The following is a 47,187-nucleotide window of genomic DNA, read 5'->3' on the forward strand; positions in this document are numbered from 1 at the left end:
TGTGCGCGTGCCCCGCGCCCAATTCCGGTGGCGCCCACCGGTGCCTTACTCGGCGCGGTAGGGCAGTTGCTCGTCGATCTTTTAGGCCCGAGCCGGCGCGGCAATCTCTGGTTCCTGACTACCGATGAAGTAGCGGCATGCCGAAACTTGACTATCAACCCGCCTCAGTAAACCCTTTCGGATGGGTGCCGGCCAAGGAAGTCGCGGTGGCTGCGCCTCTATGAACGAACAGGCAGTCGACATCGGCTGAACGTCGCCGGCCATGGGTTCTCTGAGGCAACTTGCTAATCAGGTCGTGCTTTGAGGCACCTCCGCCAGGAGTCTTCATCAGCCAAGTGCGCTAAGCAGTCTTGAGGGCGTAGCGGATGCTGGTGAAGTCGAACTGAACGTCAATGGCCTGGCGTGGCACACGCAGGAAGATTGACACTGCGATAAAGAGGTCGTTGGCCGAAAGGGAGGCGTTGCAGATCGCCACGACGCCCACCCAGTCCGTAGGCAGACCGGCGGTGAACCTCAGGACGGTTGGCACCACGGTGAGCACTAGAAATGGCGCGGCAACGACGAAAATCGAACGCGCCCAGGAGAGTTCGGAATCGATATAGGTATAGAACCTATAGTTCCGCGCGTTCAAGCCAATGACGGTGGCTTTCGATGTGAAGCCATTGGGTGCGGCTGCCACATGAATGAGCTCGTGCACGAAGATCGTCAGCGCAATCAACCCGAAAAACAATAGGACGTGCGAGATCGGGGATTGCACAAAATCACGAACGTTGGGTTTGACGGGCCAGATGATGAACCAACCCACATACAGCACAACAGATAACGCAACTATCAGGTAGCCAATGAAGTCTTGATTCCAATTAGTCTTATAGTAAGTCGAATTGGGTGCACGGTCACCTACGCCCTGTGGTGGAGCGGAGAGCGAAAACTTCATACGTGTCCTTGAATATCGTGGGGATGCAGCACTGCATCCCCAGTTCGCTTTACCGCGTGACGACGATGAGCGCCGTGCCAAGCGCGAGGCCCACGAAGATGGCACCCGGGATGGAGCCGCCGTCGACTTGTTCGATTTCTTCGATGGAAAGGTCTTGCATTGTCTTCTTTCAAAAATAGGACTTACGCAAACCCGCACAATTTTTTCGCAATGCGAAATTTGTGACGCGACAAACATATTATGTATTGCGTAAGCCATTGATTTTAAAAGAACTCAATACGAAGAGCTGTTGGCTTTAAAATATAGTTTGCGTAAGTCCTAAAAAAGTTGCTCTAACCAGCCGCGTACAGTCCCGCAGCGAATTTATTCTGTCAGGCATGGATCGGCGAAACATTACCAAGATATCACCCGTTGAGAAGTGTTGCATTCGCATGCAGATTTTCTGCGCCGTTGATCCAATTGGGCCTTGTTGGACTTGACCCGTTTCCAAGCACGCGCCAGGTTGTCGCTGGCCAGTACCTCGTCGAGCATGTCTTGCTTCGTCTTGTTTCAAGGCTCGGTGCGCGCCGACCGCCGTCGTCGCATCTCTCCCGGTTGGGGTCATTGATGCATTCGAGGCCGGCTGCGTCTGCTCCTTGTGTCTCGTTGTTCAGCCCTTCAGTCGCCCGACTCCTGGCGGCCTACTACGGCGTTTGCCTTAGTTGGCTGGACCGGGCCGCCCACGCTTCAACACGGTGGGAAAGTCCTCGGGCAACCGGCTGCTGATCGACCAGGCGCTGGCCGGTCTTGTCGGCAGGCCCCCAGAGCTTGTACGAAGCGCAACACGTGACCACGCTGCAGGGACTGGTGAGGCAAGGCTTGGTGGTGTCTGCAGTGCCCTCGCCGGCAATGCCCGCGCGTGACCATCCCTTGCTGGTCAGCATCCCCCTGAATGGCCCCGAAGTGATGCGCTGCGGCGGGTCGATCAAGCGCCGGGTCTGGCTCCCGCCGCTCAGCAACTCTGTGTCTTCTTTGCTGAGATCTCGCCGTCGACATCTGCCCGTTGTTGAAGCGCATGCGTTCCAGGGCTGACGAAGTTGCGAGGCGCCGCACCGCTCGCGAGCGGCGCGGCCGAAGTGCGTTTAGCCGGCGACGTTCGGTCCGCACTGAACGTGCAATTGCACTCGGCCATCTTGGCAGGCCCCATCGAACTCTTCCACCTGCTTGCGCAGCGATGCATTGCTGGCGGCGTTCGAATGATGGACGCCTACCGCACGGTTTCGGCCCAGCGCCTTTGCCCGGTACAACGCTTTGTCGACAAGGTGAACGGCTGTTTCAAGCGTCACCAGCATGGGTTCGTCAGACAGCGGCAGGTCTGCGTGGCCGATGGATACGGTGACGCGCATTTCCGCACCGCCAGGCAATGGCATGGGTTCACCTGCGATGGCTTGCAACACGCGGCGCGCGACTTCGCCTGAGGTCGCTCCGACCGGGACCAGCACCAGGAACTCCTCTCCGCCCCAGCGCGCCACCGCATCGTCGTCGCGCAAGGTGGCTTGCAGGCGGCGCGCCACTTCAACGATGACGGCGTCGCCGGCACTGTGGCCATGATGATCATTGACCTGCTTGAAGTGGTCGATGTCGATGAGCAGCAGTCCGCCACGGAAGCCGTTCGCGGACCGGGTCCGTGCCTGAAGCAGTTGGTGCATGTAGCGGCGATTGGCCAGGCGGGTCAATGGATCTCGCTCGCTCAGCATGCGCAGCCCTCGTTGGCTGTGAGTTAGCGCGGCATTGCCTCGTCTCACACGCAGCGCCAGCGGCGCGAGCACGAGCAGAGCGATTGCTACCGCCGCGCCGGACAGCATCAAGAACTGCTCAACCAGCGCACGCGACTGCAACTCGGCAGCCTTGAGATCGTTGTCGCGTTCCAGCGCCTCGATCCGTTGCCGCTGTGCCGCAACTTCGTTGCGGGATTCAAGATCCGTGATCGCATGACTGCGCGAGCCGCGCATCGGTTGCTGGGCAAGCTCGCGCTCACGGTGATAGGCAGCCAGGGCACCGTCGAGATCGCCGACCGCTTCAAGCGCATCACCATAGGCGCGCAGCAACGCGAGCTGCGACCCGATGTCACGGTCCGCAGACCAGGCCGCCAGCAGCACGTCCACTTCGCTGCGCGCGTCGACCGTTTGGCCCACGCGGACCCGGGCCACCAGTCGATTGGCAAGAAGCACTCGCTCAATGCGACCGTCATGCATTTCTTTGGCGGCGCGGAGCCCAGCCTCGGCGCTTTCAAGGGCGAGGGTCGGTTGGCCGGCATGCAACGCGACATCTGCAAGATTGGCCTGAACGACGATGACGAGCCGGCGTGCGTCGGCTGCGGTCGCTGCAGCCAAGGCCCGGTGCAAGGCACGCAGTGCGCGCCCTGGTTCGCCGAAGGCGTCGAGCGTCAGAGCTTCCGCGATGGCCACCCGCGCCGAGATCTCTGCATCGCCACTGCTGTTTGCCAATTCAAGCGCCAGCTTCATATGCCGGTCCGACTCGGCGCGCTGCTCGGTGAGCGCCGCGCTGAGAGCAAGCTGGCTTTGAGCGAGCGCCTGGCGCCCCGGCTGACCTGCGGCCTCAGCCAATGCCCAAGCCTGCTTGGCGTACAGGTTTGCGTCGGCAACGGAGCGCTGCATCCAGGCTTGCCGGCCCAGAAGCTCCAACATGCGAAAGCGCTGCGGGAACTCGCAAACCGGCTCGCGCGACTGACACCAGGCTTCGTAACCGGCCAGCGCCTGTCGGGCAAGGGTACCGGCTTGGCCCGAGCCTGCTTGATCCGTCTTGAGCGCTTGCAGGAAGTGCTTGTCGGCTTCCGCCAGCGATGGTGCTATCGCTTCTGCGGCCGTCACTGCTGCGGCCGCGGCTGCAGCTTCGTCAGCATCGTTCGTGCCGCCTGTGGCGATGACGGCGCGCGCCAAAGCCCAGGCGCGCCGTTGCTCCGTACCCACCGGCGCGGGCAGTGCATTGAATCGCTGCAATGCGCGTTGGGGCGAATGCTCACCCAGGCGCTGCAATCGTTCCAGCAGCTGGCCTTCGGGCTCGGCGTGTATCGCCACAGACGCACCGCCCAGCAGGAGTACTGTCAGGACGCGCCTCATGCCGCCTCCGGTTCATCGGTGGCTCGCGCGCCATCCGGCGTCCAATGGAGCAGGTCTACGAGCTGCACGGATCCGGCTCGCCCCGCCGACTCCAGATCGCCGGTGATCCGGCGGAACGCTTCCTCGTCTGGCGCGGTCAGGCGAGTCACGCCACAGCCGCGGTTGCGGCCGCGTGCCTTGGCCACATACAGGGCGCGGTCTACCAGTTCCACCGCATGCTCCCAGTTCAGCGGCAATCCGTCGGACGCAACTGGAAAAGCCGCAAAGCCGATAGATGCCGTGACCCGCAGCGGGCCTTGAGGCAGTTCGACAGGTCGCTCAGACACCGCCTTCAACAGACGTTGCGTGAGAACCTTCATCGTCGACGAGGTGCAGGCCTCAGTCACGATCAGGAATTCCTCGCCACCCCATCGCACGGCGAGGTCATCGCCACGCACCGAGGCCTGCAGCCGTTGCGCGATCTCGAGCAGCACGGCATCGCCGGCAGCGTGGCCGTGGCAATCGTTGATACGCTTGAAGTGGTCGAGGTCGATCAGCAGCATGCCCCCGGTGAAGACCGGGCTGGAATTGCTCCCGCCGCTTTGCCGCATGCGTTGCAACAGATGCCGCCGATTGGCCAGCCCCGTGAGAGGGTCACGCTCGCCCTCATGGCGCAGCTTGTCGTTGTGTTCGGTGATCCTGCGTCGCTGGCGCCGAAGGCTGCGCAGCAGCAGCATCGTGGCCATGAGGAGCACTGCTCCTGCGAGGGTGACCGCAGCCCATACGCGCTGTTGCATCGTCTGGCTATGCAGCCGTGCCTCTCGCAGATGGTTCTCTTGCTGAAGTCGCTTGAGGTCCTGCTGCCGGCGAGCGCTGTCGAATCGCTCTTGAAGATCAACCAGGCTGTCCAGTTGATGGCGTTGCGCGACGCGTTCGGCCAGTTGTCGGTGGCGTTGGTAGGCTGCCAACGCCTCTCGCTTGTAGCCGGCGCGCTCAAGGTAGCCACCGGCCTCCGCCTCGAGGTCGGCCAAACGGCGCTCCGCCCCGTCACGGCGCAGCAGCGCACGGGCTTCATCGAGGTGATGAAGCCCGGGAATGAGGCGATGCAGCGACACCATCGCCAAGCCGCTGTTGAGCAGTGCGACCGATTCGCTGTCACGGTCGCCCATTGCCCTCGACAGCGGCAGCGCTTGGGACGCATAGCCCAGCGCAGTGGCGAACTCGCCACGCAGCAGGAAGTGGTCCGACAGATTGGCCATACCCAGGACCTCGTCCTCGCGAGACCCGGCGCGGTGGGCCTCGACGATCGACAGAAGCATCGCCTTGCGCTCGCCTTCACGGTCGCCGGCTTCGTTGCGCAAGAACGACTCGATAGTGTGGGCGCGAGCCAGCGCTCCAGCTTCGTCTGCTTCATGTGCAATCGTCAAAGCCTCAGCGTTCATCGCGGTGGCAGCGCCGATCTGCTGGGCCATGATCAGCGTGTTGGCCAGCGATGAACGGCTTTCGCTGCGCAGGCGAGGCTGGCCGAGGTCATCCGACAAAACAAGGAGCTGATGGCGCAGCTTCAATGCGGCATCCAGGTCGCCTGAGGCTTCGTTGGCGTGAGCCTGCTCCCACATCGCATCGAGACGCAACAACGGCGGGCCATGCGGCCCCAGCAGATCGACTGCTTCGCCAAGGAGCCGCTCGGCGCGACGCAAAGATCCGCGCCGCTTTTCCAGGGCTGCCTGCACGATCAGTTCTCCCGGCTGGGCTGGCGCCTGACTACGCTGCTGCTCACCGAGCAGGCTCAGCAGGCGCTCTGCGCCGGCAATGTCGCCACGCGAGGCGAGCAGCCTGCCGGCCAAGGCGAGGGCTTGCACCCGGCGGCCGTCCGCAGAGGGCAGTTCGATCGCCCACGCAGACAAGCGCTGTGCAGCGTGAACTGGATCAACCCGCGACTGGAGATACAGCTCAAACAGCCTCGGGTCCGGCGTGGCGCTGGAGGCGGTGGGCTGCGCAACTGGCGGTGCCGACGGGGCGGCACGGTTATCCGCAGCGTCCGCAGCCGATAGCGGCATCGCGGCGGCCAGCATCAGGCTGCCACATGCCACCGCCCTGCGCCAATTGCGCAAGCGCCACACAGCTGTCGGAGAAAACTTCACGGTGATATGTCGCCGCTGTACGTCATGGAGGCCTCATCCTCGAACCATGTCGGCGCGCGCACAAGTGATGCCACCGGTCGTTGACGGGCAGACCCTTCGATTGCCGGAACGACTTCACCTTTGAGGAGTTGGCCCCGCTGTCAACAAGTGGCTCCGTTCGCACAGATGTGAATTCGAGATCCCCGCCATCAGGGTCGTGTCGATGAGATTCACCAACGCCGGATCGGCGGTGATCCGGCGCAGCGACTTGAGTTCCCGGCGGTTGGTGCGTTTGTATGCGAGCAGCTCCGAGAGGCGCGAGTGATCGACTGCCTGGGCAAAGCTGTCGACGAGTTGCGTTCGGAAGCCTGTGCAGGATGCGGCCCATTTGGCGACCGCACCGGGGAGGCCATCTGGCCACGTGATCGAGTCCGCCGACCGCAATTGGACGAACAGCGTGTTGACGGCCTGCATCGCTCGAAGGGGGTCTCTGGGAACATGGCAAGCTAGGCCGCGCAGCAGGGCGGTCATGAGCGGTGCCACCGAACTCCAGGGGTCCCGCCCAAGGGCCTCGCAGGCATTGCGGGCGACCATCACTTCTAGCGTTGCCACCGCCAGATCCTCCCAGTCTCGCGGGGCGTGATGCTCGAGATACTCGACGATGGGCAGCAACTCGTCCCAGCTGTGGTCGTCGGCCGCAGCGAGCAAGGCCGCTGCCCTTTGCAGGAGCGAGCCGCTTGAAAGCCAGTCCGGCTCGTGGTGGATGATCGACATGTCATTCCGAAAGGGCTTGCCGCAGGTCGAAGTTCAGTTCCGCCATCGCTGACTGCTCGCGAGGCAGGGGCTGGAATTTCCATTGCGCAACGGCTTGTATGGCATAGGGGTTCAGGTAGGGATTGGTGCTCTTCACGATCTCGGGTTGCGTGACGCTCCCGTCGGGCTGCACGACGAATCGCACGACCACGCCGCCCTTCTTCTGGCGCCTCAGGATCGAGATCGGGAACTCCGGTTCGACCTGGTGCACCACCACCAGCGGCGGGTCCTCCTCCTCCTCCTGCGGCTCGGATGCGGCCGGTGCGGCCGTGTAGGCCATCGGCGGCGGCACAGGTGGCAACGGCAGCGGCAACGGCAACGGTGGCGCGCTTGCTGCGTCCTCCGTGGGCGCCAGGGTTGCGGTGCGGGGCTTGGCCGGAGCAGCTGGCGGAGATGGCGCGTCCGGGCGAGCGGCCGGCGGCGTGGCCTCGGCAAGAGCGGGTCGCTCCCGCGGCTTGACGGCGTGCGCGGGGGTGGGGGCCTTGGCGATTGCCGGGGGTGGCGCCGGGGGTGGAGCCGGCGCTGCAGCAGGGGCAGGATCTGGGGCGGCGGCCGGGCCGATCCGCCTGGCCGTGGCACCGTTGCGAAGGATCCGCATGAAGACCTTGTTGCCTTCTTTTTGCGCGCGCTCGGCGGCCGTGGCGAGCCGGGGGTCGGCCGCTGCAGGTTCCTGCGCCGCGACGGTCTGCATGCCGCCGCCGGCCCACAAGAGGATCACGCCGCATAGGCAGCGCGGCAGCGCCGCGAGATGCCATGGATTCATGTCGACTTTCGCTTTGCTTGCTGTACTTACTTGGAAGGCGGATGCAGGGCACCCGCCTTCGTGTCACACCTCGTTCAGAAGAACTTGTAGTTGACGGAGATGTGCAGGCTGCGACGTTGCACGTCCTCCGCCGAAGAAGGCGTTACGTCAATGGCCTTGCGGTCCAGCGGAATCGGCCGATTGAACAGGTTGCTGATGTACGCGCTCAACGTCAGGTTGCGAACGCCGCTGTAGGTGAAGAAATAGTCCGTGCGCACGTAGGCCGGCCGGCGGCAGTCGCCGGAAGACAGCTGTTGGGCGGCGCAGCCCTGCTCGTTCCAGTTGCTGTCGTAGTAGTCACCCTGCAGCGAAGTGCCACTGCGATAGCTCAGCTTCAGGCCGTTGAGGAAGGCACCGGTGGTGAGGGCGCCGCTCACGCTGGCGCTCACGCGGGAGTAGCCGTATCGGCCGGCCAGGTTGTCGCCATAGCTGCCGCGCACCGTGCTGTAGGCCTGGAACCGGTTGAGCAACGTGCCCATCACGTTCAGCTCCAGGTCACCGACGGGCGTGTAGACATTGGTCTTCGCGCCGAAGTCGACCCCGTCGGTGCGGGTGCGGGAGATGTTCTCGAACCGGTTTTCCACGCTGCGGACCGGGCCCACCGTGATGCCGTACTGCTGCTGCAGTTGCGTGGTGTTGAAGACCGGGTCCTCGCTCAGCGGCGCGCGATGGACCGCCAAGCCGGGTGGCAGTTGGCCGTCTTGCTGCAGCAGCTGGCTCGTGCCCGTGTACCGGATCTCGTTCCTGCGGGACAGGCTCCAATAATCAAGTGTGAAGCTCGTGCGCTGCAGGGGTTCAAACAGCATGCCGAACGAGTAGCCGCGTGAAAGCTCCGGCTTCAGAGACGGGTTGTTCCTGATCACGGTCACCGCCTTGCCATCGCATTGGCCAAGAGCCTGCTCGGCGAGTGCGTTGAGCCCGCCTCGGGCCGGGTCGCCATCGGGCAGGGCCGCAGCCTGGGCCTTCAGGTCGTCTGAGTAGCGCCGGCCGCCGGGGCAGCGCTTCGGGTCCGTGATACCGCTCTCGTAGCCGCTCTTGGTCGAGGTTCCGGCTTCCACCAGGTTGGGTGCGCGGAAGCCGTGTTCGGCGGTGCCGCGTAGCAGCAGGTACTTCGTGGGCTGGTAGCGCAGGCCGATCTTGGGCGAGAGGTGGGCGCCGAAGCCGGGGAACTTGTCGACGCGCGCGGCCACCTGGGTGTTCAGCGTCGCCGCGACCGGGATGTCGAGTTCGCCGAAGACGGCGCCGAAGGTCCGCGAGGCGTGGGTCTGCGCAGAGGCGTAGCCGACGAGGTCGCCGTTCAACACGTTGTCGGTGGACTCGATGACCGAGCGCTCATGGCGCAGGTCGTAGCCGGCGGCGAAGCTCATCGGGCCGGCCGGAAGCTGGGCCAGTTCGCCGGAGATCTTGCCGTCCAGCGCCGTCTGCGTCAGCTTGCCGCGAGAACCCAGCTGCGGGAACAGCGTGTCGATCACCGCCTGGCTGTTCTGCTTGCCCAGCTGGTAGCCATTGGGCAGATTGAAGAAGTTCGGGTCGATGGGCGACGCCGGGTCGCTGGTGTCGGTCGTTCCGCCGATCATCTTGCGGAAGCCGCTATTGCTGAAGGCGAGGCCGTGCGCCAGCTGCGACGCCTTGGAGCCGAGGAACGCCACTGAGGTTTCCCAGTCGTAGCCGTCGGCGCTGCCCTTCAGGCCGGCGACCAGGCGGTAGTTGCTGGCGGATGTCGTCTGGGCGGCGTTGACGTCGGCGAAGCGGTAGGCCAGCCCGGCGTACTCGCCAGTGTCGTTCAGCGGATGCGTCGGCGGCAGCATGAACGAGTAGAACGACACCGGCGTGCCCGTCCGGGGGTCAGCCCAGGTCGTCGCGGGGTCGAAGCTGAGGTAGCTGGGCTTGTACCACTGGTAGGTCGTCTTCGTGCGCGCCCACAGGAGCTCGGCGAACCCCTCGATGCCCGGTGCAATCGAGGCCTTGGCCGAGACCAGGAGATTGGTGCGATCAGCTGCGGGCTGGGCTTCCAAGGCTTTGAAACTGTCATACCAGCACAGGCCGCCGATCGTCAGGCTCGCATCGCAGCCCGACACCCCGTGCCACCCGCTACTAGCCGAGACGATGTTGCCGGGGTAGCTGAAGAACGACAGTTGGTCGTTGCCCTTGGGTATGGCGTTGAGCCAGGCCTCGCTGGAGTGTTCCAGGACGTCGCGCCAAACCACCGGGTCGCGGCGGTAGTGCTGCACCGACGCAGTCACATTGAAGCCATCGGTGTCGAAGTTGCCGATACCGGCCGTGGCGTGGAAGCCGCGTTCGCCGAAGGAGTGGCTGTTCAGCGACCGTTGCGCGTCTGCGCCGGCCTCGAAGCCCTGGTAGTTCTGGCGCGTGATGATGTTCACCACGCCGGCCACGGCGTCGGAACCGTAGACCGCCGAAGCACCGTTCTTCAGGATTTCGACGCGTTCGATCGCATCGAGCGGCAAGGTGTCGATGTTGGCGAAGAACTGGTTGAAGTCCGCCAGGCCGAATGGCGCGACACGGCGGCCATTGAGCAGCACGAGGGTCGACTGCTGGTCGAGGTGGCGCAGCGCCGTGGACGTGGCGCCGCTGGCGAACGACGTGCTGCTGCTGACGTCGGAAAGGGAGTTCGTGGCCCAGGGCAGCGATTGCAGGAAGCCGGCCAGCGTGGTGGCGCCGGAGCGCTCGATGTCGGCACGCCGCAGGACGGTCACGGGGTCGGACGTTTCGACGTCGATGCGCTTGATGTTCGACCCCGTCACGACAACGCGCTGCAGGGGTTGTGGCGGCGTGCCTTCGGATGCGACGGCCGGCAGGGGTTGCGGCGGCGTGCCTTCGGATGCGACGGCCGGCAGGGCGGAGGCAAGCGCGGCGATGGCTGCCGCGATGTGGGACATGCGGTGAAAGTTCATGGGTATCCTGGCTTGAAAAGGGAGCCTGCCGAAACAGGCCTGTCTGCGATAACCAGGACGATGCGGGAAACCGAACAGGAAGTCATAACCAACTTCTTGCCCACTCATGAACACGCCGGGGCGATGCATGCGCCTTGGGTGTGAACCGTGCCAATCACGGCAATGCGGCGCCCGAGGCCCGCTAGGTCGGCTCTGCGTCGGACGCTGCGCTGAGCGGCAAATGCAGGTGAACGTGGGTGCCCTTGCCCGGGTGGCTCTCGATCCGCAGGGTGCCGCCCATGAGTTGCGCGCGCTCCTCCATCGAGAGCAGTCCGAAGCCCCGGGAAGGGTGCCCGGTATCAAAGCCTATGCCGTCGTCCACGACGTGCAGGTGCCAGCCGTCGTCGCTGCTTTGCAGCTGAAGGCGGACATGCGTCGCACGGGCATGGCGGGCGATGTTGTTCAGCGACTCCTGGGCCACGCGGAAGACCATGGTCTTCACCTCCGGCTTGAGCATGCGCACCTGGGGATCCACGGCCACCTCGCAGGTTGCGCCGGAGATTCGCCGGTACTCGGCCGCCAGCCACTCCAGGGCCGGGGCCAGGCCGCCGTCCATGGCAGGCGGCCTGAGGGCCTGAACCAGACTGCGCATGCTGGCGGTGAGCAGGTCCACGCGGTCGCGCATCTGTACCCATTGGCCCGAGTCCGGTGCCTGTCCCGCCTCGGCGCGGGCCTTCAGCACCGACATCTCCATGCGCATGGCAACCAGTTGCTGGCCCAGTTCGTCATGCAGTTCCCGGGCAACGCGCTTGCGCTCTTCTTCCAGTGAGAGGGCGTTGTGTGCGCCGAGCTCGCGCAGCGCCTGACGAGAGGCCTCGAGCTGCTCAGTGCGCTGCTGCAGTTCCTCTGTGCGCAGCAGCAACTCTTGTGTGCGCTGCGCCACCTGCTCGCGCAGCAGCGTGGCGCGGTGCACCAGCCATTGCGTGCGCAGGCGCAGCACGCCCCACAGGAGCAGCAGGGCCGCCACGCCTGCCGCAGCATGGAATTGGTGGGTCTCGTGCCAGGCCCGCTCGACCCGCAGCGGCCAGCGCTGGGTGGTCCAGTCGCCGACCCGGTTGCGGGCCTTGACCTCGAAGGTGTAGTTGCCGGGCGGGATGTTGGTGTAGCGCGCGATCCGGGACTCGGTGGGCGCGTCCGTCCAGGCCTCCTCCAACCCGGCGAGGCGGTAGGCGTAACGCACCTGTTCGGGGGCCGAGTAGTCGAGCAGCGCGAAGCTCATCTGGACGGAGCGCGTGGACGGCCCCAGCCGGATCTCGCCGGAGGGCTGCTGCCCTTCGCTGACGGCGGTGAGCACCAGCGGGGCCTTGTAGGTCCAGGGCTGGTATTGCGCCGGGTGCACGACCGTCAGCCCCTTCCCGCCGAAGATGAGGTCGCCCTCGGCGGTGGTGGCAACTGCGCCTTCGATATGCGCCTGCACGCCGACGCCATCGATTTGCTGCAGCGGCGTGACCTTGAGCGTGTCGGCGCCGATGCGCACGAGGCCGGTGTCCGTGCTGACCCAGGCATTGTCCTGGGCATCGAGCGCGACGGCGTTCGCCGCGTTGTCCGTGATGCCTTCCTGGTGCCCGAGGCAGCGCACCTGGCCCTGCGAACCTTGGACACCCGGCGCGATCCTGCAAACGCCACCGCCGTAGATGGCTACCCACAGGTTGCCGCGGCGGTCCCTGGCGATGCCCGTGATCGTTCCGTTCGACAGGCCGGCCTGCCCAGGGGGGGTGGGCGGCCATGGCTGGTCCATCACGCCGGTGCTGGGGCGGTAGCGGAACAGCCCCAGCCTCGTGCCGACAAAGAGCTCGTCGTCCGACGCACAGTAAAGCCGGTTGACATAGTGATCGGGCACGACACGCTTCCCGGCTGGCTTGCGCGGTGACAGTTCGAGATAGTTCAAACCATTGTTGCTACCGATCCACAACCGGTCGCCCGTCACGCAGAGCTCCATCAATCGGGCTTTCGGCATGTCGGGCACCTCCAGGCGCTCGACACGGCTGCCGTTGGCGCTTGCCACGTACAAATCGTTCGTGGCGCCGATGAAGACCCGGCCATCGGGGCCTTCGACCATGGTGTTGATGTTGTCCTCCGGCAAGGCGTGGCGGGGCCGCCCCCTTTCCGTCGGCAGGCGGCGGACCGTTCTACGGTCGGGCGCGATGATGCCGATGCCCGCGTGCTGCTCGCTCGCCCACACGCTGCCGTCGGCGCGCGCAAGGATGGCCGGAACCATCGCGGTGGTTCCGCCGGTCTGGAGCGCGCCGCCCGCGTACCAGGTGGACACGGCCCGCTGCGCGGGGTTCGTTGCGGCCAGCGACTCGACGCCGCCGACCCACATCAAGCCGCTGCGGTCACGGAAGAGCAGCCAGATGTCATGCGCTGATATGCCCGCCTGGTCATTGCCCAGGCGCCGGGCGGTCAGCGTCGCAACGTCCGCTGCCACGATGCCTTTCGTCGTGCCAAGCCAGATTTCGCCGTTGCCCGCGTCTGCCATGGCGGTCAGTTGTTCCAACAGAGGCTGGCCCTGGCGTTCGCTGTCCAGCACGCGACGGACAACGCCGGTCGCAGGGTCCCGCACGAACACGCCCGAGGTGAGGGTGCGGATCCACAACCGTCCGGCGCCGTCTTCGATCAAGCCGGTCAGATCCTCCGCGGGCCGGTCCCCGGCCTGCAGCGGCACCAGCTCGAAGACGGGAGCACCGGCGCGCAGCACGAAAAGTCCATGACTCATCGCGATCCACAGGTCGCCGCGCCGGTCCAGCAGCAACGCCGTTTGATTGACGTCCTTCAGCAAGCCGAGCGGGACAGTCTGTTCGGACTCCTGTTGCACTCGCCCGGTGGCCAGATCCACCCGGTTCAATCCTTGATCCGTGCTCACCCAGAGCCCGCCTTTTCGGTCGGCGGCCATGGCGTTGACTTGCGGCCCGCTCAAGCCCTGTGGGCCTGCCGCGATGACCGAAATGGCGCCCGTTCGCGGGTCCAGGCGCAGGACTCCGTTGCCGGATGTGCCGATCCAGATGAGACCGGCATCGTCTTCGTACAGCGCCGTGATGAAGGATGTACGCAGGTCGTCGTGCTTACCCAGGTCGCCGAAGCCGCGCTGGAATTGCTGGCCGTCCCACCGGACCAGGCCGGTCTGCGTGCCGATCCAGATCATGCCGCTGCGGTCCTGCAGCATCCCCACTGGGCTAAATCCGGCCGGCAGGGCGGCGCGTCGGAAGACGGGCGACGCACTTGTCTCCCAGGGGCTCGCTGCCCAGATTGCGCTCGCCTGCGCAATGCTGGCCCAGCTGCTGACGCAGGTCAGTGCCAAGGCGCAGACCCATGCCAGGCGGGTGAAGACTCTTGTGATGGCGGGTTGCATCGGCGTGTACGGGCTTCAAACGGAGGTTGGGGTGGCCTGGGTGGCGCTGCTTTCCGGCAGGTGCAGGTGGACGCGGGTACCCTGGCCGGGGCGGCTGTCGACGCGCAGCGTGCCGCCGATCAGTTGAGCGCGCTCTTCCATCGAGAGCAGGCCGAAGCCGCGCCGCAGGCCGGTGGTGTCGAACCCGCAGCCGTCGTCCGTGACGCGCAAGTCCCAGCCTTGAGTCCCGTGTTGCAGTTGCAAGCTGACGGTGCCCGGGGCGGCATGGCGCATAACGTTGTTGAGCGACTCCTGCGCCACGCGGAAGATCATCGTCTTCACGTCTGGCTTGATCATGCGCGCGCCTGGGGCGACCTCCACTTTGCAACGAACTCTCGCAGTGCGCTCGTACTCGGTGCCCAGCCATTCCAGGGCAGCGTGCAGGCCGCCGTCCAGCGCCGGCGGACGCAGGTCCTGAACCAGGCTGCGCATGCTGGCGGTGAGCCGGTCCACCCGCTCGCGCAAGGCCTGCCACTGCTCGGCATTCGGTGTCCGTCCGGCGTCGCCACCAGCCTTCATGACGGACATCTCCATGCGCATGGCGGCCAGCTGCTGGCCCAGTTCGTCGTGCAGCTCGCGGGCAACGCGCTTGCGCTCTTCCTCGAGAGAGAGGGTGTTGTGCGCGCCCAGGTCGCGCAGCGCCTGGCGCGAGGCCTCGAGTTGCTCGGTGCGCTGCTGCAGCTCTTGCGTGCGTTGCGCCACCTGCTCGCGCAGCAGCGTGGCGCGGTGCACGAGCCATTGCGTGCGCAGGCGCAGAACGCCCCACAGGGTCATCAGCGCGGCCACGGCCGCCGCTGTACGGAATGGGCTTGTTTCGTACCAGGCCGGCTCGACGCTTAGCGGCCAGCGCTGCGTGGCCCAGTCGCCGACCCGGTTGCGTGCCTTGACCTCGAAGGTGTAGTTGCCGGGCGGGATGTTGTTGTAGCGCGCAATCCGCGACTCGGTGGGCGCGTCCGTCCAAGCCTCTTCCAACCCCGCCAGGCGGTAGGCGTAACGCACCTGATCGGGCGCCGAGTAGTCGAGCAGCGCGAAGCTCATCTGCACCGCGCGCGTGGACGGCCCCAGCCGGATGTCGCCGGAGGGCTGCTGCCCTTCGCTGACGGCGGTGAGCACCAGCGAGGCCTTGTAGGTCCAGGGCTGGTATCGCGCCGGGTGCACGACCGTCAGCCCCTTCCCGCCGAAGATGAGGTCGCCCTCGGCGGTGGTGGCAACCGCGCCTTCGACATGCCACTGCAAGCCGACGCCATCGATTTGCTGCAGCGGCGTGACCTGGAGCGTGACGGCGTCGATGCGCACGAGGCCGGTGTCCGTGCTGACCCAGGCATTGTCCTGGGCATCGAGCGCGACGGCGTTTGCCGCGTTGTCCGTGATGCCTTCCTGGTGCCCGAGGCAGCGAACCTTGCCCTGCGAACCTTGGGCGCCCGGCGCGATCCTGCAAACGCCGCCGCCGTAGATGCTCACCCACAGGTTGCCGCGGCCGTCCCTGGCGATGGCGCTGATAAATCCGTTCGACAGGCCGGCCCGCCCAGGGGGGGAGGGCGGCCATGGCTGGTCCATCACGCCGGTGCTGGGGCGGTAGCGGAACAGTCCCAGCCTCGTGCCGACAAGGAGTTCGTCGTCCGACGCACAGGAGAGCCGGTTGACATAGTGATTGGGCACGACACGCTTCCCGGCTGGCTTGCCGGGTGACAGTTCGAGGTAATTCAAACCATTGTTGCCACCGACCCACAACCGGCCGCCTGCCATGCAGAGCGCGCTAAACCGGGCTTTCGGCATGTCGGGCACCTCCTGGAGCTCGACACGGCTGCCGTCGGCGCTTGCCACGTACAAATCGTTCGTGGCGCCAAGGAAGACCTGTCCATCGGGGCCTTCCACCATGGTGTTGATGGTGTCCTCCGGCAAGGCGTGGCGGGGCCGCCCCTTTTCCGTCGGCAGGCGGCGGACCGTTCTGCGGTCGGGCGCAATGATGCTGACGCCTACCTGGTGATCGCTCGCCCACACGCTGCCGTCGGCGCGCGCAAGGATGGCCTGAACCTGCGCAGGCGTAACGCCGGCCTGGGCGCCGCCCGCGTACCAGGTGGACACGGCCCGCTGCGTGGGATTCGTCGCGGCGAGGGACTCGGCACCGGCGACCCACATCAAGCCGCTGCGGTCACGGAAGAGCAGACTGACGGAATCCGCTGCAACACCTGCCTGGTCCTGGCCCACGCGCCGGGCGGTCAGTGTCGCAACGTCCGCCGCCACGATGCCTTTCGTCGTGCCAAGCCAGATTTCGCCGTTGCCCACGTCTGCCATGGCGGTCAGTTGTTCCAACAGAGGCTGGCCCTGGCGTTCGCTGTCCAGCACGCGGCGGACAACGCCGGTCGCAGGGTCCCGCACGAACACGCCCGAGGTGAGGGTGCCGATCCACAACCGTCCGTCGCCGTCTTCGAGCAGGCTGATCACATCCTCCGCAGGCCGATCCCCTGCCTGCAGCGGCACCAGCTCGAAGAAGGGAGCACCTGCGCGCAGCACGAATAGTCCATAGGTCATTGCGGCCCAGAGGTCACCGCGTCGGTCAAGCAGCAACGCCGACGGATTGACGTTCTCCGGCAAGCCGAGCGGGATGCCGTGCGCTGAGTCCTTTTGTACCCGCCCAGTCGCCAGCTCCAGCCGGTTCAACCCCTGATCGGTGCTCACCCAGAGCCCGCCTTTTCGGTCGGCGGCCATGGTGCTGACTTGCGGCCCACTCAAGCCCTGCGGGCCTGCTGTGATGACCGAAATGGCGCCTGTTCGCGGGTCCAGACGCAGGAGTCCGTTCCCGTAGGTGCCGATCCAGATGAGACCCGCATCGTCTTCGTACAGCGTCGTGATGATGGCCGTACGCAGGTCGTCGCGCCTGGCCAAATCGCCGAAATCGCGCTGGAACTGATAGCCGTCCCACCGGAGCAGGCCTGTCTGCGTGCCGATCCAGATCATGCCGCTACGGTCCTGGAGCATCGTCACCGGGGCGAATCCGGCCGGCTGGGTGGCGCGGCGGAAGACGGGCGACGCACTTGTCTCCCAGGAGCTCGCTGCCCAGGTGCAGTTGCAGCCCAGAGCCAATGCAAGGGCCCAGGCAATCCAGCCCAAGGCGCGCGTGATCACCGCTCTGGTCGACATGGGGCGTCCTCTCGTGGATGTTTTGACATGCCGACCCGCCCATACTTCCCCCTCGGGTGTAGTGCTTCGTCGCCAAATTGGTAGTGTGTGTGTCGTCGCTGTTCTTGTTTGTAGATTAAAATCTACGATTATATGTTGGGCGGAATGACTCACGCTGACGACGAATCGACATGACCAAAGATCCTGAACTGAACCGATTTTCTGCCGCCGAACCAGCGAATCGGGTTCGCGTGCTGATCGCAGACGACCACGCGCTGGTGCGTGAGGGTTTGCGCAAGGTGCTTGAACTGGACGATGCGATCCAACTGGCCGGCGAGGCGGCCTCGGCCTCCGAGACGCTGTCGCGGTTGCAGCAGGGTGGTGTGGATCTGGTGCTGCTGGACCTGTTGATGCCCGGCTGCACGGATGTCGATTTGATCGAACGCATCGTGAAGGCGCATCCGAAGCTGCCCGTGCTCGTGCTCACCATGCATGCGGATCCTCACATCGCCCGCAGGGCGCTGGAGGCCGGTGCAAGGGGCTACCTGACCAAGGACATCTCTACCGAACTGCTCATCGAGGCCGTGCATCAGGTGGCCGCAGGTCGCAGCTATGTGGATCCGACGTTGAGCGCGGCGCTGATCCGGCCTCAAGCTGAGCTTCCTCAACCCTTGGAACAGTTGTCGGCGCGCGAGCGCCAGGTGCTGATCGCGCTCGTGCAGGGGAGGGCGCTGATCGACATCGCGGTTGAACTGAATGTGGCGCCCAACACCGTCAGCACCTACAAGTCCCGCTTGATGGAAAAGCTGGGGCAAAGCAGCCTAAGTGATCTGGTGCGCTACTCCATCCGGCACGGCTTGGCGGGCTGAGCGCGTAGTCGGCTGATGTTTGCGATCCCTGCCGGGCGATCAGCAGGGTGCTTCGTCAGTTGAGGTGGCTGTCGGTTCTCATTCATCCTGCCCAGCGGTAGACGGCGATTCCCAGCCTCTTTTACAAAGAGGATGGGAATCGGTGCTCTCCTCGACATGCGGCAGTCAAGGTGTGGTCGGGAGACGGATACGTTCGTACTTGGACGACGCCAGCCAATCCAAGGCAGGCGCAGGGCATCCACCAGCACGCTAGCGTGACGGAAAACGGCTGGCGAGCCGGCCGCCCAGGAGGCAGCCTGGCGCCGGTGCAACGCAGCCCCCATGCGAAGGCGCAGCCATGCGGCTCAATGTCCGCGTGACGGCGTCGCGCGTCAGCGCGCCCCACTCGCATCCGAGCCCGCAGGTTCAAAACGTAGTATTTCATCGTCGCGGAGGCGGTGTAGATTAAACTCTACTCAATGTGGTGTTCCACCTGCGAGAGGCTCGTGCGGATGCCTCGCCATGACTAGAGCCCGACTTGAACCGAGTGCTTCCTCAGCAATCAATAAACCTGATTCGTGTGCTGATTGCGGACGACCACGTGCTGGTGCGCGAAGGCCTGCGCAAGGTGCTGGAGATGGACTACGCCATCGAGCTGACCGGCGACGCGGCCACGGCCTGCGAGACGCTCTTCGAGCTGCGTCGAGGTGCCGTGGACGTGGTGGTGCTGGACTTGTCGATGCCAGGTTGCACCGATGTCGATCTGATCGAGCGCATCGTGACGGGGTATCCGGAGGTGGCGGTACTGGTACTCACCATGCATGGCGATCCTCACATCGCCCGCCGGGCGTTGGATGCCGGCGCGCGAGGCTACCTGACAAAGGACATCTCCATCGATCTGCTCATTGACGCTGTGCATCAGGTTGCGGCCGGCCGCAGTTACGTAGATCCGGCGCTGACTGGCGCGCTGATCTGCCCCCCGGAACCACCTCAACCACTGGAACAGTTGTCGCTGCGGTAGCGCCAGGTGCTGGTGGCGCTGGTGCAGGGCCGGGCACTGGTCGACATTGCGTTCCACCTCAATGTGGCCCCCAACACCGTCAGCACCCATACAAGGCGCGTCTGATGGAAAAGCTCGGGCAAGACAGCCTGAGCGACCTCGTGCGCTATTCCATCCGGCATGGGTTGACCAGCTGATCTGCGAGCAAGAGCGCCCGTTGTAAGTCTTGCCGATATGTAGTGTTTAATCGACAAGTAGGAAAGTTCGTGATTTAAGTCCCACTCGCGTCGCACCCAATTTCCCTAAGCTGATGTAGAGTTTCACCTACGACAAACGAGCAATCGCTACACGGAGGTTGAGGATGTTCACTGTCACTGATCACACCCTAACGCGGGGAGTCGCGGACATCCCGTTGCCTCTGGCGCGTTGCAGCCTTGCAGTCAGTGCTCCCCCACGAGTGGTGGTGCATCACTTTTGCGGGCGTGAGGTTCGGCCCGCCTGTCGTGAGGTGCTCGTCGACGGGGCGAAGCGCAAGCTCCAGCCGCGCGCGTTTGACCTCCTCGTCTACCTGATCGAACACCGCCATCGCGTCGTGTCCATCGACGAGTTGCTGGATGCTGTCTGGCGCGACCGGGATGTGCAGGTCTGCTCGCTGGCCACCGCCATTGCGCGCATACGTTCCGTGCTTGGCGCGGTAGCCACCGGCGATGGCGCGGTCATCCAGACCCATCATCGGGTCGGCTATCGATTCGTCGCCCTCCTGGAGGGCGACGCTCGCGTCGCCTCGTGAGGCACGTGTGAAACCGCTCCACAGCAGCGCGATGGATTCGCCGATGGGCAATGCCGATCGTTTGAATGGCATTGATCTCTCTACGCACGAGATCGACCACCACGGCCTGCGCACCGCATGGCTCGTGGAACGCGTGGCTCGCACGCTTGGGTTGGACGCTGCCACTGTGCAGTCGGTGACAGAGGCTGCGAATCTGCACGATGTCGGCAAGCACTTCGTCGAAGAGGCCGTGCTCTACAAGCCCGGGCGGCTGGATGCGAAGGAGCGCCGCGAGATGGAGATGCATGTCTTCTTCGGTGCTTGGTCGTTGACGGCGAGCGAGACGCCGCAGCCGCGTTTGGCCGGGCAAGTAGCGCTGCTCCACCATGAGTGGTGGAACGGAACGGGCTATCCCTTCGGGCTCTCTGGCCTTGAGATCCCGCTCGCGGCGCGCATCACCGCCGTTGCCGACGTGTTCGATGCACTGAGCCAAGAGCGTTGCTACAAGCCCGCATGGCCATGCGACGAGGTGCTGGCCTACTTGATCGCGCAGCGGGGCCGGCAGTTCGATCCGGAATGTGCCGAAGCAATGCATGAGGTGGCCGGGCGCCTGCCTGCCAATTGGGCCTTGCAAGCGTTGTCTGCGAGGCTTCCTCGGCCAGAGCACGCATGCGCGAATGTCGTTTCGTTGTTGCCCCACCCGGCCTTGAATCGACGCCAAAGCACACCGGTCTCGCCCGGCGCTTCGCATTGCGCGTAAGTCACCGCATCGGTCGTCTTGGAAATCACCGGCAAATCATGGCTATTGTTATGAATTCGAATCGCCGCCTATCGCCCTCTGGGCGTTCAGGCCTTGGTCATGGTGTGCTCATGCCTTCCCCTCAAGCGCTGCCGACGCTGCGGGACGCGGTTGCCGGGGTCGATGGGCACGACATGCCTTCGATTGAATGCCGGGATCAGTCGTCCGCCGAGAGCCAATGGCGCCCGACTCCGAGTGACCGACCATCCGTGTGGGGATTGCTGAGCGCTGCCGCGAAGCGCGTTGCTGCTTGGCCGCGGATGAGGCTTTCATCTGCTCAGCATCGCGCGCGAGATGAAGAGTGCTCCGCAGCGGAATCGTCTGTCCCCCCCGTGTCAACACGGCGTCGGAAGTCCAAGCGCCGAGTCGCCCGGCTGGTGATGGCACCGGTTCGGTTCCTTGGGCAAATGGCTTTTCTGGATATCAAGCTGAAGCGCGAAGGCAGGGCGCTGCATATTGTGGTTGCGCCCAGGCTGCCTACCATCAAGAAGCGAACGCAGTTGGACAAAGCCATCGCGGAAGCCGATCCGCTGAGGCACGCACTCAAGGACTTCCTCGACCTGCACTCGTTGTCGCGGAGGATGCTGCGCCACCTTGGATACCTTGAGCATGCATTGGCCACGCAAGGGGTGAAGGCCTTCGAGGAAGTTCCCGTCGAGGTCCTGGCGGCTGCACTGGGCCAGTTGGAATCGATCGTCACCAACTGGTCCAGCCGTGATCTCGCGGATATTCGCTCGAGATTGGCGGTGGCGGTGAAGGATCGATTGCAGGATGAGTTCGACGGCGACGGGAAGCTGTCTGACTTTGCGACAGCGTCTCGCATGCTTATCGGAGATGTTCCTCACTCCGAATTCGAGGAGCTTGAACGCCAATACCAGGGCCTGATTTCGCAAGAGACCATCCAGGCGGCGCTCGAAGCAATCCGGACGCCGGCCCCCGATGAGTCTCATGTGACGGAGGCAACTGACGCCGTAGCGGCCGCCACGCGCACCTCCGAAAACACCTTTCCAATTCTCAACTCCCAATGAGTTAGTCACAAGACAGAGATGACTCAGGCGGAAGCTGTTTTGATGCTCCGCTCGCAATGAGGTCCTAGTCGGAGGCGCTTGCAGTTCGGGCGGCAAGAAGCCCCGCGCCTGCCGAATTCAGGGGGCAATCCACCGCCGCGATAGGGGCGGTGCTCGACCCGAATCCACCACTCATTTTCGTCCCATAACCCTGCACCACACCGCCATGAAGCGCTTCCATTCCGCCCATGCCAGAGGCTTCACGCTGATCGAAGTCATGGTCACCGTCGCCATCATCGGCATCCTCGCTGGGGTGGCCCTGCCTCAGTACAAAGACTACGTGACCCGCAGTCGTCTCGCCGATGCTGTCAGCGGTTTGTCCACCATGCGGGCACAGATGGAGCGGTACTACCAAGACAACCGCACCTATGCAAATACCGGCAGCTTCGTTTCTCCCTGCAAAAGCGGCAGTGATGCGACCCGCAGGTTTGGCGACTTCTTGATCAGTTGCATCGGCAAGCTGAACGCGGACGAGTTCACGCTTGAAGCGAAGGGAAGCGGCGCGGTAGATGGCTTCACTTACACGATCAATCAGCAAGAAGTCCGCGCGACCAAGGCGATACCCCAGAAGTGGGGATCTGCCTGTAGCAGCAAGTGGATCACGAAGAAAGGCGACTCGTGCTGAACCGCCGCTATGAATCTGGCTTTGGACTGATCGAGTTGATGGTTGCGGTCACCATACTGGCCATCCTTGGTGCGGTGGCGATGCCGAACTTCAGTACCTGGATCCGGAACTCCCGTGTGCGCACGGCAGCCGAAGCGCTGCAGTCAGGTGTCAGGCTCGCGCAGACGGAAGCGCAGCGGCGTACGCATACCGTCGCATTCTTCCTTACCAACAGCAGCACCTGCACGACCGAATCGACAGCCGCTGTGGGTGGCCGCTACTGGCAGATCGTCGTCGTGCCGGATCCGCTGATCAGCAGCGACGATGCAGAGGTTGTCCAATGCGGCGCATTGGTCGACGCGTCGTCCGGCATCAGCCTGAGTTCAAGGACCACGGCATTGTGCTTTGGCGGCGACGGGCGCCAATCGACACAAGAGAATCCCGCAGGCATTGGCGCCTCCTGCACGGCAAAAACGGCTCGCTTTGACTTGGCGCCGATTGCCAATGATGCCGATAAACGACCGCTACGGCTTCTCGTCACGTTGGCCGGGGCAATTAGGCTGTGCGATCCCGGCAAGGCTTCCAACGCACCAGATGGTTGCCCTAAATCATGAGTCAGCGGTCGAACCTTTGCGATCACGGATTCTCGATGATCGAGATGATGGTTGGTCTTTTGATCATCTCATTCGGCCTGCTGGGGCTCATTTCCATGCAGGCCCGGGCGCTGCAGGCCTCGATCGGCACGGAAGACGCTCAGCGCGCCGCGCTGCTCGCCAACGAGATGGCCGTGGCCATGTTCAATGCGAACACGGTCAACCTGGCCAAGGATGACGTGAAGGGCTGGGCATCTCGCGTTGCCGACACCACGGAGAAAGGCCTCCCGAAAGGTGTCGGGGCCATTACCGTGACGGGTACCTCCATAGCGCGAATAACGGTGAGCTGGACACCCGTGCATTCACGCGGTGAGGCCAATGACACGCACAAGTACTCGACCGACGTGGTCATTCCATGATGAGAACCGTCTCAACGCGATATCGCGGTTTCTCCCTGGTTGAGCTGATGGTGTCGATGGTCATCGGCCTCATCCTGATGCTTGCCGTTTCCATCATGGTGGCGCGCCAGGAGTCGATTCGACGCGGTGTTACTTCAGGAAACGACCTGACGAGCAATGCTGGCTATGTCGCCTATACGCTGGATCGCGAACTGCGAAGCGCAGGTGCGGGTTTCAGCCAAGCAACGGCGCAGAGCTATGGCTGCTTGATGCACGCTTCGCGCGACAACTCGCAATTGCTGCCAGCGCCGGAACCATTTCCGGCGCCCTTCGCCTCATTGCCTCAGAGCTACCGGCTTGCACCGCTGATCGTCTTCGCGGGAGCCGGCACCCATGGTTCCGACATGATTGCCATTGCCGCTGGCAACTCCGCCCTGAGTGAAGCCGCGCTGCCGGTCGTGCCGAAATCGGCTGGGGCCGGTGAACTCAAGTTGTCCAACACCCTTGGCATGCGCGGGGGCGATCTGCTGCTTCTGTCTGGGGCAGGCGTCGGCTGCATGCTCCAGCAGCTCAGCAAGGAATTCTCCGGCGGTGTGACACAGCGGGTCACCTTGGACGGGCGCTATGCAGCCAACACCATTGGCGACGTTGATGTCACTCAGTTCTCGGGCAGCAACGCATTCGCGTTCATGCTCGGCAATGTCGTGGGCAACCAGCCGAAGATCCAATTGCTGGGTATCGACACCAACGACACCCTGGTTTCATACGACCTGTTGCAGCTGGGTTCCGAGGACACCCAATCCCTGGCCGAAGGTGTTGTCGATATGAAGGTGCTCTACGGCGTCGACATGGCGCGCGGCAGTCAGAAACAGGTGACCGCATGGATTGCTCCGACCGCAGCCGGCTTCACTGCAGCCGAACTGGCGGACGGCTCGGACGCCGCCCGCCAGAACCTGCAGCACATCTTCGCGGTCCGCGTTGGCCTTGTCCTGCGCAGCGATCTGGTGGAGAAGACTGAGGTCACGCCTGCGCAGTTGACGCTTTTCAGTGATCTGCCCGCCGATGTGCATCGGGCCTATACCGTGCCACTCGATACCGCGAAGCAGCGCTACCGCACCGTCGAGTTCACCGTGCCGCTGCGCAATGTCCGCTACTCCCGCTGATGAAACACCTCCACGCTCCCCGCCGAACATCCCGTGTCGAGACTCAGCGCGGCATCGTGCTGGTCTTCGCCTTGATTACTTTGGTCATCCTGCTGATCGGTGCCGTCGCGATCTCTCGCTCGATCAATGCCAGCCAGTTCATGACCGGCAACCTCGGTTTCAAGCGCGATCTGTCCAATCAGGGTGAGCGCGCTTTGCAGGAGGCGATGGAGGCGGTTCGGAATGGTCCCCTGGCAGACGTGACCGTGCGCAACGACGATTTGAAGAGCGCCAACTACAAGGCCACGATTCTGCCCACCAATGCCGATGGAATTCCGACGGCGCTGTTGTCGGACGACGAATTCAAGAGTGTGGGGTCGGCTGATCGAGACATTCAGATCGACGACCTGAGTGTGAAGGTCAGGTACGTCGTTGATCGCCTTGCGGCGGCGACGGGCAACTGTGGCCCAAGCCTTTGCGCGATGGCCAATCAGACCACTTTTGGTGGCGGGTCCAGCGAATGGATCAATTCGCAGGGCAACAGTGGTGCCCCCAAGGACTCCAATCCAGGCGCAACACCGCAGCAGCCTGTCTACCGGATCACGGTGCGTGTGAGTGGGCCGCGAAAGACGCTGTCCTTCTTTCAATCCACGTTCACCACCAATTAGTTCGCCAGCTCAGGCGTATCGAGGTATTTCATGAATGCAGTCCGCTTTGTCGATAGCCGGTGCCTGGCCCTCGCGGCCAGCCTGACGGTCATTGCGGCATCGGCACCCGCTCAGGTGCCCTTGGCTGACAAGCCCGTCTTCGCGTCGGTCAACGTTCCGGGCAACCTCGCATTGGCGCTGTCGGTCGAGTACCCAACTGCCATCAGCGTTGCCCATCCGACCCGGACCTATTCAGCGGACAACACCTATATCGGCTACTTCGACCCGCTGAAGTGCTACGCCTACCGATACACGGATGGCGTTGGTGCCGACAACTATTTCTACCCTGTCAGTCGCACCACAACCCGAACATGCTCAGGCCAGTGGAGCGGCAACTACCTGAACTGGGCATCGATGCAGACCATCGATCCCTTCCGCTGGGCGCTCACGGGCGGCTATCGGGTGATCGACAAGCCCTCGTTGACCGTGCTTGAGAAGGCGTGGGGTACGAAACAAGGCGACACGAGAAACTTCCCCGACAGCAGCGTCTCCGATAGCGCCACGGTAAAGGGCGCGACGCCGTTCTCCACGGCCACCGGCATTGCGACCCGCATCTGGTCGCTGGGCAACAGGATGCGCTTCATGACGTCGACGGCCGGGACGCCCGCGCCGAACTACGGCGCCGCGCCGACGGCCTACGATCCGGACGCGAAGTACAAGGATGGCGACCTCTACGAGGTCTTCATCCGCGTCAAGGTCTGCGATGCTTCGAAGTCGGTCGACAACCTGGAAAGCAACTGCACGTTGTATGGCAAAGACTCCTACAAGCCGACCGGGCTACTGCAGCAGTACGCGGACAAGATCCGCTACAGCGCATTTGGGTACCTCAACAACACCGTCCTCGACACGGCGAATCTCAACCGGGACGGCGGCGTGCTGCGTGCACGCCAGAAGTTCATTGGCCCCCAGTTGCCCGTGCCGGGGGGGCTACCCGTGGCCAACGCGAACGCGGAATGGGAGGCCAGCACCGGCGTGATGATCGCCAATCCGGATCCAGGCGACGCCACCGCGACGAACGATGAGTTCATTGTTGCCGTGGCCGACAGTGGCGTGATGAACTACTTGAACAAGTTCGGGGAGATCACGCCCGGCGGCTACAAGTACTACGACCCGGTGAGCGAGCTGTACTACGGCGTGCAGCGTTATTTTCGCAACAAGGGCAACGTCCCTGCCTGGAGTTCGATGGCTGGTGCCGATGCGGCAGCCCGCAAGACATGGGCTGACGGCTTCCCCGTGATCACGTCATGGAAAGATCCAATTCAGTATTCCTGCCAACGCAACTTCATCCTGGGCATCGGTGACGTGAACACCCATGCAGACCGCAATCTCCCGGGGGCGACCGGTGGGTCGGAGCCTAAACAGCCGGACGAAGTCGGTAACGACGAGACGGTCGTCAACGCGAAGGAGTGGACGAACCGGGTGGGCGCGCTGCAAGGCCTCGGCGATTCCCTGGGGGCGGCACAGAACTACAACGGTTGCTGCACCAACAACGGTGCGTTGATGGCCGGCCTGGCGTATTGGGGCAATACGAACGACATGCGTCCCGATATGCCAGGCGATCAGACCATCAAGACTTATTGGCTGGACGTTCTCGAGTTCGGGAAGTTCAAGCCGAATAACCAGTTTTATCTGGCGGCGAAGTACGGCGGTTTTTCTCCGCCCGGCTCATTTTCACCATTGACCGCAACCAAGGCGCAGTTCGACGGCAGCAAGTCGTGGTGGGCGACCACCAGCGACACGGTGCCCAATGGTTCGCCCCGCCCCGACAACTACTTCACTGCAGCCCGGGCCGACCAGATGGTGGCCGGCCTGACCAAGACGTTCTCTAGCATTTCGTCCCAGCTCAACGCTTTTTCTACGTCGTTCTCGACGGCTCTGCCGCAGGTGTCGGCGCTTGGTGTGGCGGCATACGCGACGAAGTACGACGCCAAGACATGGACTGGCGAACTGATGGCCAGCAGCACGACCTTCGATGCTGAGACGGGCAACGTCGCCCAGGGCGCACGGTGGCGGTTCTCGGAGGTCCTGGCCGTGCAGGCTGCCGGCACCGGCTGGGATACGGGTCGCAATATCGTCACCTTCAACACGAAGAAGGATGTCGGCGTACCGTTCCGGATCGACACCATTTCTAGCGACCAGCGCCGCGCGCTGAACACCGAATATGAGAGCGGCAATGACGCCGACAACTATCTGAACTACGTGCGTGGTGAACGCACTCATGAACGCTCGTCCTCGGCCTCGGGTTCGACCCGCGCCTACCGTGATCGGGCCAACCTGGTGGGTGACATCGTCAACGCCAAGCCCCGTGCGGTCGGGCCGCCTGCCGCACCTTACTCGAGCGCCAACAACCCTGGCTACGACACCTTCAAAGCGAAGTACGCCGACCGCACGCCGATGGTGTATGTCGGTACCAACGCGGGCATGCTGCATGCCGTCGACGGCCGCCTGAGCGGTGACTCGGCGGGCAAGGAGGTTTGGGCCTATGTGCCGGGGGGCGTTTTCGATGGCCCCACATCGACACCCAGCGTGAATGGCCTGGCGTCCTTCGGCAATCCGGATTTCACGCACCACTACTTGCTGGATGCAACCCCTCTGGCCATCGACGTCGACTTGGGGCGCACGCCTGGCGGCCGCGGCACCGATTGGCGGACCCTCCTGATCGGCGGGCTTGGAAAGGGCGGCAAGACCCTCTACGCACTCGACATCACCGATCCGGCGTCGGTTACGGACGAGGCGACGGCGGCCCAGAAGGTGCTCTGGGAGTTCAGCGAATCCAGTTTGGGCTACACCTACAGTCAGCCGGCGGTCGTCAAGACACGCAAGTACGGCTGGGTTGTCGTGGTGGGCTCCGGCTACAACAACAACGGCGGGCAGGGCTACTTCTTCTTCATCAATCCCCGCACCGGCGCGCTGTTGGAGAAGGTGGCTGCGCCATGCAGCAACTGTTCAAGCAACAACCAGGCTGGCCTGGCCCACGTCAACGCCTTTGTGCTCGACCTGACCGATGGCATTGCCGACGCAATTTATGGCGGCGACCTGATGGGCAACGTGTGGCGTCTCGACGTGACGGGGTCGGGCGACTACCCCGAGCCGGTCAAGTTCGCAACATTGGTCGGTTCGGATGGCAAGGCGCTGCCCATCACCAGCAAGCCGCTGCCGGTCGTGCAACCGGAAACCAACAGGCGCTACATCACGGTGGGCACCGGCCGGTTGCTGGACACCAGCGACCTGAACAACAGGCAGGCCCAGCGATTCTTCGCAATCATCGACGGGACGAACGCGCAATTCAGCATCGATGGCCGCGTGAAAGGCACCAAGTCGGATTTGCCGCGCGGCATCACCTTCCCGCTGACGGTGTCCAACATGCTGCAGCTGACCGACCTGAACGCCAAGATCTCGTTGGATTTGCGGACTCAGCTGGGCTGGTATGTCGACCTGGGCGTGTCGGCCGGTGGGCCCGGCTGGCGGGTGCTGTCTGACCCGACGTCCTTCTACGGAACCGTTGCCTTCGCGGCGACGTCTCCGAGCACAGCAGACGTCTGTTCACCCAGCGGAAGCAGCCGCGTGTACGCCATCGACCTGGGTGCGGGGTATTGCGCGCTGAAGAATGGTGGTCAGGCTTGCTTTGCAACCACCAAGGGCATCGTCACTGATCTGCAGTACTACAGCGTCAACGTGAAAGGGGTCGGCAAATCTCAATTGATGGCGGGCAGCACTGGGGGGAGTTGCACGGGCAGCGATTGCACGGTGGAACACATTGAGACGCGTAATCCAAAGGGCCTAGGACTGCAGCGCATGAACTGGCGAGAGATTGTCGTCAACCACTGAAGCATTGGACGCAATCCGGCGATGTTCGAGCCGGACATCAAGGGCGGTCGTGCCAGCATCCCGCCAGAGAAGCTCAAGAGAGCCATGCCGCTGAATTCACCCATTCCACCCTCACTGTTGGCTCGGCCGCACTTGATCACCGCGTGGTGGCGCTGATGGGGCGCGCAGCATTGGCCTTAGGCGCACTGCAGCGTCGCATCCTGCTGGCCGGCCTCTCGGAGGCCGACATGCGCCGGGTGGAGGTCTTCCTCGCTGTGAACAGTGACCGGTTGCGGCAGGACTGGCGCATCGTGGCCGAGGGCCCGGTAGACGTCTATCTGCACGATGCCGACGAGTTGCCGACCATCCCGGGCAGCCAAGAGCGCGCGCCGCACCAAGTACGTGTCATGGACGAGCGCCACGCCGAACCCGGCAGCCAGTCCATCCTGCTGCGGCCGCTGCAATACGAGGCGTTCGTGGACATCCTGGCGGCCGTCGAGCAACAGTTCCCCGCAGTCGCGCCGCCACAGGCCCCCACCACACGCACTACGGCGCCCCTGCTCGCCGCCACCCGCGCTGCGCCGGCGCTCACGGCGCGGGAGGCCATGTGCTTCCGGCTGCGGCGCTGGCCCGGCGCGGGCGTGCTGGATGCCATCCATCAGGGCCTGCGCTTGGCCAGCTTCATCACTGTGCGCTACCTGACCGTGGACGAGCTGTCCTCGCTGAGCGGCGTGGACCGCGCTGGCTGCAGCACCTTTTTGAACACCATGATGGAACACGACCTGCTGCGCGCAGAACCGGCGCCCGGCGCTCGTCTGCCCGCCCGCGCATCAGCGAAGGCACCTGCTTCAGCAAGGCCGGACCACAGCCTGCTGACCAGCCTGCGCGCCAAGCTCGGTATTCGGAGGGAGGGACGCTGACCATGGACCTGAAGATCGTCTTCATCGGCACGCCTGGCGCCGGCAAGACCACGGCCATCGCTGCGCTGAGCGACATCGCGCCGATCGTCACTGACGTCGCCAACAGCGACCCCGGCCTCGCCAAGGCGGTGACCACGGTGGGGCTGGACTACGGCCATGTCGACCTCGGCGAGGGGGTGCGCGTGCGCCTATTCGGCACACCCGGCCAACAGCGCTTCGACTTCATGTGGCGCATCTTGGTCGAGCAGGCGCTGGGCCTGGTCATCCTGATAGACAACTCGCGCCCCGACCCGCTGGCCGACCTGCGCGTCTACCTCGACCACTTCGCCGACCTGCTGCCGCAGATGAACTGCGCCATCGGTGTGGGGCGCACGCTGGAATGCCCCGTGCCGACGCTGGACGACTTCGCCGACCTGCTGGCTGAGCGCGGCCTCGCCATCCCAACGCTGGCCGTCGATGTGCGCGAGCGCAACGACGTGCTGTTGCTGATCGACGCCATCTTGTCCCAGGCCGAAGCCAACGCCTGACCGACTCTCGCCACCTGCATGAACCTCTCCGACCATCCCTACGCCGCGTCCGGTGCGCGCGCCGCCCGCGAACTGCTGGAATCCATCGACGGCGCCCGCACCGTGCTGGTGGCCACGATCGACGGCTTCGCGCTGGCCGTGGCCAAGCGCCAATCCATCGACGCGGACCGACTGGCGGCCTTGGTCAGCTCCATCGGCGCGCTTGGCACCGCCGCCAGCCGCGAGACCGGCATCGGCACGCCACGCTGCCTGGTGGTCGAATCCACTGAGGGCCGCCTGGTGGTGCGCTGCGTAACGGCCGGCAGCCATGAACTGGTCGTCGCCGTGTTGACCGACACGCAGGCCCTGCTAGGCCGCGTGTGGACCGCGCTCGCGCGTGTCGACCAGGCGCTGGTCATTTCATGACCATCAACAAGGAAGCCCTCGCCGAGGCCGTCGGCGCACTGGCGCAGCGGCCTGGCATCCGTGGCTGCGCGCTGGTCGAGGTCGACTCCGGCATGGTATGGACCGCCCAAGGCGAACTGGCCGACAACGCCTCGCTATGGGAGGCAGCCTCCGACCACTGGCGGCTGCACAGCCGCCACGCGGCTCATTTCGACTGCCTGGGCGGCTTCATTGCCGTGGCGCTGTACCACGCCGACGGGCTGGTGGCGCTGTTCCGTTGCGCTGCCGATCCCGAGTTGCTCTTCATTGCCGTCGGCCAGCACCGCGCCGTCGACTGGCCCACGCTGCAGCGCATGGGCATGCGCGTCGGCGAACTGGCGGTGGGTCAGCACTGAGACCCGCCCCTCTACCTCTTTTGCAACCTGTCTGAATGACACGAAAGGAATACCTCATGGCCAATATCCGCCAGAGCCTCGAAGACCTCCTCACCGTCGACGGCGCCATGTGCGCTGCGGTGGTCGACTCCGGCAGCGGCATGATGCTGGGTTCCGCCGGTTCGGGCGTGGACCTGGAAGTGGCCGCCGCCGGCAACACCGAAGTTGTGCGCGCCAAGCTCAAGGTCATGCGCCACCTGGGCCTGAACGATGTCATCGACGACATCCTCATCACGCTGGGCAAGCAGTACCACATCATCCGCCCCATGTCCCGCAAGGAAGGCGTGTTCATCTACTTCGTGCTGGACAAGTCCAAGTCCAACCTCGCGCTGGCGCGCCGCAAGGTGCAGGACATCGAGCGCGAACTGACGATCTGAGCGGCGGCAGGGCTGGCGCACCGCGCGTAGCTCTTTGCCTCGGGCAGACCGTAGGGAGCTTGCGCCGTCTTGCTTCTAGCCTCGCCCTAGCTCAGCTCGGCAGGCCGGGCGGCGGTGTCATCAGTCCGGGGTCTTGCACGCCGTCGGCCTGGTAGGAGCCGAATCCCACCATGACCCGCGTCTGCGCATCTTCGCGGCGCGTGTCCAGCGCTTCACGCTCGACGACGAGCCGGTTCAACCGGTTCATCAACTGGGCGCCTTCGCGCTGGGCCGTCGAGCAGATCAACTGCGCCGATTCTTCGCTCAGATGATGGCCGTAGACCACATGGAAGCCGAAGCCAGGGACCGGTTGTTCCTGCAGATAGACGCGCTCGAAGCCGTTGAGGAGGTCGGACACCATCTCGCTCAGCAGCAGGCCCGTGCCCGTGGCACCTTCCACCACGCCGGTGGAGCGGCGCTGTACCGGCAGCACGCGGTCCTGCTCGTCCAGGATGACAAAGCCCTTGCGCAGCCATTCATCCAGCAGGGAGCGGGCGCGGATGTCCTTGTTGACGCTTTCCACCAGCGTCTCGAACGAGCGCGCGCCGCCCTGGCGGTGCGTGCGCGGCAGCGGCAGCATGTTGCCGTCTGCGTCCATGAAGTCCAGCGATGACGACCAGGCATCCAGCACCAGTCGCTCGATGTTCGGCCGAGGTCGTGGCGGGGTGTCTGAGCTCTCTCGCAGCGCCCGCACTTCGCGGCGCGACAGGCCGGTCAGCAGGGTGACGCGACTGTCCGAATTGGGTTTGCCCTTGACCGGTTCGAACTCCGTGGCCACCTCGAAGTAGACCGAGCGCAGCAGTTTGCAGAAGGCCTGGTAGGTGATGCCACTCGTGATGGCGATTCGCACCAGGCGGCGGAGCAGGTAGCGGAGCAAGGGTGAGAAATCGAAGTTCATGGTGGCAAACAGGAGGGCTGGCACGTGGTCGTGCCAGCCCTCATTCTCGGGCCCGGTCGGCCCGAGGCTTGCCGGGTCCTGGCGTCAAAGCTCGTGGCGAACGCTCAGGGCCAACATCCGCCCGGCTGGCGAATACCAGTCGCGGTTGCCGAGGGGTAAGGTCGGCGTGTACGGCATGCGGGCATTGGTCACGTTGAGCAACGTGCCGCGCAGCGTCCAATCCTTGCTGGGCCGGTAGGCCAGCGTCAGGTCCACCGTGTCGTAGCCGCCGACATCGCAGACGCCGGCGAAGCGCGCGCCGACGCAGGCCTGGTTGGCGACCGTGGCCCGGTAGCCGGAGAGATGGCGCAACGTCGCGCCCAAGTCCCAGGGGCCCGGCGACCAGGAGAAAGCGGTCGTGTTGCGCAGGCGGGGCATGCCCAGGTTGCCGGTATTGACGATCCAGTCTTGGTCGTCCGTGTCGACGCCACGCCAACGGTCCAGGTAGGTGGCTTCCACGGTGACGCGCAGGGGAGCGGTGCCGGGCAGCGGAAGCGATGCGCGCAGCGACACGTCAACGCCGCGCACCTGGGTGCGGCCCTGGTTCAGGTAGGCCTGATCCACCGTCGTGATGCGGCCCGGGATGGACTGGCCCGGAATGCTCACGGTGTCTGCCGGGCTGCGGTGCACGCGGCCGGCATACAGGGGGCTGGTACTGCCCTCCTTGTCAATGACGGACTGCTGATCCACGAAGACGATCTCGCTGCGACGGCGAATGTCCCAGTAGTCGACGGTCATCGAGAACTCGCTTACCGGCTCGTATACGAAGCCCAGGCCGTAGTTCGTGGAACGCTCCGGCTTGAGGTCGCTGTTGGCCTTGATGGAGCCGCTGTTGCGGTAGCCATCGCAGTCGATGTTGAAGTCGCCGCAGCGCATGGGGTCGAAGTTGACGAAGGCGAACAGCGGCACGTCGGATTTGCCGGACTCGCTCAAGGACGGTGCGCGGAAACCCTGCGACATGCTGGCGCGCATCTTGACGGTCGGCACCGGGGTCCAGGCCATGCCCAGCTTGGGCGTGATGGAGGAGCCGTAGTCCGAATAGTGGTCGCCGCGCAGGGCGAGCTGGGCCTGCAGTGACTTCAGCAGCGGCAGCTCGACTTCGCCGAACGCCGATACGACGTTGCGGCTGCCGCGGGTGCGGCCGGCGACTTGCAGGTACACCTGGCCACTGAAGATGCGCTCGTCCGGGTTGTAGACCCGCTCCTCGTGACGCACTTCGGCACCTGCGGCCACGTTGATCGGGCCGCCGGGCAGTTGGCCGAGCTGGCCGCTGATCTTGGCGTCGGCCATGGTGAATGCCGTGTGGCCATGGTCGACGGGGTTGATGCGCAACTGGTCGGCGGTGACCGAACCGGCCCCTGGGTTCTCGAAGTTGTAGGTGCCGTTCTGCACCGCATCGCGCAGCACCGGCAGGCTCACGCGATTCACGTAGGACACCTCCGAGGCGTCGCGGGCGTGCATCACGCCGGTTTCCCAGTCCCAGTCCTTGTAGGTGCCACGCAGGCCGGCCAGCAGTCGAGCCGTGTTGTTCGTGACGTGGATGCCCTGCTTGCCGACATCCGCGAACGAATAGGTGATGCCGGCCGGCTGCCCGGCGAAGGGATTGTTCGGATGGCCTTCGGGCAGGAACTGCGGGACGTACGACACGCCGCCGTCACGCCCGTTGGGTGTAGCGCCAAGGCCGCTGCCGAAGGGGACGGGCCAGTCGCTCTGCTTGTTGGTCAGCCGGGTGAGCGCCAGCTCGCCGAACAGCGTGGTGCTTTCGCCCAGCCGCATCTCCCCGTGGGTGAACAGGGTCTCACGCTGCGTGGGCGAGACGTACTGGATGTCTTTCCACGAGCTGTAGCCGCACAGGTTCAGCGCCGGCGTGAAGGTGCTGTTGAAAGCCCACCGGTTCTCGCTGGGGCAGTTGGCCGAAGGCTGGCCGGTGCGGGTGGCGACGCTGGACGCACCCGATGCCGGGTCGATGTTCACCCCGCTGTAGTAGTTGGGTGTGGGCGTGGACCGGTTGTTGAAGGGCTGTGCCGTGTAGTAGAAGCTGTTGTTGTGATGGCGCGCATCGACGACGCGGTCCACGACATCGCCCAACATGACTTCGTCGCGATGGTTGATGTCGACGGTGGCCACCCAGTTCCAGCCGTCACGGCGCAGATTGCCGCGGCCTGTCGTCAGGGCCGCCCATTGGTTGCCGAAGCCGCCCTTCACGCTGGAGCGCAGCTGGAGTTCGACCTCGGTGCTCTCGTAGTCGTCGCGCAGGATGATGTTGACGACACCCGCCATGGCGTCGGAGCCATAGATGGCGGAGGCGCCGTCCTTGAGCACTTCGATGCGCTTGATCGCCGTGCGCGGGATGGCGTCCACGTTCACGAAGTTCGTCCGGCCGTTGTTGATGTCCGGCACGCTGTAGGGTGCCAAGCGGCGGCCGTTGATCAGGATCAGCGTCGCCGTCGGGCCCAGGCTGCGCAGCGAAACGCCCGAGGCGCCGTACGCGAAGCTGCCGAATGAAGCCGCGTCGGTCATACCGCCAGCGCCGTTGGCGGTCAGCGACTGCAGGATTTCGGTCACCGACATGTTGCCGCTGCGGCGAATGTCCTCGGCCGTGATCACCTGCATCGGCAGGGCGCTCTCGAGGTCGACCCGGCGGATGTTGGAGCCGGTGACGGTGATCCGCTCTAGTTGGGTCGGCTCAGGCGATTTGCTCTGGGCGGTTTGCGCCTGCGCCTGAGCTGCGGTGCAGCAGAGAGCGGCCGCAACGGCCAGGCCGTGCAAGCGGGGCCGGTACCAAGTGTTCTGATTCATGCAACCTCCGCGCCAAGGGCGCCTATGGGCGAACTCGTCGGCCACCACCCCCTGGCGACCATTTGTGAAACGAGTTGTCCACTAGGTTGCGAAGTGTGGGAGGAAATGTCCACATTTGCGAGGTCTTAGAAACCCTCGTAACGGCGAGGCTTCGTGTGGACATGGGGGCTGCTGGCAGTCGGGCCTTGCCGCCCGCCGAGGCTGGCCAGCGGAAGCGCCGCACGAATTTCAGTCAACAGCGGCCCTGCCTGTGACGGATTTCGCAAAGCGCGCGCGTCTGCGGACATGCTTGGCCGAGCGTCAAGGTGCGACGCGCATCCCAGCGAACGTGGAGGGCCGAAGCGCTGTTCGTGTGATACGAAATGTCCACGTTGCGAATTCGCTACCGCCGAGCCTCCCAGCTGCCAAGAATCTGAATGAAGTTGTGGCGGTTGGGCAGATGCGTTCCCCGCCTGCACCGGTGCCGATCCAGTCAGACGTTGCGGAACACGGCAACGGCTTGCACCAAGCGCTCAGCCTGATTCTGGAACCATCACTGCGTGCGCGACCTGCGTGACGCCGTTGCTCTGTTCGGCGCTTGCGATGCTGATCTCGCCGACGATGTCCGACACGCGCTTGATGGAGTCAACGTCATCTCCATCTTGCCTCCCGCCGAGTCGACGAGGGCGCTGCCCGTTTCGACCCGCTCGATGCTGTCGGTGATCAGGTCCTTGATCTCGCGTGCCGCTTGAGCGCTGCGTTGCGCGTGGCCGCGCACCGCGCATCACCAGAATCGCGCCGATGCCCGCGCTTGCGTTGCCTGCACATGGCCGCGCATGTACAGCGACAGAGAGCCGAAAGCAGCGCCGACCAGCGCGGCCAGGCAAACCAGGGAAACCAGCAGCACCAGAATCGTGCCGATGCCCGCGCCGCCGGAGCTTTCCAGCGCGGCGGCGGTCTGCTCCAGGGCTTTGCGAAGCGGTTCAGAATCGTTCAGGATGGCGATCTGAGCTTCTTGTGCAGACACCATGCCTTGCAGGTTGTGCAGGATCGCAACGCCCTGAACGCGCGTCTGCTCGTACTGCTTCAGCAGCGTCTGTAGACCCTCCTTCAGCTGTGGGTCGCGCACGGCGTTCAGGCGCAGCTCAGGGCTGCCGCTGATCAACGCTTCGGTGATGAGCTTGAAGGAGTTCAAGTCCTTGCCGAGCTTGAAGACCGCAGACGGGCTGACCCCCTGCTGCGTCAGCAATTCGTTGGCGCTCTTGCCGATACGCTGGCTCAGCATGACCAATTGACTGGCCGCAGAGATCTCGCCGGTCGACGCGCCAACCTGCAGCGTCAGGGCCGATACGGCCTCGGCGCTTTCCAGCAGCTCGTCAGATTGACTGTTGATGTTGTGCAGCGCCTGGTCGACCTGGGCCAGGATCATTTCCTGGGCCGCCACGATCTTGGCGTTCTTCTCGGCGCGTTCGATTAGCGGCTGAAGCCGATCCAGCGTCGGTTGCACATCGGCCGGTGCGGCGGCCAATTCGCCATCACCGGTACGCAAATGGTTGATGACGCCACTCAATGTGCCGACGGATTCGCGCAGTTCCGCGAAGGCCGCCGAGTTGCGGGTATTGACTGCCAACATGGACTTGGCCATGCGCTGCGAGTGCATCAGCGCCTGACCGACGGCACGCACCTGTGCGGCGCTGCGGTTGGAGCTGATCAGTGCCATGCTGACCATAGCCGCCATGCCGGCGAGGCCGAGCACGACCAGGCCGATCAGCACGCGCTGGCGTTGACGCCCGAACAAGCCACCGAGCTGCTCTGTGCCGGTGGTCACCCGGGGCGATTGCAGCGTCGGATCGGCGGTCTCGGTCGCGAGACCAGCGAGAGGGAGATCGGCGTTTTGTGTCGCGTCAAAGCCGGCACCGCCGTGCGAGTTGACGATCGTGTCGTGTGCCTGCGGCACTTCCTGCTGCGGCTTGTCGGCTGCAAACTCTCCCCTGATCTTGTCCAGCAGGCTCATCCCACCCTCGCTTCAATGTTTGTGATGTCCGCCCGCTCCCGCGCGGGCTGTTGACGCGTCCCTTCGGCGCCAACAGAGCCGGCACGGTAACGAAGCCATCGCGCGAAGTCATGACCAAGTCCTGCCTGAGATGCATCGCCGACTGCGGGGCAGGCGCGGTATTGCGAAACGCCCACGCAGCGGCGCGAGCCTTCGGCCGAGCAGGCGCATGCGTCGCCACCGCCTACACCTGCGCACTGCACTGGAAGGGCACCGGCGACGCCCGCTACGCCGACAAGGCCGTGCAAATCATGAATGCCTGGTCGTCGACGCTGACCCTGATCGCTGGCGGCACCGAAGCCTGGCTGGCCGCCGGCATCCAGGGCTACCAGTTCGCCAACGTCGGCGAGATCATGCGCACCTACGATGGCCTGAAGCCTGCCGACCTGCTGGCGTTTCAGTCGATGATGAAGCGGGTCTTCTACCGCATCAACCACGGCTTCCTGTCGAACCACAACGGAACCCCGATCAGCCACTACTGGGCCAACTGGGCCCTGTGCAACATCGCGTCCCTCATCGCCATCGGCGTGCTGTGCGACGACAAGGACATCTTCGACGAGGGCGTGAACTACTTCAAGGCCGGGCCAGGCAACGGCGCGATCGCGCAGGCGGTGTACTACATGCACCCCGGCAAGCTGGGCCAATGGCAGGAGTCGGGTCGCGACCTGATGCTGACCCTTCGCTCGAAGTCGGGCCTGCTCCGCTTCGCCATCGCCGTCGACGGCACCTACGCCGAGCAGTTCGTCGAGAGCAGCGCCGCCCTGCCGATCGGTCGCTGGGTGCACCTCGCGGTGACGCTGTCGGGACAGACGGCGACCCTGTACGTCGACGGCCTCGCCGTCGGCGTGAATGCGGACATGGCGCTGACGCCGGCGCAGGTGGGCCCCGCGCCCACCAACTGGATTGGACGGTCTCAATTCGTGTCGGATCCGAGGCTCCACGGCCGGGTCGACGACTTCCGCATCTGGCGCAGCGCGCTCGACGACGCCGCCGTCGCGGCCCTGGCCGCAGCCTGATCAGGCTGTCGGTTCGTGCCCTGCCTCGTCACCAATCGAGAAGCGGACCATCACGCTGAACTCGACGATCAGTGGCATCCACCAGCTGCAAGGCCTTCTCAAGGGGAACCATGAGGAGCCGGCCGCCGGCCTCGTCAGGGAAATGGCGCCGCCATCGCGCCTGCAGCGTGACGGCAGGCCGCGCGGCTCGCCATCTCACGTCCGTTCGGCTGCGGGCACGTTATCGGTCCCGTCGTTGCCGAAAGCCCGAGCGACGCACGTGCGTTGATCGAGGCGGCGCTCGCGCGCAGTGTCCTACTTGGCCGGTGGAGAGCCGTTCATGTGGGAAGGTTTGTGGGAAGCGGAACGGGGAAAAGTCAAAAGGGGACACTCAGTTAAGAGCGTCCCCTATGGACAACGACTTGGTGGTGGAGAGGAGGAGGATCGAACTCCCGACCTCCGCATTGCGAACGCGGCGCTCTCCCAGCTGAGCTACCCCCCCACGCGAGCGCAAAGTATAGCCACGCACATCACCCCCGCCGCCCGGTTGGGGGCCGCTAAATCAACGTCGTCATCGCCGGCGGCTCAGGCCGGCAGCGACACGGCGTCGAGCAGCTCGCTCTCTATCTGCAACTGCGCCTTGTTGTGCTGCAGCGCCGGGCCGTCGAGCAGGAAGGTGTCTTCTACGCGTTCGCCCAGCGTCGAGATCTTGGCGAGCTGCAGGTTGATGCCGTGCCGCGCCAACACGCGGGCGATGGCGTAGAGCAGGCCGGCGCGGTCGCTGGTGCTGATGGTCAGCAGCCAGGCGGTGGCGCGCTCGTCGGGGCGCAGCGAGATGCGCGGGGTGTAGGGGAAGCTCTTGACGCGGCGGGATAGCCGCCCACGGCGCGGTTCGGGCAGCGGGCCGCTGGCCTGCAGGACGGTGCTGAGCTTTTGCTCGACCATGGGCACGAGGTCGCGGTGGTGCACGTCGGCCTCCGGGCGGATGGCCTGGAAGGTGTCCAGTGCGTAGCCCTTGCGCGTGGTGTGCACCTTGGCGTCGAGGATGTTGAAGCCGGCGGTGTCGAAGTAGCCGCAGATGCGGGCGAAGAGGTCGGGCTGGTCGGGCGCGTAGACCAGCACCTGCAGGCCTTCGCCGACGGGCGAGGGGCGGGCGCGCACGACGGGCACCAGCGTCTCGACGTGGCGCCACAGCGAGCGCGCATGCCAGGCCAGCTCGGCGCCGTCGTGGCGTGCAAAGTAGCTGACGGCGAGCGTCTTCCACAGCGGCTCTTCGGTGCCGGGCAGCTGGGAATGCAGGGCCAGGGTTTGCCTCGCCTCCTGCTTGCGGGCCTCGATCTCGGCGTCCATGTTGATCTTGGCGCCACCCAGAGCCCGCAGCGTGATGCGGTAGAGGTCCTCCAGCAGCTTGCCCTTCCAGGCGTTCCAGACCTTGGGGCTGGTGCCGCGAATGTCGGCCACGGTCAGCAGATACAGGGCCGTGAGGTGGCGTGCGTCGCCCACCTTGGCGGCGAAGGCGGCGATGACGTCGGGGTCGGACAGGTCTTCCTTCTGCGCCACGCGCGACATCGTCAGGTGATGCTCGACGAGGAAGACGCACAGGGCCGTGTCGTCGGCGCCCACGCCGTGCTGGCGGCAGAAGCGCTTGACCTCCACGGCGCCCAGCTCGGAGTGGTCGCCGCCGCGGCCCTTGGCCACGTCGTGGAAGAGGGCGGCGATGTAGAGCACCTCGGGCGTGTCGAACTGTGCGGCGAGCTGGGAGCAGAAGGGGTACTCATGCACATGCTCGGGCACGAAGAAGCGCCGCACATTGCGCAGCACCATCAGGATGTGCTGGTCCACGGTGTAGACGTGGAAGAGGTCGTGCTGCATCTGCCCGACGATGGCGCGGAAGACCCACAGGTAGCGGCCCATGACCGAGGTTTCGTTCATCAGCCGGAAGGCGTGCGTCTGGCCTTCGGGCGCGCGCAGCATGGCCATGAAGGTCGCGCGGTTGACCGGGTCGCGCCGCCAGGCCGCGTCCATCAGGCCGCGGGCGTTGTACAGCGCCCGCAGCGTGCGCGCCGACAGGCCCTTGATGCCCGGCGTCAGCTGGTAGACGAGGAAGGTGCGCAGGATGGCGTGGGGGTCGCGCTGGTAGAGGTCGTCGGTGGCCACCTCCAGCATGCGGCCGCGGTCGCGGTAGTCCGGCTGGCCGTCGATGGGGTGCAGCAGGCCCTGCCGCGACTCGTTGATCTGCTCTTCCAGGTTGAGCAGCAGGATCTGGTGCAGCTGCGTGACGGCCTTGGCCGCCCAGTAGTAGCGCCGCATCAGCACTTCTGACGCGCGCTGCGAGGCTGTGCCCTCGAAGCCGAAGCTCTGGGCCACGGCGGTCTGCTGGTCGAAGACGAGGCGGTCCTCGCGCCGGCCGGCCACGGCGTGCAGGCGGGCGCGGATGAGCGTCAACTGACCCTCGTTGCGCTGCAGCTGGCGGCTCTCGAAAGGCGTGATGAGACCGCGGTGGGCCAGCTCCTTCCAGGTGCTGCCCAGGCCCGCCGCGCGGGCAATCCAGATCAGCATCTGCAAGTCGCGCAGGCCACCCGGGCTTTCCTTGCAGTTGGGCTCCAGCGCGTAGGGCGTGTCGTCGAACTTGGTGTGGCGTTGCAAGGCTTCCAGCGTCTTGGCACGGAAGAACGCCCTGGGGTCCATGGCCAGCATGAAGCGCTTGGCCATCTGCTTGAACAGCTTGGTGTCGCCGGCCAGCGGGCGGGCTTCGAGCAGGGCCGTCTGCACGGTCACGTCGTTCTCGGACTCGCTCAGGCATTCGCCCAGCGTGCGCACCGAGGAGCCGATCTCCAGGCCGACATCCCAGCAGGAGGTGATGAAGCCTTCGATGGCCGACTTGACCTCGCCGGGTACGTGGGCTTCTACCCCATCGGGCAGCAGCACGAGCACGTCGACGTCGGAATGGGGGAACAGCTCGCCGCGGCCATAGCCGCCGACCGCCGCCAGGCAAAACCCTTCCGGCATGCCGGCCTGCGTCCACAACGCCCGCAGCGTGTCGTCGACATGGCGGGCGAGGCGGTGCAGCAGCCGCAGGGCATCGGCCTGCGTCGGGCGCTCGGCCAGGAAGCCGTCGATCAGCGCCTGCTTGCCGGCCTTGAACTGTTGGCGGAGATCGGCGATCGTCGCCACGTCAGGCAGCGGCGGCGGTTGCGGCTTGTGTGATGAAGGCCGGCGGCGGCGGGCTGCCGGCAGACACGGTCATGACCTCGTAGCCGGTGTCGGTGACAAGAATGGTGTGCTCCCACTGGGCCGACAGCGAGCGGTCTTTGGTGGCGATGGTCCAGCCATCACCTGTCTCGCGGATCTCCCGGCGGCCGGCGTTGATCATGGGCTCGATGGTGAACATCATGCCGGGCACCAGTTCGTCCAGCGTGCCGGGGCGGCCGTAGTGCAGCACCTGCGGGTCCTCGTGGAAGACCAAGCCAATGCCGTGGCCGCAGAACTCGCGCACGATGGAGAAGCCAGCGTTCTCGGCGAAGGTCTGGATGGCGTGGCCGATGTCGCCCAGGCGCGCGCCGGGCTTGACCTTGGCGATGCCCTTCCACATGGCTTCATACGTGAAGGCGCACAGGCGCTTGGCCGCGATGGAGCCCTCGCCGACGACGAACATGCGGCTGGTGTCGCCGTGCCAGCCGTCCTTGATGACGGTGACGTCGATGTTGACGATGTCGCCGTTCTTCAGCGCCTTGTCGTTCGGGATGCCGTGGCAGACCACCTGGTTCACCGACGTGCAGATCGACTTCGGGTAGGGGATGTAGCCGGGCGGGCAGTAGTTCAGCGGCGCCGGGATGCCCTGCTGCACGTTGACGATGTAGTCGTGCGCGAGCTTGTCCAGCTCGTTGGTGGTGATGCCCGGCTGGACGTGCGCCGTAAGCATGTCCAGGACTTCGGACGCGAGGCGTCCGGCGATGCGCATGCCTGCAACGTCGGCTGCGGTCTTGATCGTGATGGCCATGCGGGAATTATCTCAGTTGGCCGGTTGGCGGGCCGAGCGCCGGGCCGCTCCCAAGCCGGCCCGCGTTGGGCGATGTGCTTGCGGCTCGATGCCGCAAGCATCGCCGTCCCTGCGGGGGCTGAGCCTGGACACGGCGCGCCCAGTGGGCGCGGTGTGCCTGGCGAAGCGCTGCGGCTTATGCTGCAGCGCGGTCCCAGACCGGCCTCGCTCGCGTTCAGCGATGAGAGGCTGGGCGAGGGGCCTGTTCAATTCAGTCCGCCCAGACCACGGTGCCCGTCAACCATGTGGCCAGCACGACGAGGCCGAAGGCGATGCGGTACCAGGCGAACGGCACGAAGTTGTGGGTGGCGACGTAGCGCAGCAGCCAGCGCACGCAGGCCCAGGCCGCCAGGAAGCTGACAACGAAGCCCACCGCGAACATCGGCGCATCAGCCATCGACAGCACATGGCGCTCCTTCCACAGGCTGTACCCGCCCGCCGAGATCAGGGTCGGGATGGCGAGGAAGAAGGAGAAGTCGGTCGCCGCCTTGCGCGACAGGCCGAGCAGCATGCCGCCGATGATGGTGGCGCCCGAGCGGCTGGTGCCGGGGATCATGCCCAGGCACTGCACGAGGCCCACCTTCAGCGCGTCCAGCGCGGTCATGTCATCCACCGTCTGCACGCGGGCGACGGGCTGGGCGCGCTTCTCCGCCCACAGGATGATGAGCGCGCCGACGATGAAGGCGCCGGCGACGACCGGGGCGTTGAACAGGTGCGCCTTGATGGCCTTGTAAACCGTCAGCCCGACGACGGCAGCCGGGAGGAAGCCAATGGCGATGTTCAGCACGAAGCGCTGCTGCTTCGCGCTATTGGTGATGCCGCCCAGCGCCTCGCGGATGCGCGCCCAGTAGACGATCAGCACAGCCAGGATGGCGCCGCTCTGGATGGCGATATCGAAGACCTTGGACTTGGCGTCCGTCATGCCGAGCAGGCTGCCGGTCAGGATCAGGTGGCCTGTGGACGAGACGGGCAGGAACTCGGTCAGCCCTTCGACGATGCCCATGATGGCGGCTTTGATCAGCAGGATGACGTCCACGTACAGCTCCGGAAAAACAAGGATTGAAAAGGGCGGCGCAGTGTAGCTAGGAGCCTGCGCGGCAGAGGGCGCGGGCCATGCCCTCTGCCGCGCAGGCTCCCTCTTGCAGAACTCGTGCCCGGACCTTGCCGCGCACTGACCCCAGGGCTACATTACTGACCCTCGGGTCATTAACTCCGCCGCCTTGGCCACTGCTACTCCCCGTCAACGCCGCAAGGACGCCCGCCCGCAGGAGCTGCTGGACGCAGCGCTGGCGCTGTTCGTCGAGAAAGGCTTCGCCGCCACACGCAGCGAGGAGGTGGCCGCGCGCGCCGGCGTCGCCAAGGGCACGCTCTACCGCTACTACCCGAGCAAGGACGAGCTGTTCAAGGCCATGGTGCGCGAGAACCTGTCCGTGCACATCGCCGAATCGGCCGCCCAGGCCGCGCAGTACGAAGGCCCTATTGCCGAACTGCTGAGTCAGATGATGCAGGCCTGGTGGGCCAAGGTAGGCCACGGCAACGCGGGTGGCGTGTGCAAGATCATGATGGTCGAGGCGCGCAACTTCCCGGAGCTGGCCCGCTTCTACGTCGATGAGGTCATCGACCCGTCCAAGCAGCTCATCGGCGGCCTCATCGAGCGGGGCGTTCGCAGCGGCGAGTTCCGTGCCGTGCCGGTGGAGGCGACGGTGCACCTGCTGATCGCGCCCATGCTGCACATGCTGCTGTACGACCACTCCTTCGGCAGCCACGACGTCTGCCACCAGACCATGAGCGCCGAGGCCTTGCTGGAGGCCCAGATGTCATTGCTGCTGCACGGGCTGCTCGCGACCCCTCAGCCCACCTAGAATTTTGGTTTTTACCGCCGTACCGCGCCCGGAGAACAAGATGAACCTCGAACAAGCCCGCTTCAACATGATCGAGCAGCAGATCCGCCCCTGGGATGTGCTCGACACCAGCGTGCTGGAGCTGCTGCACGTGGTGCATCGCGAGGATTTCGTGCCCGAGGAGCACAAGGTCCAGGCCTTCGTCGACGTCGAGCTGCCGCTGACCGCCACGCGCCGCATGCTGGCGCCCAAGGTCGAGGCGCGGCTGTTCCAGGAACTCAAGGTGCAGCGCCACGAGAAAGTGCTGGAGATCGGCGCCGCCACCGGCCATCTGGCCGCGCTGCTCGGTCACAAGGCGCAGCGCGTGATTGCCCTGGAGGCCGATGCCGGCCTGGCCGCGCTGGCCGCCGCCAACCTCAGGCGGGCCGGCGTGCTCAACGTCAATGTGTTGAACCAGGACGGCGTCAGCGGCCTGCCCGCCGAGGAGCCCTTCGACGCCATCCTGCTCTCCGGCTCGGTCGCCGCTGTGCCGCAGGCGCTGCTCAACCAGCTCAAGGTCGGCGGCCGCCTGGTGGCCCTCGTCGGTGAGGAGCCGGTCATGCGCGCCGTCATCGTCACGCGCACCGGCGCCAGCGACTTCCGCCGCGTCGAACTGTTCGACACCGTCGCCGGCCGCCTGCCCGGTTTCGCTGAAGCGCCCGCCTTCAGCTTCTGATCGGATGCCCGCCGCCCGTCGCCGCCAAACGCCGCCTGCCGCCGTCGTGGGGCAACTCGTCACATGGCTTCAGTCACCGGCGGGCTTTGCGTCTATAACCCCGGCCGCTGCTTAAAACATTGCTCCAGCCAAGGAATCCCATGCCTCTCGTCAAAGCCCAACGCCTGATCCTGCAACCGCTGGCCATCGCAGCCGGCCTTTTGCTCTCAGGTGCGGCCCAGGCCCAGAGCCTGCAGGAGCTCTACGACGCCGCGCGGGGCTATGACGCGACCTACCTGTCCACCCACTCCAGCGCAGACGCAGCAGCGGCCCGCGCGGCGCAGGCCGAGGCGCTGATCCGCCCATCGCTGGGCCTGTCGGCCTCCGGCACGCAGGCGCGCACCGATCCGCCCGGCGGCATCGCGATCAACAACCGCACGCTGACGGCCGGGCTGCAGGGCCGGTACTCGGTCTACAACGCGGCCAACCCGCCCACCATCGACAAGGCCCGCCGCGGCTTCGAGGCCGCGCAGGCGGACCTGGAATCCGCCGAGCAGGACCTCATCGTGCGCCTGGCCACGGCTTATTTCGACGTGCTTGCCGCCAAGGATGCGCTGACCACTTCGCAGGCCAACAAGGCCGGCATCTCGGAGCAACTGGCCTCAGCCAAGCGCAATTTCGAGGTCGGCACCGCCACCATCACCGACACCCGCGAAGCCCAGGCCCGCTATGACCTGGCGGTGGCGCAGGAGCTGGCCGCCGACAACGACCTGCGCGTCAAGCGCGTGACACTGGACCAGTTCGTCGGCCGTGTCGGCGTCGAGCCCAAGGGCCTGGCCGTGCCCGTGGCGTTGCCCGCGCTGCCCAGCACCAATGTCGACACCTGGGTCGCCACCGCCGACGAGCAGCACCCGGTTGTGCGCAAGGCCCGCCTGGGCCTGGAAGTGGCCCAGCTCGACACCCAGATCGCGCGTGCCGGCGAGCGGCCGACGCTGGACGCCAACGCCACGCTGGGCGGCCAGAACCTGCACAACAACCTGAACGGCATTGCTGCGCAGTCGTCGGGTGTAGGCACCAGCAAGACGGCCAGCATCGGCCTGACGCTGACCTACCCGCTCTACACCGGCGGCCTGACGCAGAACCGCATCAAGGAAACCCTGGTGCTGGAAGACAAGGCCCGCAGCGACCTCGACTTCGCGCGCCGCGCCGTCGCCGAGGCCACGCGCCGCGCCTTCTTCGGCGTGCAGTCGCTCAAGGCCCAGGTCAGCGCCTACGAGGCTGCCGAGTCGTCCACCAAGCTGGCGCTGGAAGCCACCCAGCTCGGCTACAAGGTCGGCGTGCGCGTGAACCTTGACGTGCTGAACGCCCAGACCCAGCTCTACTCGACGCAGCGCGACCTGGCCAAGGCGCGCTACGACGTCGTCGTCAACAGCCTCAAGCTGCGCCAGGCCTCGGGCCAGCTGCGCGCCGACGATCTGAGCGCGGTCAACACGTTGCTGGTGAAGTAAGGGCTGCGCGTCACCTGAAGCGCGCCGAGCCCCGCTATTGGCGGGGCTTTTTCTTCGCCGCGATGGGCGGGGGCGTGGGCTCGGTCGCGACGGCTGACAGCGCCTTCAGCGGCGCATGCTCGCGCAGCACTCGCAGGATGATGGCGGTGGAAGTGGGCGTCTGCTGGCAGAAGCGCTGCAGCACCGCCTTCAGATGGGCCACGTCGCGCACGGCGATCTCCAGGATCCAGCTGTCCTCGCCGGTCACGTCATAGGCCGTCATCACCTCGGGGCTGGTGTCCAGCGCGTGCAGCATCAGCGACTCGTCCATCGCCTCGATGCGGATGACGGCGCGGATGGCATAGCCCAGCTGCCCGGCATCGACAACCGCCCGGTAGCCACGAATGACGCCAGCGTCCTCCAGCTTACGCACGCGCTCGCTGACGGCAGGCTGGCTCAGATGCACGCGCCGGCCCAGCTCCGCCATCGTCAGGCGGGCGTCGGCCTGCAGCTCGGCCAGGATGCGATGGTCGTGGTGATCGAGGTGGATGGCCATGAAAGTCTCTGTTGAGCGGCTGGAATTTAGTCAATGCTAAGAGCCTATCCGTAAATAATGTTTATTGTCAGCGGCACCTTGCGGAACGCGATGATCGCTGCGGCGATGTGGTTGAGCGCGAGGAAGCTGCGATCGAGTTTCTCGTATCGCACGAGCAGCT

The 47,187-nt window shown here is 65.1% G+C and carries 37 protein-coding genes, 1 tRNA gene and 3 pseudogenes; 23 read left to right on the forward strand and 18 right to left on the reverse strand.

Annotated elements, in window-relative coordinates; all coding sequences use genetic code 11:
* Positions 1–340: 340 nt before the first annotated feature.
* A complete protein-coding gene (locus ABIS05_RS18365) occupies positions 341–934 on the reverse strand; it encodes a DUF3267 domain-containing protein (RefSeq protein WP_348013361.1) in 594 nt (197 codons plus the stop codon).
* A gap of 825 nt (positions 935–1,759) precedes the next feature.
* Between ABIS05_RS18365 and ABIS05_RS18370 the strand changes: the two genes are divergently transcribed.
* Positions 1,760–2,005 carry a hypothetical protein gene (locus ABIS05_RS18370; RefSeq protein ID WP_407074888.1) on the forward strand — a complete coding sequence of 82 codons (246 nt, stop codon included), beginning with the start codon at positions 1,760–1,762 and terminating at the stop codon, positions 2,003–2,005.
* A 50-nt stretch (positions 2,006–2,055) separates the two neighbouring features.
* Here ABIS05_RS18370 and ABIS05_RS18375 read toward each other — a convergent pair whose 3' ends face one another.
* From ABIS05_RS18375 to ABIS05_RS18405, 7 genes are all read right to left on the reverse strand, one after another.
* On the reverse strand, positions 2,056–4,053 hold the full coding sequence (locus tag ABIS05_RS18375) for a GGDEF domain-containing protein (protein ID WP_348013362.1): 1,998 nt from the start codon (positions 4,051–4,053) through the stop codon (positions 2,056–2,058).
* Positions 4,050–6,107 carry a GGDEF domain-containing protein gene (locus ABIS05_RS18380; protein WP_348013363.1) on the reverse strand — a complete coding sequence of 686 codons (2,058 nt, stop codon included), beginning with the start codon at positions 6,105–6,107 and terminating at the stop codon, positions 4,050–4,052. Before ABIS05_RS18380 ends, ABIS05_RS18375 begins: the two co-directional genes overlap by 4 nt.
* Before the next feature lie 183 nt (positions 6,108–6,290).
* Positions 6,291–6,929, reverse strand: a complete 639-nt coding sequence (locus tag ABIS05_RS18385; RefSeq protein WP_348013364.1) for a hypothetical protein — start codon at positions 6,927–6,929, stop codon at positions 6,291–6,293.
* Position 6,930: 1 nt separating this feature from the next.
* The gene (locus ABIS05_RS18390; protein WP_348013365.1) at positions 6,931–7,659 is read right to left on the reverse strand and encodes a TonB family protein; all 729 of its coding nucleotides are present in this window, start codon (positions 7,657–7,659) and stop codon (positions 6,931–6,933) included.
* 146 nt (positions 7,660–7,805) lie between these two features.
* Positions 7,806–10,685 carry a TonB-dependent receptor domain-containing protein gene (locus tag ABIS05_RS18395; RefSeq protein WP_348013366.1) on the reverse strand — a complete coding sequence of 960 codons (2,880 nt, stop codon included), beginning with the start codon at positions 10,683–10,685 and terminating at the stop codon, positions 7,806–7,808.
* Positions 10,686–10,866: 181 nt separating this feature from the next.
* Positions 10,867–14,073 carry a two-component regulator propeller domain-containing protein gene (locus ABIS05_RS18400; protein ID WP_348013367.1) on the reverse strand — a complete coding sequence of 1,069 codons (3,207 nt, stop codon included), beginning with the start codon at positions 14,071–14,073 and terminating at the stop codon, positions 10,867–10,869.
* Between the two features lie 15 nt (positions 14,074–14,088).
* Positions 14,089–17,253, reverse strand: a complete 3,165-nt coding sequence (locus ABIS05_RS18405) for a two-component regulator propeller domain-containing protein (RefSeq protein WP_348013368.1) — start codon at positions 17,251–17,253, stop codon at positions 14,089–14,091.
* A 170-nt stretch (positions 17,254–17,423) separates the two neighbouring features.
* Here ABIS05_RS18405 and ABIS05_RS18410 point away from each other — a divergent pair, with 170 nt between their 5' ends.
* The 17 genes from ABIS05_RS18410 to ABIS05_RS18485 all read left to right on the forward strand — a co-directional run bounded on the left by ABIS05_RS18410 (position 17,424) and on the right by ABIS05_RS18485 (position 31,608).
* Positions 17,424–18,101, forward strand: a complete 678-nt coding sequence (locus ABIS05_RS18410; RefSeq protein WP_348013369.1) for a response regulator transcription factor — start codon at positions 17,424–17,426, stop codon at positions 18,099–18,101.
* Between the two features lie 526 nt (positions 18,102–18,627).
* Positions 18,628–19,101, forward strand: a complete 474-nt coding sequence (locus tag ABIS05_RS18415) for a response regulator transcription factor (RefSeq protein WP_348013395.1) — start codon at positions 18,628–18,630, stop codon at positions 19,099–19,101.
* A gap of 12 nt (positions 19,102–19,113) precedes the next feature.
* Positions 19,114–19,206, forward strand: a complete 93-nt coding sequence (locus tag ABIS05_RS28250; protein ID WP_407074889.1) for a hypothetical protein — start codon at positions 19,114–19,116, stop codon at positions 19,204–19,206.
* 235 nt (positions 19,207–19,441) lie between these two features.
* Positions 19,442–19,870 (forward strand): winged helix-turn-helix domain-containing protein, encoded by a 429-nt coding sequence (locus tag ABIS05_RS18420; RefSeq protein ID WP_348013370.1) that lies wholly within the window; start codon positions 19,442–19,444, stop codon positions 19,868–19,870.
* Between the two features lie 7 nt (positions 19,871–19,877).
* Positions 19,878–20,609, forward strand: a complete 732-nt coding sequence (locus ABIS05_RS18425; protein ID WP_348063303.1) for an HD-GYP domain-containing protein — start codon at positions 19,878–19,880, stop codon at positions 20,607–20,609.
* Positions 20,610–21,055: 446 nt separating this feature from the next.
* Entirely contained in the window at positions 21,056–21,676 is a 621-nt protein-coding gene (locus tag ABIS05_RS18430) for a hypothetical protein (protein ID WP_348013372.1), read from the forward strand.
* Positions 21,677–21,881: 205 nt separating this feature from the next.
* Entirely contained in the window at positions 21,882–22,340 is a 459-nt protein-coding gene (locus ABIS05_RS18435) for a type IV pilin protein (protein ID WP_348013373.1), read from the forward strand.
* Positions 22,334–22,933: a GspH/FimT family pseudopilin gene (locus ABIS05_RS18440; protein WP_348013374.1), complete on the forward strand. Its 600-nt coding sequence runs from the start codon at positions 22,334–22,336 to the stop codon at positions 22,931–22,933. The genes ABIS05_RS18435 and ABIS05_RS18440 overlap by 7 nt, the downstream gene beginning before the upstream one ends.
* Positions 22,930–23,331 (forward strand): prepilin-type N-terminal cleavage/methylation domain-containing protein, encoded by a 402-nt coding sequence (locus ABIS05_RS18445; RefSeq protein ID WP_348013375.1) that lies wholly within the window; start codon positions 22,930–22,932, stop codon positions 23,329–23,331. Before ABIS05_RS18440 ends, ABIS05_RS18445 begins: the two co-directional genes overlap by 4 nt.
* Positions 23,328–24,473 (forward strand): PilW family protein, encoded by a 1,146-nt coding sequence (locus ABIS05_RS18450; protein WP_348013376.1) that lies wholly within the window; start codon positions 23,328–23,330, stop codon positions 24,471–24,473. The genes ABIS05_RS18445 and ABIS05_RS18450 overlap by 4 nt, the downstream gene beginning before the upstream one ends.
* Entirely contained in the window at positions 24,473–25,120 is a 648-nt protein-coding gene (locus ABIS05_RS18455; RefSeq protein ID WP_348013377.1) for a hypothetical protein, read from the forward strand. The genes ABIS05_RS18450 and ABIS05_RS18455 overlap by 1 nt, the downstream gene beginning before the upstream one ends.
* Positions 25,121–25,150: 30 nt before the next feature.
* Positions 25,151–28,987 carry a PilC/PilY family type IV pilus protein gene (locus ABIS05_RS18460; protein WP_348013378.1) on the forward strand — a complete coding sequence of 1,279 codons (3,837 nt, stop codon included), beginning with the start codon at positions 25,151–25,153 and terminating at the stop codon, positions 28,985–28,987.
* A gap of 155 nt (positions 28,988–29,142) precedes the next feature.
* The gene (locus ABIS05_RS18465; RefSeq protein WP_348063304.1) at positions 29,143–29,886 is read left to right on the forward strand and encodes a hypothetical protein; all 744 of its coding nucleotides are present in this window, start codon (positions 29,143–29,145) and stop codon (positions 29,884–29,886) included.
* A gap of 2 nt (positions 29,887–29,888) precedes the next feature.
* On the forward strand, positions 29,889–30,413 hold the full coding sequence (locus ABIS05_RS18470; RefSeq protein WP_348013380.1) for a GTPase: 525 nt from the start codon (positions 29,889–29,891) through the stop codon (positions 30,411–30,413).
* Between the two features lie 18 nt (positions 30,414–30,431).
* Positions 30,432–30,818, forward strand: coding sequence for a roadblock/LC7 domain-containing protein (locus ABIS05_RS18475; protein ID WP_348013381.1), 387 nt, complete (start codon positions 30,432–30,434; stop codon positions 30,816–30,818).
* Complete coding sequence (locus ABIS05_RS18480; RefSeq protein WP_348013382.1) at positions 30,815–31,192, forward strand: hypothetical protein; 378 nt, start codon at positions 30,815–30,817, stop codon at positions 31,190–31,192. Before ABIS05_RS18475 ends, ABIS05_RS18480 begins: the two co-directional genes overlap by 4 nt.
* Positions 31,193–31,248: 56 nt before the next feature.
* The gene (locus ABIS05_RS18485) at positions 31,249–31,608 is read left to right on the forward strand and encodes a hypothetical protein (RefSeq protein ID WP_348013383.1); all 360 of its coding nucleotides are present in this window, start codon (positions 31,249–31,251) and stop codon (positions 31,606–31,608) included.
* 91 nt (positions 31,609–31,699) lie between these two features.
* Here ABIS05_RS18485 and ABIS05_RS18490 read toward each other — a convergent pair whose 3' ends face one another.
* From ABIS05_RS18490 to ABIS05_RS18505, 4 genes and pseudogenes are all read right to left on the reverse strand, one after another.
* On the reverse strand, positions 31,700–32,545 hold the full coding sequence (locus ABIS05_RS18490; RefSeq protein WP_348013384.1) for a DUF6502 family protein: 846 nt from the start codon (positions 32,543–32,545) through the stop codon (positions 31,700–31,702).
* A gap of 84 nt (positions 32,546–32,629) precedes the next feature.
* Positions 32,630–35,383, reverse strand: a complete 2,754-nt coding sequence (locus ABIS05_RS18495) for a TonB-dependent receptor domain-containing protein (protein ID WP_348013385.1) — start codon at positions 35,381–35,383, stop codon at positions 32,630–32,632.
* A 533-nt stretch (positions 35,384–35,916) separates the two neighbouring features.
* A pseudogene (locus ABIS05_RS28255) lies at positions 35,917–36,140 on the reverse strand (methyl-accepting chemotaxis protein); the annotation flags it as partial.
* 6 nt (positions 36,141–36,146) lie between these two features.
* Positions 36,147–37,376, reverse strand: a complete 1,230-nt coding sequence (locus ABIS05_RS18505; RefSeq protein ID WP_348013386.1) for a type IV pili methyl-accepting chemotaxis transducer N-terminal domain-containing protein — start codon at positions 37,374–37,376, stop codon at positions 36,147–36,149.
* Between the two features lie 110 nt (positions 37,377–37,486).
* On the opposite strand from ABIS05_RS18505, the pseudogene ABIS05_RS28260 reads away from it, so the two are divergent.
* Together ABIS05_RS28260 and ABIS05_RS28265 are read left to right on the forward strand one after the other, a co-directional pair.
* Positions 37,487–38,080 (forward strand): annotated as a pseudogene (locus ABIS05_RS28260) (alginate lyase family protein); the annotation flags it as partial.
* Positions 38,081–38,083: 3 nt separating this feature from the next.
* Positions 38,084–38,431: a LamG domain-containing protein gene (locus tag ABIS05_RS28265; RefSeq protein ID WP_407074890.1), complete on the forward strand. Its 348-nt coding sequence runs from the start codon at positions 38,084–38,086 to the stop codon at positions 38,429–38,431.
* Positions 38,432–38,836: 405 nt separating this feature from the next.
* Here the strand turns inward: ABIS05_RS28265 and ABIS05_RS18515 are convergent.
* From ABIS05_RS18515 to ABIS05_RS18530, 4 genes are all read right to left on the reverse strand, one after another.
* A tRNA-Ala gene (locus tag ABIS05_RS18515) sits at positions 38,837–38,912 on the reverse strand.
* A gap of 83 nt (positions 38,913–38,995) precedes the next feature.
* Entirely contained in the window at positions 38,996–41,584 is a 2,589-nt protein-coding gene (locus tag ABIS05_RS18520) for a [protein-PII] uridylyltransferase (RefSeq protein ID WP_348013388.1), read from the reverse strand.
* A 1-nt stretch (position 41,585) separates the two neighbouring features.
* Positions 41,586–42,410, reverse strand: a complete 825-nt coding sequence (gene map / locus ABIS05_RS18525; protein ID WP_348013389.1) for a type I methionyl aminopeptidase — start codon at positions 42,408–42,410, stop codon at positions 41,586–41,588.
* Positions 42,411–42,660: 250 nt separating this feature from the next.
* Positions 42,661–43,485: an undecaprenyl-diphosphate phosphatase gene (locus ABIS05_RS18530; RefSeq protein ID WP_348013390.1), complete on the reverse strand. Its 825-nt coding sequence runs from the start codon at positions 43,483–43,485 to the stop codon at positions 42,661–42,663.
* Positions 43,486–43,669: 184 nt separating this feature from the next.
* Between ABIS05_RS18530 and ABIS05_RS18535 the strand changes: the two genes are divergently transcribed.
* The 3 genes from ABIS05_RS18535 (at position 43,670) to ABIS05_RS18545 (ending at position 46,492) form a co-directional block, all read left to right on the forward strand.
* Positions 43,670–44,311 (forward strand): TetR/AcrR family transcriptional regulator, encoded by a 642-nt coding sequence (locus tag ABIS05_RS18535; protein ID WP_348013391.1) that lies wholly within the window; start codon positions 43,670–43,672, stop codon positions 44,309–44,311.
* Positions 44,312–44,351: 40 nt separating this feature from the next.
* The gene (locus ABIS05_RS18540) at positions 44,352–45,005 is read left to right on the forward strand and encodes a protein-L-isoaspartate O-methyltransferase (RefSeq protein WP_348013392.1); all 654 of its coding nucleotides are present in this window, start codon (positions 44,352–44,354) and stop codon (positions 45,003–45,005) included.
* 140 nt (positions 45,006–45,145) lie between these two features.
* The gene (locus tag ABIS05_RS18545; RefSeq protein ID WP_348013393.1) at positions 45,146–46,492 is read left to right on the forward strand and encodes a TolC family outer membrane protein; all 1,347 of its coding nucleotides are present in this window, start codon (positions 45,146–45,148) and stop codon (positions 46,490–46,492) included.
* A gap of 34 nt (positions 46,493–46,526) precedes the next feature.
* Here ABIS05_RS18545 and ABIS05_RS18550 read toward each other — a convergent pair whose 3' ends face one another.
* Positions 46,527–47,027 carry an Lrp/AsnC family transcriptional regulator gene (locus ABIS05_RS18550; protein ID WP_348013394.1) on the reverse strand — a complete coding sequence of 167 codons (501 nt, stop codon included), beginning with the start codon at positions 47,025–47,027 and terminating at the stop codon, positions 46,527–46,529.
* Between the two features lie 44 nt (positions 47,028–47,071).
* A pseudogene (locus ABIS05_RS18555) lies at positions 47,072–47,187 on the reverse strand (IS5/IS1182 family transposase); the annotation flags it as partial.

The organism is Roseateles sp. (genome assembly GCF_039929605.1).
Classification (GTDB): Bacteria; Pseudomonadota; Gammaproteobacteria; order Burkholderiales; family Burkholderiaceae_C; genus Pelomonas.

What these genes read in the sequence shown, in the direction of transcription:
- ABIS05_RS28265 (WP_407074890.1), top strand. Translation starts at nt 38,084, where the DNA reads ATGCTGACCCTTCGCTCGAAGTCGGGCCTGCTCCGCTTCGCCATCGCC.
- ABIS05_RS18505 (WP_348013386.1), bottom strand. Translation starts at nt 37,376, where the DNA reads ATGAGCCTGCTGGACAAGATCAGGGGAGAGTTTGCAGCCGACAAGCCG.
- ABIS05_RS18550 (WP_348013394.1), bottom strand. Translation starts at nt 47,027, where the DNA reads ATGGCCATCCACCTCGATCACCACGACCATCGCATCCTGGCCGAGCTG.
- ABIS05_RS18405 (WP_348013368.1), bottom strand. Translation starts at nt 17,253, where the DNA reads ATGTCGACCAGAGCGGTGATCACGCGCGCCTTGGGCTGGATTGCCTGG.
- ABIS05_RS18460 (WP_348013378.1), top strand. Translation starts at nt 25,151, where the DNA reads ATGAATGCAGTCCGCTTTGTCGATAGCCGGTGCCTGGCCCTCGCGGCC.
- ABIS05_RS18490 (WP_348013384.1), bottom strand. Translation starts at nt 32,545, where the DNA reads ATGAACTTCGATTTCTCACCCTTGCTCCGCTACCTGCTCCGCCGCCTG.
- ABIS05_RS18380 (WP_348013363.1), bottom strand. Translation starts at nt 6,107, where the DNA reads ATGCTGGCCGCCGCGATGCCGCTATCGGCTGCGGACGCTGCGGATAAC.
- ABIS05_RS18395 (WP_348013366.1), bottom strand. Translation starts at nt 10,685, where the DNA reads ATGAACTTTCACCGCATGTCCCACATCGCGGCAGCCATCGCCGCGCTT.
- ABIS05_RS18450 (WP_348013376.1), top strand. Translation starts at nt 23,328, where the DNA reads ATGATGAGAACCGTCTCAACGCGATATCGCGGTTTCTCCCTGGTTGAG.
- ABIS05_RS18430 (WP_348013372.1), top strand. Translation starts at nt 21,056, where the DNA reads ATGGCTTTTCTGGATATCAAGCTGAAGCGCGAAGGCAGGGCGCTGCAT.
- ABIS05_RS18365 (WP_348013361.1), bottom strand. Translation starts at nt 934, where the DNA reads ATGAAGTTTTCGCTCTCCGCTCCACCACAGGGCGTAGGTGACCGTGCA.
- ABIS05_RS18435 (WP_348013373.1), top strand. Translation starts at nt 21,882, where the DNA reads ATGAAGCGCTTCCATTCCGCCCATGCCAGAGGCTTCACGCTGATCGAA.
- ABIS05_RS18410 (WP_348013369.1), top strand. Translation starts at nt 17,424, where the DNA reads ATGACCAAAGATCCTGAACTGAACCGATTTTCTGCCGCCGAACCAGCG.
- ABIS05_RS18465 (WP_348063304.1), top strand. Translation starts at nt 29,143, where the DNA reads ATGGGGCGCGCAGCATTGGCCTTAGGCGCACTGCAGCGTCGCATCCTG.
- ABIS05_RS18545 (WP_348013393.1), top strand. Translation starts at nt 45,146, where the DNA reads ATGCCTCTCGTCAAAGCCCAACGCCTGATCCTGCAACCGCTGGCCATC.
- ABIS05_RS18470 (WP_348013380.1), top strand. Translation starts at nt 29,889, where the DNA reads ATGGACCTGAAGATCGTCTTCATCGGCACGCCTGGCGCCGGCAAGACC.
- ABIS05_RS18495 (WP_348013385.1), bottom strand. Translation starts at nt 35,383, where the DNA reads ATGAATCAGAACACTTGGTACCGGCCCCGCTTGCACGGCCTGGCCGTT.
- ABIS05_RS18480 (WP_348013382.1), top strand. Translation starts at nt 30,815, where the DNA reads ATGACCATCAACAAGGAAGCCCTCGCCGAGGCCGTCGGCGCACTGGCG.
- ABIS05_RS18540 (WP_348013392.1), top strand. Translation starts at nt 44,352, where the DNA reads ATGAACCTCGAACAAGCCCGCTTCAACATGATCGAGCAGCAGATCCGC.
- ABIS05_RS18420 (WP_348013370.1), top strand. Translation starts at nt 19,442, where the DNA reads ATGTTCACTGTCACTGATCACACCCTAACGCGGGGAGTCGCGGACATC.
- ABIS05_RS18475 (WP_348013381.1), top strand. Translation starts at nt 30,432, where the DNA reads ATGAACCTCTCCGACCATCCCTACGCCGCGTCCGGTGCGCGCGCCGCC.
- map (WP_348013389.1), bottom strand. Translation starts at nt 42,410, where the DNA reads ATGGCCATCACGATCAAGACCGCAGCCGACGTTGCAGGCATGCGCATC.
- ABIS05_RS18455 (WP_348013377.1), top strand. Translation starts at nt 24,473, where the DNA reads ATGAAACACCTCCACGCTCCCCGCCGAACATCCCGTGTCGAGACTCAG.
- ABIS05_RS18445 (WP_348013375.1), top strand. Translation starts at nt 22,930, where the DNA reads ATGAGTCAGCGGTCGAACCTTTGCGATCACGGATTCTCGATGATCGAG.
- ABIS05_RS18375 (WP_348013362.1), bottom strand. Translation starts at nt 4,053, where the DNA reads ATGAGGCGCGTCCTGACAGTACTCCTGCTGGGCGGTGCGTCTGTGGCG.
- ABIS05_RS18390 (WP_348013365.1), bottom strand. Translation starts at nt 7,659, where the DNA reads ATGCAGACCGTCGCGGCGCAGGAACCTGCAGCGGCCGACCCCCGGCTC.
- ABIS05_RS18400 (WP_348013367.1), bottom strand. Translation starts at nt 14,073, where the DNA reads ATGCAACCCGCCATCACAAGAGTCTTCACCCGCCTGGCATGGGTCTGC.
- ABIS05_RS18485 (WP_348013383.1), top strand. Translation starts at nt 31,249, where the DNA reads ATGGCCAATATCCGCCAGAGCCTCGAAGACCTCCTCACCGTCGACGGC.
- ABIS05_RS18385 (WP_348013364.1), bottom strand. Translation starts at nt 6,929, where the DNA reads ATGTCGATCATCCACCACGAGCCGGACTGGCTTTCAAGCGGCTCGCTC.